Annotated in this window: 51 protein-coding genes and 1 tRNA gene; 19 read left to right on the plus strand and 33 right to left on the minus strand. The window is 35.9% G+C overall.

What is annotated here, in order from left to right; translation table 11 throughout:
• Positions 1-181 precede the first annotated feature (181 nt).
• The 8 genes from SB679_RS21455 to SB679_RS21490 form a co-directional block, all read right to left on the minus strand.
• Positions 182-592: a VanZ family protein gene (locus tag SB679_RS21455; protein WP_410704346.1), complete on the minus strand. Its 411-nt coding sequence runs from the start codon at positions 590-592 to the stop codon at positions 182-184.
• Positions 534-911 carry a glycine cleavage system protein GcvH gene (gene gcvH / locus SB679_RS21460; RefSeq protein ID WP_410704347.1) on the minus strand — a complete coding sequence of 126 codons (378 nt, stop codon included), beginning with the start codon at positions 909-911 and terminating at the stop codon, positions 534-536. Before gcvH ends, SB679_RS21455 begins: the two co-directional genes overlap by 59 nt.
• Positions 912-1022: 111 nt before the next feature.
• Positions 1023-8033 (minus strand): cell surface protein SprA, encoded by a 7011-nt coding sequence (gene sprA, locus SB679_RS21465; protein WP_410704436.1) that lies wholly within the window; start codon positions 8031-8033, stop codon positions 1023-1025.
• A gap of 57 nt (positions 8034-8090) precedes the next feature.
• Positions 8091-8675: a Holliday junction branch migration protein RuvA gene (gene ruvA / locus SB679_RS21470; protein WP_034712594.1), complete on the minus strand. Its 585-nt coding sequence runs from the start codon at positions 8673-8675 to the stop codon at positions 8091-8093.
• 186 nt (positions 8676-8861) lie between these two features.
• Positions 8862-9059, minus strand: coding sequence for a bacteriocin-like protein (locus SB679_RS21475; protein ID WP_317741763.1), 198 nt, complete (start codon positions 9057-9059; stop codon positions 8862-8864).
• Between the two features lie 187 nt (positions 9060-9246).
• Positions 9247-11535 (minus strand): NADP-dependent malic enzyme, encoded by a 2289-nt coding sequence (locus tag SB679_RS21480; RefSeq protein ID WP_034712595.1) that lies wholly within the window; start codon positions 11533-11535, stop codon positions 9247-9249.
• An 18-nt stretch (positions 11536-11553) separates the two neighbouring features.
• Entirely contained in the window at positions 11554-12405 is an 852-nt protein-coding gene (locus SB679_RS21485) for a BadF/BadG/BcrA/BcrD ATPase family protein (RefSeq protein WP_410704348.1), read from the minus strand.
• Between the two features lie 84 nt (positions 12406-12489).
• On the minus strand, positions 12490-12753 hold the full coding sequence (locus tag SB679_RS21490; RefSeq protein ID WP_317741764.1) for a hypothetical protein: 264 nt from the start codon (positions 12751-12753) through the stop codon (positions 12490-12492).
• A gap of 230 nt (positions 12754-12983) precedes the next feature.
• On the opposite strand from SB679_RS21490, the gene SB679_RS21495 reads away from it, so the two are divergent.
• Genes SB679_RS21495 through SB679_RS21510 form a run of 4 tightly spaced genes read left to right on the plus strand, consistent with a single transcriptional unit; the run spans position 12984 to position 16715 of the window.
• The gene (locus tag SB679_RS21495; protein WP_410704349.1) at positions 12984-13442 is read left to right on the plus strand and encodes a GtrA family protein; all 459 of its coding nucleotides are present in this window, start codon (positions 12984-12986) and stop codon (positions 13440-13442) included.
• A gap of 3 nt (positions 13443-13445) precedes the next feature.
• Positions 13446-14174, plus strand: coding sequence for a lysophospholipid acyltransferase family protein (locus SB679_RS21500; RefSeq protein WP_410704350.1), 729 nt, complete (start codon positions 13446-13448; stop codon positions 14172-14174).
• 41 nt (positions 14175-14215) lie between these two features.
• Positions 14216-15661, plus strand: a complete 1446-nt coding sequence (locus tag SB679_RS21505) for an MFS transporter (protein WP_410704351.1) — start codon at positions 14216-14218, stop codon at positions 15659-15661.
• Positions 15651-16715, plus strand: a complete 1065-nt coding sequence (locus tag SB679_RS21510) for a DUF3810 domain-containing protein (RefSeq protein ID WP_410704352.1) — start codon at positions 15651-15653, stop codon at positions 16713-16715. Before SB679_RS21505 ends, SB679_RS21510 begins: the two co-directional genes overlap by 11 nt.
• A gap of 603 nt (positions 16716-17318) precedes the next feature.
• Here the strand turns inward: SB679_RS21510 and SB679_RS21515 are convergent.
• The 4 genes from SB679_RS21515 to SB679_RS21530 form a co-directional block, all read right to left on the minus strand.
• The gene (locus SB679_RS21515; protein WP_410704353.1) at positions 17319-18164 is read right to left on the minus strand and encodes a thiopeptide-type bacteriocin biosynthesis protein; all 846 of its coding nucleotides are present in this window, start codon (positions 18162-18164) and stop codon (positions 17319-17321) included.
• Positions 18165-20372, minus strand: a complete 2208-nt coding sequence (locus SB679_RS21520) for a lantibiotic dehydratase family protein (RefSeq protein WP_410704354.1) — start codon at positions 20370-20372, stop codon at positions 18165-18167. It lies immediately after the preceding gene.
• Between the two features lie 107 nt (positions 20373-20479).
• Positions 20480-20683 (minus strand): hypothetical protein, encoded by a 204-nt coding sequence (locus SB679_RS21525; protein ID WP_410704355.1) that lies wholly within the window; start codon positions 20681-20683, stop codon positions 20480-20482.
• 137 nt (positions 20684-20820) lie between these two features.
• The gene (locus SB679_RS21530) at positions 20821-22551 is read right to left on the minus strand and encodes a helix-turn-helix domain-containing protein (RefSeq protein WP_410704356.1); all 1731 of its coding nucleotides are present in this window, start codon (positions 22549-22551) and stop codon (positions 20821-20823) included.
• 305 nt (positions 22552-22856) lie between these two features.
• Between SB679_RS21530 and SB679_RS21535 the strand changes: the two genes are divergently transcribed.
• From SB679_RS21535 to SB679_RS21590, 12 genes are all read left to right on the plus strand, one after another.
• Complete coding sequence (locus SB679_RS21535) at positions 22857-23024, plus strand: hypothetical protein (protein WP_165585202.1); 168 nt, start codon at positions 22857-22859, stop codon at positions 23022-23024.
• Positions 23025-23086: 62 nt separating this feature from the next.
• Positions 23087-24076 (plus strand): grasp-with-spasm system ATP-grasp peptide maturase, encoded by a 990-nt coding sequence (gene gwsG / locus SB679_RS21540; RefSeq protein ID WP_410704357.1) that lies wholly within the window; start codon positions 23087-23089, stop codon positions 24074-24076.
• The gene (locus SB679_RS21545; protein ID WP_034712618.1) at positions 24046-24231 is read left to right on the plus strand and encodes a hypothetical protein; all 186 of its coding nucleotides are present in this window, start codon (positions 24046-24048) and stop codon (positions 24229-24231) included. The genes gwsG and SB679_RS21545 overlap by 31 nt, the downstream gene beginning before the upstream one ends.
• Positions 24218-25192: a grasp-with-spasm system SPASM domain peptide maturase gene (gwsS, locus tag SB679_RS21550; RefSeq protein ID WP_410704358.1), complete on the plus strand. Its 975-nt coding sequence runs from the start codon at positions 24218-24220 to the stop codon at positions 25190-25192. Before SB679_RS21545 ends, gwsS begins: the two co-directional genes overlap by 14 nt.
• Positions 25193-25393: 201 nt before the next feature.
• Positions 25394-26503: a hypothetical protein gene (locus tag SB679_RS21555; RefSeq protein ID WP_410704359.1), complete on the plus strand. Its 1110-nt coding sequence runs from the start codon at positions 25394-25396 to the stop codon at positions 26501-26503.
• A 51-nt stretch (positions 26504-26554) separates the two neighbouring features.
• On the plus strand, positions 26555-27652 hold the full coding sequence (locus SB679_RS21560) for a thioredoxin-like domain-containing protein (RefSeq protein WP_410704360.1): 1098 nt from the start codon (positions 26555-26557) through the stop codon (positions 27650-27652).
• Between the two features lie 138 nt (positions 27653-27790).
• Positions 27791-28666, plus strand: a complete 876-nt coding sequence (locus SB679_RS21565) for a hypothetical protein (RefSeq protein WP_410704361.1) — start codon at positions 27791-27793, stop codon at positions 28664-28666.
• Between the two features lie 397 nt (positions 28667-29063).
• Positions 29064-30572, plus strand: coding sequence for a thioredoxin domain-containing protein (locus tag SB679_RS21570; protein ID WP_410704362.1), 1509 nt, complete (start codon positions 29064-29066; stop codon positions 30570-30572).
• Between the two features lie 102 nt (positions 30573-30674).
• Complete coding sequence (locus SB679_RS21575; RefSeq protein ID WP_410704363.1) at positions 30675-30848, plus strand: bacteriocin-like protein; 174 nt, start codon at positions 30675-30677, stop codon at positions 30846-30848.
• A gap of 152 nt (positions 30849-31000) precedes the next feature.
• Complete coding sequence (locus SB679_RS21580) at positions 31001-33193, plus strand: peptidase domain-containing ABC transporter (RefSeq protein WP_410704364.1); 2193 nt, start codon at positions 31001-31003, stop codon at positions 33191-33193.
• A gap of 71 nt (positions 33194-33264) precedes the next feature.
• Positions 33265-33462: a bacteriocin-like protein gene (locus tag SB679_RS21585; RefSeq protein WP_410704365.1), complete on the plus strand. Its 198-nt coding sequence runs from the start codon at positions 33265-33267 to the stop codon at positions 33460-33462.
• 178 nt (positions 33463-33640) lie between these two features.
• Positions 33641-34939 (plus strand): HlyD family secretion protein, encoded by a 1299-nt coding sequence (locus SB679_RS21590; protein ID WP_410704366.1) that lies wholly within the window; start codon positions 33641-33643, stop codon positions 34937-34939.
• Between the two features lie 79 nt (positions 34940-35018).
• Here the strand turns inward: SB679_RS21590 and SB679_RS21595 are convergent, their stop codons facing one another.
• The 9 genes from SB679_RS21595 to greA all read right to left on the minus strand — a co-directional run bounded on the left by SB679_RS21595 (position 35019) and on the right by greA (position 44595).
• On the minus strand, positions 35019-36407 hold the full coding sequence (locus SB679_RS21595; RefSeq protein ID WP_410704367.1) for a hypothetical protein: 1389 nt from the start codon (positions 36405-36407) through the stop codon (positions 35019-35021).
• A complete protein-coding gene (locus SB679_RS21600; protein ID WP_410704368.1) occupies positions 36404-38146 on the minus strand; it encodes a hypothetical protein in 1743 nt (580 codons plus the stop codon). The genes SB679_RS21595 and SB679_RS21600 overlap by 4 nt, the downstream gene beginning before the upstream one ends.
• 552 nt (positions 38147-38698) lie before the next feature.
• Positions 38699-38772 (minus strand) — tRNA-Met (locus SB679_RS21605).
• Positions 38773-38816: 44 nt separating this feature from the next.
• Entirely contained in the window at positions 38817-40109 is a 1293-nt protein-coding gene (locus SB679_RS21610) for a peroxiredoxin family protein (RefSeq protein ID WP_410704369.1), read from the minus strand.
• 61 nt (positions 40110-40170) lie between these two features.
• Positions 40171-40392: a signal peptidase gene (locus tag SB679_RS21615; RefSeq protein WP_410704370.1), complete on the minus strand. Its 222-nt coding sequence runs from the start codon at positions 40390-40392 to the stop codon at positions 40171-40173.
• A gap of 5 nt (positions 40393-40397) precedes the next feature.
• Complete coding sequence (locus SB679_RS21620) at positions 40398-42374, minus strand: T9SS type A sorting domain-containing protein (RefSeq protein ID WP_410704371.1); 1977 nt, start codon at positions 42372-42374, stop codon at positions 40398-40400.
• Positions 42375-42448: 74 nt separating this feature from the next.
• Positions 42449-43636, minus strand: coding sequence for an ATP-dependent Clp protease ATP-binding subunit ClpX (gene clpX, locus SB679_RS21625; protein ID WP_034712659.1), 1188 nt, complete (start codon positions 43634-43636; stop codon positions 42449-42451).
• Positions 43637-43696: 60 nt separating this feature from the next.
• Positions 43697-44086, minus strand: coding sequence for an HIT family protein (locus SB679_RS21630; protein ID WP_410704372.1), 390 nt, complete (start codon positions 44084-44086; stop codon positions 43697-43699).
• Positions 44087-44124: 38 nt separating this feature from the next.
• Positions 44125-44595 carry a transcription elongation factor GreA gene (gene greA / locus SB679_RS21635; protein WP_034712663.1) on the minus strand — a complete coding sequence of 157 codons (471 nt, stop codon included), beginning with the start codon at positions 44593-44595 and terminating at the stop codon, positions 44125-44127.
• A gap of 109 nt (positions 44596-44704) precedes the next feature.
• Here greA and SB679_RS21640 point away from each other — a divergent pair, with 109 nt between their 5' ends.
• Genes SB679_RS21640 through SB679_RS21650 form a run of 3 tightly spaced genes read left to right on the plus strand, consistent with a single transcriptional unit; the run spans position 44705 to position 46321 of the window.
• Entirely contained in the window at positions 44705-45157 is a 453-nt protein-coding gene (locus SB679_RS21640) for a hypothetical protein (RefSeq protein ID WP_410704373.1), read from the plus strand.
• Between the two features lies 1 nt (position 45158).
• The gene (dtd, locus tag SB679_RS21645) at positions 45159-45608 is read left to right on the plus strand and encodes a D-aminoacyl-tRNA deacylase (protein WP_410704374.1); all 450 of its coding nucleotides are present in this window, start codon (positions 45159-45161) and stop codon (positions 45606-45608) included.
• 29 nt (positions 45609-45637) lie between these two features.
• Positions 45638-46321, plus strand: a complete 684-nt coding sequence (locus tag SB679_RS21650; RefSeq protein WP_410704375.1) for an FKBP-type peptidyl-prolyl cis-trans isomerase — start codon at positions 45638-45640, stop codon at positions 46319-46321.
• Positions 46322-46397: 76 nt separating this feature from the next.
• Here SB679_RS21650 and SB679_RS21655 read toward each other — a convergent pair whose 3' ends face one another.
• The 12 genes from SB679_RS21655 to SB679_RS21710 form a co-directional block, all read right to left on the minus strand.
• A complete protein-coding gene (locus tag SB679_RS21655) occupies positions 46398-46910 on the minus strand; it encodes a hypothetical protein (RefSeq protein ID WP_410704376.1) in 513 nt (170 codons plus the stop codon).
• 53 nt (positions 46911-46963) lie between these two features.
• Complete coding sequence (locus SB679_RS21660; RefSeq protein WP_410704377.1) at positions 46964-47503, minus strand: hypothetical protein; 540 nt, start codon at positions 47501-47503, stop codon at positions 46964-46966.
• Positions 47504-47508: 5 nt separating this feature from the next.
• Entirely contained in the window at positions 47509-48882 is a 1374-nt protein-coding gene (locus SB679_RS21665) for a DUF4153 domain-containing protein (protein WP_410704378.1), read from the minus strand.
• Between the two features lie 37 nt (positions 48883-48919).
• Positions 48920-49210, minus strand: a complete 291-nt coding sequence (locus SB679_RS21670) for a hypothetical protein (RefSeq protein WP_410704379.1) — start codon at positions 49208-49210, stop codon at positions 48920-48922.
• 4 nt (positions 49211-49214) lie between these two features.
• Positions 49215-49700, minus strand: a complete 486-nt coding sequence (locus tag SB679_RS21675; protein WP_410704380.1) for a Coq4 family protein — start codon at positions 49698-49700, stop codon at positions 49215-49217.
• 11 nt (positions 49701-49711) lie between these two features.
• Positions 49712-50008 carry a hypothetical protein gene (locus tag SB679_RS21680; RefSeq protein WP_410704381.1) on the minus strand — a complete coding sequence of 99 codons (297 nt, stop codon included), beginning with the start codon at positions 50006-50008 and terminating at the stop codon, positions 49712-49714.
• Positions 50005-50850, minus strand: coding sequence for a metallophosphoesterase (locus SB679_RS21685; RefSeq protein WP_410704382.1), 846 nt, complete (start codon positions 50848-50850; stop codon positions 50005-50007). The genes SB679_RS21680 and SB679_RS21685 overlap by 4 nt, the downstream gene beginning before the upstream one ends.
• Positions 50851-50911: 61 nt before the next feature.
• On the minus strand, positions 50912-51202 hold the full coding sequence (locus SB679_RS21690; RefSeq protein WP_410704383.1) for a winged helix-turn-helix domain-containing protein: 291 nt from the start codon (positions 51200-51202) through the stop codon (positions 50912-50914).
• 92 nt (positions 51203-51294) lie between these two features.
• Positions 51295-51912 (minus strand): hypothetical protein, encoded by a 618-nt coding sequence (locus SB679_RS21695; protein ID WP_410704384.1) that lies wholly within the window; start codon positions 51910-51912, stop codon positions 51295-51297.
• A 147-nt stretch (positions 51913-52059) separates the two neighbouring features.
• The gene (locus SB679_RS21700) at positions 52060-53604 is read right to left on the minus strand and encodes a RagB/SusD family nutrient uptake outer membrane protein (RefSeq protein ID WP_410704385.1); all 1545 of its coding nucleotides are present in this window, start codon (positions 53602-53604) and stop codon (positions 52060-52062) included.
• A gap of 10 nt (positions 53605-53614) precedes the next feature.
• On the minus strand, positions 53615-56563 hold the full coding sequence (locus SB679_RS21705; RefSeq protein WP_410704386.1) for a SusC/RagA family TonB-linked outer membrane protein: 2949 nt from the start codon (positions 56561-56563) through the stop codon (positions 53615-53617).
• Positions 56564-56810: 247 nt separating this feature from the next.
• Positions 56811-57575 carry an enoyl-CoA hydratase/isomerase family protein gene (locus SB679_RS21710; RefSeq protein WP_410704387.1) on the minus strand — a complete coding sequence of 255 codons (765 nt, stop codon included), beginning with the start codon at positions 57573-57575 and terminating at the stop codon, positions 56811-56813.
• Positions 57576-57671 lie beyond the last annotated feature (96 nt).

Here is a 57671-nt window from a genome sequence, read left to right on the forward strand (position 1 = left end):
TACCTACTATCTCTCGTTTTCAGTGGGGCAAAGATAGAAACTTTTAACCTCCCTACCAACTTTATTTAACATAATATTACCAAAGTGGATAAGTAATTGTTTAACAATCTGAATATGAAATTTTTATACACAACAGCAGAGTTATCCACAATGATGATACACTCAAAACCGCGGGACATTGCTAGAAAAAACGAGGAACTATTCTTTTATATATATAGTATCCGATTAGACAGCCTATAGCGTCAGCTACTATATCTAAGGTCTCCATTGATCTTCCCAGCCCCATCTCTTCCTGTAGAATCTCGGTAAGAAAGGCATATATAAGAATGATCTGAAAAAAATATGAAAATTTAATTTTAGGAAAGGCCGATATAAGGAAGAATCCCAAGGCCGCAAATATGCTTAAGTGGAGAACTTTGTCGATGCCGCTAAACATAAACCAGTATTCACGGTTCTCTTCTCCGGGCTTCAGAAGCATATAGGTAAGAAATGCCCAATAAATGGGCAAAATCTTACTCGTTATTTTTGAAATCTTATCCAATGATTGCCTGGTATTCTTCAGCAGAAAGCAATTCAGAGTGATCTGCACCATCAGCAACTTCTACTTTAATGATCCATCCGTTTCCATAAGGATCTGTATTTAAAAGTTCAGGCTGGTCTTCAAGGTCTGAATTAAACTGAATAACTTTTCCAGCAATAGGTAAGAATAAATCTGAAACAGTTTTTACAGCTTCTACACTTCCAAAAACAGCTCCTCCTTCAAGGTCATCATCTACGGTGTCTACATCTACATATACGATATCTCCAAGTTCTCCCTGTGCGAAATCTGTAACTCCGATTGTAGCAACATTTCCTTCGATCTTAACCCATTCGTGATCTTTAGTGTACTTTAATTCTGATGGTGTGTTCATTTTTAATTTTTTATTTATACAAATGTATTCAAAATAATAAAAGGTTCAAATATTGAATATAAAAAAAGCCCCTTTATTTTAAGGGGCTTCTCATTTTAAGCTTGTTATTTTCTAGAAACTACCTCCACCAGGGTCACCAAAAGTGAATGTGGCAGATAATCCTGCTCTTACGGTAGACAGCGGGAAGGCCGTCGATATTTTATACTTGGATGTCATCTGTTCATAGAATACTCTCAGGTTTAAGTTTTCAGACACATTGTAGTCTGCGGAAATCTTAATGTTAAGGAGTTTTTGTCCTCCTGTCACCTGAGAATCATTTAATAATATATTCATGATGGATGTTTTGCTGTCTCTCAGAGAAATATCTCCTCTGATATTCAAGTCGCTTCCTTTTCCTCTGCTTCCTCTGGTGTTTGCCATTCCCAGTCTGAAATTACGAACAATGTATCCCAGTCTTACCACATATTCGGTATTGGCATCTTCGGTAAGGGTCTGGTTAACCAATCCTAGTAACAACATTCGGTTTCTGTTGTACTGAAGTCCAAACTGCATATTGTTTCTCATGGTAACATCAATCCCGATCAGTGGTGAAAAGGATTCTACATATCCTACCTGAGAAAATGTAAACGGATTGTAATAATCATTGTTGACATCAAACACGCTACCGGTTGTCAATCTGTTGAAATAATCAATACTTGACTGAATTCCTGTTGCGGTATATGTTGCAGTATATCCATGCAGGATATCAAATTTCGTAAACTGCCCGTTGATCATCGGAACGTTTCTTAATCCTGAATAGATCACCTTCCAGTTTGGTAACGGAAGTCCTGCTTTTTTAGCATTCCCCATATTTTTTACTGACTTACCTTCTACTGCTGCTCTAAACGCAGGGATCAATACATAGGCGTTAGCAATACTGTAATGTTCTGCAAAGCCGTCATTATTGATTGTTGCTCCCGGACCTGCCAACTGCTGAGAAAGTGCCATTGCATTTTCTCTGATAGACTGGTACACCGCCTGCCCTTGTTTGAAAGAGGTTTTAAGAAGCACTACAGAGTTGGAGTACGTTACTAAATCATTTGCAAATGTATAATCAGGGTTTGCCACGTTATTGCCATCTACATAATTAAATCCGGTATGGGAAAAATTCCTGTTATAATTATGAAGTACGCTCAGGTCGATTCTCAAATCATTCATTGGCATCATCTGGAGATTGGCTCTGAATTCTCTTGTGGACATTCTGATATATGGATCTGTCATATACACCGAGTTGCTTACCCATCCGTTTTCCATCACGGTTCTTCTGATATCTGCCTGGGATCCCATCAAGAATCCGATGGTAGGCCCGCCCAGTGTTTGTCCGTAACCATACCAGTTTGGTGCTGATAAAAGTCCCGGAAGCACTGTTCCGTTATTTTCAGTATAATTAACGTTCAACTGCTTGAAAGATGTCAGAAGGAATGCTGCGCTCTGAAGCACTGTTAATCTATTTTTGAATTTATAGTCTTTGTATCGGTATCTTCTCTTCTCCCACTGTTGGGTATAGACATTATTTAAAGAGTCTATTTCCTGTTTACGTTTTTGAAGTTTCGTAGAGATATCTTTGAAATATTTGAACTGGCCAAAGAACTTCGGAATATCCGCCGTTGCTGTTGCCATAATCGTATTGGTGTTCTGCCCTATTGACCCCAGACTTCCACCCGGACTTGTAAGCAACGCAGTAGACCTGGAGTTCCAGTTGTACGTAAATCCATAGCCCACCTCAGCATCAATGAAATCAAGATATGGAAGGTACTGGAACGGAAGTTTATAATTCAGCTGTACTCTGTGGTTGTACAATACCGGTCTTCCGGCTCTTAGTACATTTCCAAAGATCGACTTGTTGTCCATCATATTGACATCTGCATTATCATTAAGGGTTCTTGTTGCAGAGTTGATTTCTAATTTCAACGATTTTGTAAAGTTGAATCCTAAGCCATACTGCCAACCGAAATAGAAGTTTCTGTTTTTAATGGCTGCAAAATCATTTCCTACATTTCCGCTTAAAATAGATTCAACATTTCTGAATTCTAATTCGTTGAAGTTTCTATCGATTTCTGTTCTGAAAGATAATCTTGTCGGAACCGGATTGAAGTTAAATTCTTTTACCCATTTCAGGTACTTAGTAGATTTTGCGGTATCGCTGATCATTTTATTGAAAGGCTTAATCACCCAAGGCTTAAAGGTGTAGTTGTAATCTACATATCCTCTAAGATACTGTCTGTAATTTCTTTTTGTATAAATATCTCTAAAGAAATCATCGTTGTACACCGCTGTTACGGAAACGTTTTCAATATCATAGAATTTAGGCTTTTTATTAGGGTTCACCCTTTCTTTATGCATATTTACCACTCCTATACTTCTTTGCTGAGTATAAGTTCTGGCTACCTTTTTAAGCTGCTCTTTATTGGCTGCTTTATTGAACTCAACATCGGTATCCAAAGGATTGTATTTTGGATCTTCTATAGTTTGTGAATAAGAATAGTTCACCGGGATTTTCACTCCGCTTTTCTCCGGAAGGAACTTATCTACATTAACTGCTGTATTGATACTGAATGCAGATTGTGCAGACTGATTTCTTTCTGCTGGTTTTGAATCTATGTTTCCAAAACCAACTGATGTATAAGAAGCATTGGCATTCACTGTTGCAAAATCTCCCAGGTTGAAGTTTAAACTTGCATTTCCTGCATATCCGCCGTCATTTTCAATTTCTGAAAGACGAATTTCATCCACCCAAAGGATCCTGTCTATTGCTGCGCCTGTTCTACCGTCATCATTTCTAACCCCAAGCATAATGGTGGTAACATTCCCTAAACTTGGACGTCCTTTGATATAAATCTTTTTAAAAGTATCACCTGCAGGAAATACTGGATCTGGCATTCTGGTGATAATATCATTGGGAGAATTTTTATCTCTTCTAATTTTTGCATCTACAAAATCCTGTATATTAAGCTCAACATTATTTTCAATTGGCCAGATTTCCAATGGTGCAGTTGATGTATTTCTGGTTAATACTAATGAAGATTCATATTCATAGTAATTATCTGTAGCATCACTACCGAAACGGATGAAAAATTTAGTTTTGGGATCTAGTCTTCCAACATTCTCATCTCTATTTTTAGGATCCTGGGCATGAACAAAAAGTTTCAACTTTTTATATCTTCTCATATCCAGAGAAGTATTCTTGAAAACTCCTCTTGCTTCACTTGCAAGACTTTTCACATTCATATAAAGAGACGCTTCATTTTGTCTCTGTGCTCCTGCATTTCCGCTCAATACCTGTCTGTCGATTCCAGGAGGCAGTACATACGGCGGCTGGTTCAGTGCATTTTCTTCAATGTTTACACTTCCTATTTCAAAGTTATTATTTAAATTGGTACCTCCTCCAGTACCTTCCTGTGGTGAAGTTACTGTTTGACTTGCAATAAGGTTCGGATATGTTCTCCAGTCTGATCTTACAAGATCCATGGTTCCAAATCTGATGGTAGAAGTCTGATTAAATCCTGCCAACATTAATCTGGCAAATCTCACATTATTAAGGACTGATGGATCATGATCTCCTTCCGCTCCAGGTTCTGCATATTTCGAAACCGGAATTCTGAACAAGTACCATTTTACATCAGAAGTCTGTCCATTCTGGAATGTAGCCTGTACTGTTTTTACATCGGCAATATTATTCTGTCCTAATGAAAGACTGCCTTTATCAAGATTAACAACATATTCGTTATAGTTTTCTGTTTGATCCAGGTTATAATCTTTGTTGATATCTTCTGCATCCGGAGTCTGTGAGGAAACCTCTAAAGAGTTGGCCTGAGAGTTTCCGTCCGGGTTCCTAAAGTATTTGTATCTCTGAACGACTGATGCTGCCTGGCTTCCCGTAAACTTGCTGGACATATAGAAAACGAAATCATCTACTGCAGGATCAGCAATATTGGTAACCGGGTTTACGAAGGTATTCCCAAATTTCATTGATTCCTGATCTGAGCTTAATCCGTCATATCCTACATCCTGCATTCTTCTGTCGTCTCCTTCACTTGAAAACGCATACAGGATAGGAGGTTGCTTCGGTTGTGTTCCCCAATTTGAAGTAGTTGTTGTAGATGGTGCTCCCGGAGTCGGAAGACCATTTTCATACTGCATCTTTCCATCTTTTAAGATGTCTTCGGATACGTTTCCTAAATGAAGTAACAGTTTTGGATTAGTTCCTAAATTATTTCCATCTGCATACGGATCCATCATCCAAAATTCTACATATTCGATATTAGAGTTCACAAAATTGGAAACGCTGATCGGTCTCATGATCCCCGCCCATCTGCTTTGCGCCGTTTCAGTATTAGGATTCACGTTATACGGACCTCTTTCCTGAGGGTAATAGGATATATCGAAAGTATTGGTAAAAGTCTGCTCTCCCGCAACAAAGTCTCTGTTGTTATAAATCTCAGAAGTCTGTACTCTTCTGGAAGCGTGGTTGGAAACAGACTGTGCAGTAATTCCTGCAGGTGCCTTTCCACCTATTCCATAAAATCTAGGATCAATATTATACCAGGATAGCAATCCTCTTCCGTAGCCGCTTGTCAGCATATCATTTCCCGGAGGCCCATTAAACGGTGCTCCCGGATTTTTTTCAGGTCTGGATGCCAGACTCCATGCTGTAGGTTCTTTTAAGGATATCTTAGACGTTGTCTGTTCAAAATCGTCTATGTAAGACTGATCATTCGTTCCTTTGTTTAATCCCGGAAGGAGATAAGCCGCCTCCATTTTAAAGTTTAAATTTGATGGTGCTTCCGTATTAATCAACGGGATTTTATCCGTTAATCTTGTCAGGAATGGAAGCTGATTATTGTACATCAAATTAATCCCCGCCATAGTGTTATTCACTGCTTCCTGGCCGTAATTTACTTTTTGGGTAAGAGGCGATTCAGAATAGTTGACTACGGTACCTCCTAAAATAAAGTTTTCATTAAACCTTCTTTCCAAATTAACTCCTAAGAATCTTTTTCTTTGGGTATTAAATGTAAGTTGGTTTTCCAGTGAGATATTGATAGCCTGTCCGGACTGTTTTACATTTTCATTGATAACGGTAACGGTTCCCAGCATGTAATCTACTGTATAGTCTACTCCTTCCGTCAGCTGAACTCCATTGGCAGAAACCTTTACGGACCCCTGCGGAACGTTTACAGCTCCCAGAGAGATTCCTTGTCCCTGGGTACCTTTATAACGACCTTCCATGGTGTATCGTTGTGCCAGGTTACTGGAAGTAGCCACCTGCTTCTGCTGGTCATATAAGTCATGGAAAACATATTGCGGATCGTTCCCCACCAACGACTGCATATAATTACCAAAAGGCTGAACTTTAGTAAAGATTAACCTTCCGGTTTCCGGTCTTATCGTAATTCCGTTTACAAAGTCAAAAATACCATCTCCCAGAACGTTTCCATTATTCTGAAGGTCACCATTCATGTTAAGACGGTCCCAGTTTAATAGTTTCAATAAATTGGTATCCTGAACAGTGGTACCTGGCAGGTAATTTACTTTACCTCCTGTTTTGGGATCTCTATAAAATAAGTTAAGGATAAACCCGTCCTGTGCTACCTGCCCTGCATCCATTGAATAGATGTTCTTCATCATCAGGTCCCACATAGGCGACTGTGTATTGACTTTATTATTTGATCTCAATACTTTGGTTACCAAAACAGGACTTTCTTCGGAGAATTCCCCTACTTTATACACCTGATTGGTTCCGTTAACGGTATATGAGTATGAAACTGCTAACAGCTGATTTTCATTAAGTTTTTGATTTAATGAGATATATCCTAACTGTGGTTGTAAGATATATTCATTGGCATTTAATCTTCTTGCTTTGGTATTGAAGATAAAATGCTCCCCATTGTCATAAGCTTCTGTACTTCCTGGAAAATTCTGACCCTGGAAAGTACTTGTATAGTTATTTCCTGCTTCTCTCGGACTCCCTATTGCTGACGTTACGGCCTGATACAATCCATTCTGCGAGTTATCTGGCATTCCGGAAGCACCTTCTCCCAGATCCCTGATCCCGATAATACTTTTTTGGTAGGCAAGATTACTGTTCCCCTGGTCCAGCACCCACACTTCCATTCTTGTAATATTGACTCTTGAATTGATCTGAGGATAGTTAAGCAAAGCATTGTCGTAATTATTAAGAAAGTAATGTCCTAAAAAGTAGTGCTGATTGTCTTCATAATCAATCGCGTTTACTTTAAAGTTATTCATTACTCCTCCACCCTGTACAACAATATTTCGGGCTTCACCCTGTTGTTGTGAAAGTACAACAGTTCCATAGGTTTTCCCCAGCTGGAACTCTGTTTTCACCCCAAATAGGGATTGTGAACCTCGGATTAAACTGGTAGAAAGCGGCATATTTACATTACCGAATTCAACTCTTTTGATGATTTTATCTTCGCCTCCTGCGTTGGGTTTATCAACATCTCCAAGTCCTTTTTGCTGGAGATCTTTCCAGTTTCCTTTTGCCTGCCAGACAAGGTTCATTCTGTTTTCAAATGCAAAACCGCTCTGGGTATCGTAATTGGCTTTTAACTGAAGATTTTCTCCTACTTTACCCAATAATCCCAGCTGAATTCTCTGATCAATATCAAAGGTAAAACTGGTTCTGTTCTGTGGCAGAATCAACGGGTTGTCTATTTTTTGATACAGTCCTGCAAAATCCAAAGAAGCATATCCGGAAGGAATAATCTCAATTTTGTTGCTTCCAAATATCGTTTCGAACAGTTTGTTGTTGATGAGTAGTGACGGAATCAACCCTTTTCTTCGGGCATCTGTTTTATCTTTTCGGAAAAGAAGATTGTATTTATCGGATTTTTCTTTGTAGTACGCCTTTGTCTGTGTTGCCAGCATAAATTCTTTATACTCTTCGGGCGACATGGCTGTGGGAGGACCCGTTACCGTATTTCCTATTTTAGGATATACGTAGTACATTCCTGTTTTTATGTCGTAAAAGGCTTCGTACCTCGTAGGGTCGGCCAATTCATATTCTTTCCTTATGATAGCGGTATCACGTATCTGCTGGGCGAATGTACTTACGGACATACACAGAAACGACAGGAACAAAAATATATTGAGATGCTTATTATTTGCCACCAAATGTTAAATGTTTTTTAAAATTTGTTTAACCAGTTCTTCCACCGAAACAACTGGATTTTGTTTAATTACTCTGTCTGCAATTTTCTCACTCATTCGCTTAGGTATCCCTAAAACTTCTAATGCAGATAACGCTTCATCCTTGATTTTATTATCTACCAGCATAGAAATATTTTCTGCTGAACTGCCGAATTTCTGGACTTTATCCTTCAAATCTACAATAATTCTCTCAGCAGTTTTGGCGCCAATTCCTTTTGCTTTCTGGATCAGTGCGCTATTGCTTGAAAGTATTGCCGAAGCAATCTCTTCCAGGGTTAAAGTTGATAGTAAAATGAGGGCAGATACAGCCCCTACTCCGTTAACGCTTATTAACAGATTAAACATTTCTTTTTCCGAACGAGTGTTAAATCCGAAAAGAAGATGGGCATCTTCGCGGATGATCTGCTGGATAAATAAAAAAGTCTCCTGATGTAAAGTCAGTGTCTGTGAGGTCATAAGACTGATACCTACATAGTAACCAACTCCTTGGACATTGATTACTGCGTAAGTAGGTGTGAGTTCCTGGACAGTGCCTTGTAAAGAAAATATCATTATTAATTTTTAAAACTCCCAAATATAGCAATTTAAACTAATTAATATTTTCATTTCACGTACGAATGCTTTTTAACTTAAATTTTGACCATACATTCAATGAATTCATATTAAACATTATAAATACAAAAAACCCATCCGAACGGACAGGTTTTATAATTGAAATGATTGAGTTTGATAATTATTCTAAGGATTTATATCCAAACACATACTTATGTTACATGCTCCATTTACACACATGGGTGTACAGCCTACTAAACATAGCTGCCCCTGAGAAGGAAGACAGTAATATCCTCCATCAGGAGATTTAATAGGAAGATCTCTGATAATTCCTCCACTGATTTGTTTCAAATTCTCTCTTGAAAGTCTTTTAATGTTTTTCATGGTAAATATTTTTTTGGTAGCGGTAAATATATTTATTTTTTATAAAAAAATTATATCTATTTAAAATTTATATCAAAATTGTTTATTATTCTCCCTTTTTATAAGGACAAAGAACTGTTTACAATAAAAAAGCAGTACACCAATTGTAGTGTACTGCTTTTTATTCACATAAAGAATAAATTCTTTATTATTTTTTGTTTTCTCTTCTTTGAGCATCAAGTACTGCAACCGTAGCCAGATTCACAATTTCATCTACGCTTGAACGCATCTGAAGTACATGCACAGGCTGTTTCAGTCCCATCAGGATAGGTCCTATTACCTGAGCTACTTTCATTCCTCTGATAATTTTATAGGATAGATTCGCACTTTCCAGGTTCGGGAATACAAATGTATTGGCAGGAGTAGTCCCCAGCTTTGAGAAAGGATAATCACTTAAATGATCTGCATTCATGGCAAAATCCGGTTGAATTTCTCCGTCCACGATCATTTTAGGATACTTTTCATGAAGGATACTTACTGCTTTAGCCACTTTTTTAGAAGTGTCTGATATGGCAGCAAAGTTTTCAAATCCAAGCATGGCAATTCTTGGTTCAATAGCAAAGGACTTCACGGTCATTTCTGCCATTTTAGCAATATTTACCAGATCTTCAGCTGTAGGATTTTGGTTGATGGAAGTATCTGCAAAGAAAATAGGTTTCTTTTCAGAAAGAATCATCATCATCGCTGCTACTTTATCTACTCCTTTGTCTTTTTCGATGATTTCTAATACTGGACGCAATACGGAAGTATAGTTTTTAGAGAATCCTACGATAAGACCGTCAGTATCTCCATGTCTCAGCATTAATGGACCAAAATAATCTCTCTGGCGTACATATCTTTTCGCTTTATACTCATTCATCCCTTTTCTCTGACGGAGTTTCCAAAGGGTTTCTCTGTATCTTTTTCTGTTTTCTTTCTGGTCGTCATCACTTGGATCGATAATAGGAATATCAAGGTTGATTCCGTAACGTTCCATCTGCTCTTTGATGTATTTTTTATCACCCAGAAGGCTTGGGAAAGCAATTCCTTCTTCATAAAGAATCTGTGCTGCTTTCAGCACGTTATATTCTTCAGCATTGCCAAGGGTAATTCTTTTTGGATTGGATTTAGCACGGCTCTGCATCATTCTCACCAACTTTTCATCTCTTCCCATTCTGTCCAGCAACTGATTTTCATACTCATCAAAATCAGCGATTGTTTTTCTTGCAATACCGCTTTCAATAGCAGCTTTTGCAACCGCACTTGATACTTTGGTGATCAAACGGTTGTCAAACGGTTTTGGAATGAAATATTCTCTTCCGAACTGCAGGTTTTGCACATTGTAAGCTAAAATTACAGCCTCTGGTACCGGTTCTTTCGCTAAATTTGCAATAGCATGTACGGCAGCTAGCTTCATTTCTTCATTAATTCCTTTAGCCTGAACATCTAATGCTCCACGGAAAATATAAGGGAATCCCAACACGTTATTTACCTGGTTAGGATAGTCACTTCTTCCCGTTGCCATAATAACATCTTTACGGGTTTCAAAAGCTAAATCATAAGCGATTTCAGGATCTGGGTTTGCCAATGCGAAAACGATAGGATTCTCATTCATGCTTAATAGCATTTCAGGAGTCATTACGTTTCCTTTAGACAATCCGATGAAAACATCTGAACCTTTTACGGCATCTTCCAACGTTTCAAGATCTGTATTGGCGATGAAATCTATTTTTTCTGGAGTAAGATTTTCTCTTTTATGATTGATAACTCCTTTGCTATCGCACATCAGAACGTTTTCTCTTTTCAGTCCCAAAGAAATATATAAGTTAGTACAAGCAATGGCGGCAGCTCCTGCTCCATTTACTACCATTTTTACCTCATCAATATTCTTATTGGCAATCTGCAGTGAGTTGATCAGGGCTGCAGCAGAAATAATTGCTGTTCCGTGCTGGTCGTCATGCATCAAAGGAATATCCAATTCTTCTTTAAGCTTCTGTTCTATATAAAATGCTTCAGGGGCTTTGATATCTTCCAGGTTGATCCCTCCAAAAGTAGGAGCAATACCTTTTACAATCTGAATAAATTTTTCAGGATCTTTTTCGTTGATTTCAATATCAAAAACGTTGATATCTGCAAAGATTTTGAAAAGAAGACCTTTTCCTTCCATTACCGGCTTTGATGCTTCTGCGCCGATATCTCCCAATCCAAGAACAGCTGTACCGTTGGATATTACCGCAACCAGGTTTCCTTTTCCTGTATAATCGTATACGGTTTCGGGATTGTTGTGAATTTCCATACAAGGAACAGCTACCCCCGGCGAATATGCCAGCGACAGATCACGTTGAGATGAGTGCGGTTTTGAAGGGATTACTTCAATTTTCCCTTTAGGTTCTGCTTTATGATAATCTAACGCGGCCTGATTAAAGTTCTTTTCGTCGCGGTGGGTTTTACTTGACATAGAATTTTGTTTTTTGATTTAAAGTATATACTTAATGTGGTAGCTGACTAAACTTTCGATAGGCTTTTGTACAACATGTCCCACATTTAAATTAAGTTCTGCCGCAACAGAACGGAGAATATTCTCATAGTAATAGGCAATAGAGCCGATGAAATTAATCTCGGCGTCTTTTGCTTCTTTATACGGCAGGACCTGATATTCAAAGAAGCTTTTCATTTCTTCGAACACCATATCCTGAAAATAAGGATGATCTTTTCTTTCGACAACAAATTTGTTGAAGTCAGCTAAATAAGCATTTGGTCTGGTGGTATGGTACATATTTTTCAATGCCTCTTCCACCGTAAGGCTGTATTCCTCCTGAAATTCAGTATGAAGGTCAACAGGCAGCTTTTTCATAAAATACCTGCGTACCAATTGTTTTCCAATGGCACTTCCACTTCCTTCATCACCTATTAAAAAGCCTAATGACGGCAATTCTATTTTTAGATTTTCGCCATCAAAAAAGCATGAGTTTGATCCTGTGCCTAAAATGCATACGATAGCCGGTTTTCCGTTATACGCAGCATATGCGGCAGCCATAAGATCTTCTTTTACGATGATTTCAGCTTTTCCAAATACTTTCAGAAGTTCTTCTTCGATGGTTTCACAATTTTTCTTGATTCCGCATCCGGATCCATAGAAGAAAATTTTTGTTATTGAATTTTTTACTAATACGAGATTACTGTTTTTTTCTATTTCAGGAACAATCAGTTCTTTATTGATAAAGTTCGGATTAAATCCAATGGTTTCTGTTTTCAGAAAAACCTTCTTGAAATCATCAAGTATTACCCAATCCGATTTGGTAGAACCACTATCAACAATAGCAACCATATTTTACATTTTAGTTTAAGGATGCTAAATTATGAATTTATCTTTAAATAGCGCTTAAAACAACCTGGAAGCTGTTTAAAATCACTACTGTTTTATATCAGTTTTTTTTTCGTTGAACCTTATTAACCAATCTTCAATTTCATCTTCAAGATATGAAGCCTGAAGAATCATTGCATTAATAAAATCATCCGGAACGGGTTCAGTTTTATCATTTTCTAAATTCCAAAGTTCATCAGACATATTTTCATATTCAGAATATACTCTTTTGAAGCGTGAGTTCTCTTTTTCTAGAGCCTCAATATTTTTCTGTTGAAGCTGGAATTTTCTGTATTTGTTTTGATGTTTCATACAAATATTATTATAAATTGAGTCACAAAATCTAGGGGTTGCATGCTTTGTCACGCATTACAAGATAGAAAGACCATCAACACAAGTAGTTGAAAATGAATTTATTATCAGGTGAAGACTATTTCATTATGAAAATTAAAGTTAGAAATAAATTTGATGTAAAAAAAAACTTTAACAACTTTTTTCAGTGTTTAACATATAGTTATAAATTTGCACATCATATAAATTGAATGAGAGAATTATTAATACGCCAGAAACAGATTTTATTCTTCATCATAGCAGGAGGACTGAGTGCTGTTGTAGAAATCGGAAGCTTTAAAATCTTCAGCATGCATGTGCCCCATATTTTCCCCAGAGAAATCAACTTACATGGTGTACATTATCCTTTGAGTAATATTTTCTCTACCGCATGCGGGATTATAACGAATTATTTTCTGAGCATCTGGTTTGTGTTTGAAAGGGGCAAGCATTCCAAAACAAGAGAGTTTGCTTATTTCATTGGGGTTTCTTTCGTTTCTACGTTATTAAGTCTGGGCTTTTTCCAGATATTTTACAGTTTTGTATTTAAAGACAATATCAATTTAATTTGTTATACCTTGAGCCCGGAAATGATCAGTAAGATCGCTGCGATCCTGTTGGTTTCCATTCTTAATTATTCTGTAAAGAAGAAAGTAATTTTTAACGGTTAAGCTGTGGCGAAAATTTTAAATTATCTGTGGAGGTTCTGGCTGATTCTGTTGGCTTTTGTTTTAACAATAACACTGGGAATTCCTGTTTATATTTTATCCTTTAATAAAAAGCATTATAAATACGCTTATAAGTTTATCCGGATCTGGTGCTTTGGCTTATTCTATGGAATGGGTCTGAGGTATGAATTGATTAAACTTTCTGATCAGAAAATTGATAAAAATAAACAATACGTTTTTATCTCCAACCATACCTCTATTATGGACATCATGCTTCCCTGCATTTTATTTCCGGATCATCCTTTGTGTTTTGTAGGAAAAAAAGAGCTTGTAAAGATTCCTATTTTTGGCACTATATATAAAAGGATATGCGTGATGGTAGACAGAAGTAGCCCAAGAAGCCGTGCAGATGTCTACAGAAGATGTGCCGAAAAGATGGAGGAAGGAAACAGCATTGTTATTTTCCCTGAAGGCGGTGTACCGGATGACACGTCTGTCATATTAGATGATTTTAAAGACGGTGCTTTTACGTTGGCCTCAAAACATCACTCCCCGATTGCCGTATATACTTTTGTTGGATTGAAGGATATTTTTCCGTTTGACAATTCAAAAGGTCGTCCCGGTAAAGTAAGGGTATATTTTAACGGAATTATAGAGCCATCGGACATTCCAAAAAATCTAAAAACAGAGGCTTTTGACGAAATAAAAAAAACGTTGCTTGAACGCTGTATTTAAAAGAAATAATTATATTTGTTATTAAGAAATTCTTAACAAACATGTCAAATTATTCTAAACAAACTAATTGGGGTCAGTTCATCCCGTTGGTTACTGTATTTTTTTTCTGGGGATTTGTAGCTGCTAGTAATGACATTCTGATCCCAGTATTCAAAAAGGCATTTAATTTATCCCAAACCGAAAGTATGCTGGTGCAGATCTGCTTTTATGTAGCGTATACGGTGGGTTCTTTAATTTATATGGCCGTTTCAAAAGGTTTGAAACAAGATTTAGTCAACAAGATAGGTTATAAAAATGGCTTAATCGTCGGCCTTCTTATTTCTGCAGCAGGAACACTGTTATTTTATCCTGCCGCTAATATGGGTTCATTCCCATTAATGATTTCCGGACTCTTTATTGTAGGCTTAGGGTTTTCCCTTCAGCAGATTGTAGCCAATCCGCTGGCTATTGAGGTGGGTCCTGCCGAAACAGGTTCTCAAAGACTTACCATGGCTGGAGGAATCAATAATTTAGGGACGACTATCGGACCTCTTATTGTATCTTTTGCCATCTTCGGTTCTGCTACAGCGGCAAGTTCAGAAGTCAGCATTGAAAGTGTTAAGATTCCTTACCTGATTTTAGGTGTTGCCTTTGTTTTGGTTGCTATCATGCTGAAATTCTCTTCACTTCCTGCCATCACTCCTACAATTCTTGAAAAGACAGAAGATATTGTTCCGGGAGAGCACAGAACTTCAGCCATCCAGTTTCCACAACTTATTTTAGGAATGATTGCTATCTTTGTGTATGTGGGTGTGGAAGTGTCTACAGCAAGTAACCTTCCTGCTTATATGGAGAAAGATTTAGGATTCCACACGAAAGACATTGCTCCTTATATTTCTTTATACTGGGCTTCTATGATGATCGGACGATGGACAGGTGCTGTTGATGCTTTTGATTTCAGTGCCGGATTCAAAAAAATCTTACGGTTTTTAGCTCCTTATCTGGCTTTTGGGGTATTCCTTTTAGTGAATGCTATTGCCAAGCATGATCTTACTCATTTCTATGTGTATGGGCTTATCATTATTGCGATGATCATTTGTGATATTCTGAGCAAAGGAAATCCTGCCAGAATGCTTCTTATCTTCTCATGTGCAGGTATCACTGCTTTATTGATCGGTATGTTCACTAAAGGAATGGTTTCTGTGTATGCTTTTACAAGCGTAGGCTTGTTTTGCTCTACTCTTTGGCCTTGTATTTTCGCTCTTGCGATCAATGGTCTTGGGAAGTTTACCAACCAGGGTTCTGGATTACTGATCATGATGATTATGGGAGGAGGTATTGTAAGCCTTATCCAGGGATATGTTGCTGATCTTACTACGATCCACTCAAGCTACATCGTTGGTGTTGTTTGTTTTTCTTATCTTGCTTTCTATGCGATCCGGGTAAGCGGAATTTTGAAATCTCAGGGAATTGATCTTGATAAAATAGCAAAAGGAAGTGGTCACTAATACGACAAAAATATCATTATATAAGAAAAAGAGATTTTGGGCAGGTGTATTACTTGCCCAATTTCTTTTGTTCTACGTTTTCTCTCAATCAGAAATTGCTATCCGCTTTTTTGAGCATTTCTTTGAATTCCAGAAAGGGGTTCATCAAATATTTTTTGCATGGATTTCTTTTTCGTTTGGAGATCTGCTGTATGTTCTGCTGGGTACCTATCTATTATATCAACTAGCGAAATGTTTCCCGAAGAGAACCAGAAGCCGTTCTTTTTTCAATCTGCTGATGGCTGCTAATATCAGCTATTTTGTGTATCAGCTATTTTGGGGGATGCTGTATTTCCAGACTCCAATTATCAAGAAACTTCCGAATCAACAAGAACCGTCCATAGAAAAAGCAAAAGCCCTGGCATTGCGCTATCTTGAGAAATGCAAAGCAAGCAGACAACGGGTAAAGGAAGATCATAACGGAATATTTATTATTACTGATCTGAAATCGGTACAGGAGGAAATTCTTTTGCAGCAGAAAAGACTTCCTATTTATATTTCCAATAAAAAAGCCACTGGAATCAATTCTTTTAAACCGAGTTTATTTAAGTATGTAATGAATTTTACAGGTATTCTGGGCTACTATAATCCTTTTACTGCTGAAGCACAGTATAACGCCGCATTACCGCCTACATTCATCCCTTTTACCTCTGCTCATGAAAGTTCCCATCAATTGGGGTTTGCAAGAGAGCAGGAGGCTAATTTCGTTGGGTATCTCATAGGGGTTAATTCCAAGAATGCTGATCTTCAATACAGCACCGAATACTTTACCTTAAAAAGCCTTTTAAGATTCATCGTTGCAGATGATCCGAAATTTGTACAATCTATTCTGAAGAATTATTCTGCAGGGATGAAAAGAGACCGGCTGTATGAAAGAAGTTTTATCATGAAACATCAGGGTTGGCTGGATGACTTTTTTGGATTTACAAATAACCTGTTTCTTAAAAGCAATCAGCAGGAAGGTTCGGTTACCTATTCTTATTTTATAGATCTTCTTTTACAATACGAAAAGTAAGGACAAAAAAAAAAGAATCGTATCAGGCGATACGATTCTAAAAACACAAATGATGAAAAAAAATTTATTACCTTGACTTGTTCCCTCATTCAAGGCGATGTAAAAGTACAATATATTTTATAACTACAAAAACATTTCCTGCCTTTTTTAAAACTTTATGAAAAATTTAAGATTTTTTGAGTTTTTTTGAGTTCACATCAAATAAAGAGAATAAGCGGTTAGCCAATGAATAAATAACAGAATAATAGTAAAATAATCGTTTTAACAGTAAAAAAACAAAAAATCAATCCATTGCCTAAACTTTACTTATTCTGGGTTTACAGCTGTTTTTTGTCTAGTAAAAAGGTGGAGTTATTATATGATAACTCCAAAAATGAAACATCACATTCTCATATGGATTTATTTTAAAAGATATTTTAACCTAAGTCCGGGATAAAGCTCTCTTTTTCCAAGAATGTCTGGAAATTTGAAGAGAGAAGTAATTAAGCCCTAAAACATACCTCAGGAAAGGTTGATTCTTTTTTAAAGACAATTTTTCAAATTCATCATAACTATTACAACAATTTCTAACCCCCATCTTCCGGCCGTATCATATTAATTTTCTTAATTTGAATTTTTGAATCCAAGCGTTTTATAATACCGGTAGAGATAGTCATAAATAATCATTTCAAACAATCTCTGGTTCGAAATAAAAATCCTGTTGATATTCATATGAAATATACTCTGGAAGAAATATTGAAGTTCTTTTTCTGAACAATTTCTTTTTACACGTTGCAGCGCTTCGGAACTTTCTGTGATACCGTTAAGGATATCAGTTCTAAAATCCTCATATTCTTCAGACTCCAGAAACTTGAGATAACCGGGCTTAAAAGCTCTGTATTTTTTATCAAGCTGACTATTAAGATTTTTATCCGCATGAAATTCTTTTTTAAAAGCAAGATTGGAAATTCTGATCCATTCAAGCTTTTCTGCCATAGAAAGTTCTAAACTCTTCAGCACTTCATCTATATAAAAAAGCGCTACGATGATTTTTTCTTCATCATCAAAATGCAGATATTCATGAAGAATAAGATGACTGCTCTTCCAAAATAAAAATTCTGCATCTTCAATGCATGCTCCTCCATATCTTTCGATCTCTCTGTCGTAAGTATCCAGCCTAAAATCAGAGATTTCTCCGGAATGGATATATTTCTCCAAAGAAGAAGTAATTTGTGAAAGTACAGCATCAAAACTGCCGGTATCTGAAAGTTCAAACCGGATCCGTAAATGGGATTTTGGATCATTATACCGGATAAAAAACCATTTTTTGATGAGATCTTCCTTTTTCAAATGTTGTAAAAGCGGTTGAATTGCTTCTTCCAGGATAATATCTGCTGTTTTTACTCCTGTATAGATCTTAGCATATAACCATTGGCTTCCGGGAATATATTTTCTGATTGGTGTTTCCATTTATTGATCTTTATATAAAGAAAATACAAACTGCCGGGCAAAATCCTCTTTTTCATGATACAGAAATTCTTCAACTCTAATTGATTTTCTGCCTTGTATTGTGGTTATGAAAAGTGTTGCACTGGTATAATTCTCGAGATTCAGCACAAGCGTATTGTCTGACTGTGCCCATTGTATCCATTTCGGCATCTGTCTTTTGACTCTCCAGGTTTTTAAAGCTGACAGAAATTCGTCTTTACTGTCCATGACAGAGAGCAGCATGTTAATATCCTCCTCGTTAATCTTCCATCGTGCTTTTGAAAGAATGATGTTTTTATATTCAACTCTTGGTAAAAAGCGGTAGATTTTTCTCAGGTCTCCCCAATAGAAAGATAATCCGGAACGTTTATGCTGTGAATATAAGTCGCACAGGAAATGGTAAACCGGCAATGAATCTGCCGAATAGTTGTGTGCATTGGTAAGATAAGGCTCAACCTCTTTGTTCAACCTTTTTGAACGCAGGACAATCCTGTCATTCTTGATCGAAATATAAAGGTCTTCAACCGAAATCTGTTTTTCCTGAGGCAAGGCAGACTGTGCCAGATAAGGTATTTCATATTCTCTAAGCAAAGGCCGTCTGATGACATTCCCTATTCTGGCTTCCGGAAGATGGACGATCTCAGCAGAAATCACATCCGGGTTTAATGCTTTTTCTTTTTCAGCAATCGCTTTTACCAGAGTTTTTATTTCTGATTTTTCAGAGCAGAATCTTGCCAGCAGATCTCCGGCACTGCTTCCGCCACCGCCGTTAAAAAATAATTTTTCCTGTCCGCTGTCTGAAACAATCTCGGTCATAAAAGAAAGGGTATCTGATAAATCTTCCCAGTGCTCTTCAAAATTTTTAAAATCGTCCTCACGAAGTTCAATGGAAAATGCTCTATCCAACAGGTTATCCTGAATCTTTTTATTTAAAATAATCTGAACAGGGTTTAGTCTTAGATTCAATTCCGGTTTTATTACTTTACCCGGAAGATTGATATCTTCTAAATAAGGATGTAGTCCTTTAGTTTGAATATTCTGTTTATAGCCAATCCCTATTTCAGTATCCAATACATAAGTTAAGGGTACTTCTTCTGTTTCGAACCTTTCATAAAAGGCTTTTTTAAAGGTTTCAAAAACGGTGTCTTTATTAAACAAGGTCATCCTGTTCACAAAGGTAATTGCCTTTTTTAATTCTTTCTTCCAGGTTATAGGCAGTTGAAATGTATTGTTGAAATATAAATCTGTCTGAAAAAGGTATTTCTGCTCATAATTGATGTTGAAAAACTTCATCAGCTCTTCTACTTCGGCGTATAGAGAAACTGAATTTCCGAACTTCATATCCACATGTTCAAGCTTCTTTTGTATAGAAACTAGAATGTCTGCATAATTTCTGGCTCCAAATTTTTGTACTACAGCAATGATAGCATCTAAAAAATCGACACCCGAAACATTCGGTTCCAGTTCACTCACCAAAACCTGATTTTCTATTAATTCCTCAATAAATCCGGCGGCATCTTCTTCTGTGATTTCATCATTGATAAGAGTTTCCGTAATTTGGACTATTGTTTTTCCTTTTTCGACAAACTTCAGCAACTGATTAAGTTCTTTAGAGTTGGGTGCTGATGAAATAACATACTCTCTTTTTCCTTCAGCATACGTATATTCTACATACCGGATCCTGCTCCCTACTCTATAGATACTGGTATTCGGATAAAATAAAAGTTTGCTTTTAATCTCAGGAATTTTTGCCAGCGTCTCGGACAGTGCGACCAAAAAATGCATATCAAGCTTGGTATCACGAATCTGGGTATTGGTTATTGGTTGTTGGTTATTGGATATCGAAGTGGAAATATCAGTATTAAATGTTCCTAATCCAACGCCGGAAAACAGACCGAACGGTGTACAGCGGGTACTCATCCGGCTGTAGTATTTTAAGACGGTATCTTTCAGTTTTTCATGCTGTCTGGAAGAGAATTTCCCTTCGGAATTGAGCCATTTCAGAATCTCTCCATGCAGATAAGGCGAGGCGAGATAAACAGCTTCCTGAAAAACAGGGTCTGTGCAAATTTCCCGCAATACTTCATCAGGAATTTCATCACGGTCTGTCTTTTCAATAAAGTCTTTAAGAGAAAATAACGGTGAGCGTACTACATATTCATCAAAAAACTGATAGGGAAAACGGGGCATTATTAAAGTGCTATTTAGATATATTAATAAAAATAGCAAATATCAAAACAGATATTTGCTATTGAATAATTCAATGTCACTTTGTCATTTCAAAAGTGATATAAGTCTTAGTTATTACCATCTCTAACGTCTTCTATAATAACATTTGGGGAAACAGCAGTACCAGTATCAGTTCCTACCGTAGTTCCTGTATGAAAAACAGAACCACTACATTGTGCTAATCCACCTTTTATTGATGATAATGATTGATTACTAATTTTAGTCATTTGTACCTTTTTCAAAGATAATTTCTTTTCTTGCTTTTCTTTCATGTGAATCGATTTTATGAAGTAACTACCACAAAGAAAACAAATAATTGTTTTCACCCCAAAAAAACATTCTCGAAATTGATCAATATCGTATTAAAAAAAAACATAACAAACACATTATCAATATTAAATAAAATATTTTATTTTTCCAACAATTTGATATAATAAGATGGTAAAGTTCCAGTAACTTTTCTAAATGCATTAGAAAACGACTCTGAATTATTATATCCTACTTCATCTGCGATAGCTGAAATGGTATATTTCCTAAGCTTTTCATTTTTGTTTAGCTCTTCTACCACATAATTAATTCTTAATTCATTAATATATTGTGAGAAGTTTTTTTCTTTAAGTTCATTCACAGATTTTGAAAGATAATCTCTGTTGGTTCCAAGTTCTTTTGCCAAACTATCTACCGTAATATTTTTACGCAAAAATCCTTTTTCGCCCTCAAAATTCTCCAATTTAGCTCTTATATCCCGAAGTTTTTCATCCGACAACAAAATTTTACTCTTTTCTTCCTTCTCTGGGAGATCTAGTTTTGTTTCAATAGGAAGAGGTACAGCTGTGAAAGCGGAAAATGATTCTTTTGATCTTTCCAGCAAACGATCTGCTTGTTTCTGATATTCTTTTATCCTTTTTTTGTTTTTAACATACACATAGAGCAAAACAGATATGATAAGAAAACCTGCACCCAAAATCCAGAATAATAATGAATTCCTGTTATTAAGGCTACTAATCAGTTTTTCTTTTTCGTCTAGTAATACAACTGTATCATACTTTTTATATATTTCTTTTGAAAGATAGTTTTGATTGTTATTAATTATACTATCTGCATACATCAACTTATTAACATAGTTAAGTTGATTTTCTTTATCACCCTTTTTCTTATAGTAATCTATTAAAATTTCATATCCATCTCTTATTGTATATAATGCACCTTGTGAAAGCTTTGCAAGTGAATCTGATTTAATCAAAAATGGAATTGCCTTACTTTCTTTATGCAGATCATAGTTGATCTTTCCTTTATAATAATACAATATTGATAGATTTGCATAGTCTTTATTTTTTGTTAGATCTTTCTCTATACTCGAAAGATTTACAAAAGCATCGTTATAATTTTTCAGATTATAGTCTGCTATGCTTTCTGACATAACCAAATAAGGATAGCTGTTATACTCATTGTATTTCTTACATTCGGCAATTCCCAATTTATTGTAAAATTTACATTTTTCATACTGCTCTATCTTATTATATGCATTTGCTACAGAAAATATTGCACTAATATAATTCTTAATATCTTTTGTATCAGTCTTAATTTTTTTCTTTTGATAATTATAATATTCCAAGAATAGAGAAAGTGACTCTTCATCTTCGCCTGTTGTGGTTTTTAAAATACCTATCAGTTTCTTTATATAATAGTATTGGTCCTCATTCTTATTCTTAGCTAAATTTAGAGCCTTGACATATTCATTCAATGCGGCCTTGTAATTAAATGAATAACTGTACAAAATACCTTCAATAATAAAAGCTTTTGCAGGGTATTCTTTAGTATCTAGATGCTTAGTCAAACTTAATAATGTATCCGCATAAGGTTTTCCATTCTCAAATTTCAGTCCTTTAGTATGGGCCAATTTATAATATCCATCATAAATTGCCTCACTATTTTTTTCTTTTTTCCCCTTTAGTAAAATGGTATTTGCATACAGTTCTGCTTTATCGTTATCTATTCTATAAATTTTGTCGTAGGACTTTTGTAAGTATTCATTATTTCTCTTTTTTAAAGAATCTGGAATATAAAAACCTTTTATACTTTGCGAAAAGCATACTGTCTGACAAAAAAAAGTGAGCAGAAGAAGAAAATATTTATTCATACACGTTTTTTCCAACTGCAATAATACACATTTTTATCTTTTTCTATAAGAATACAATAACACATTAATGTACAAAACATTACTTCAAAAATCCAACATTTATCTTTATCAAACTCTATTAATAACTATTCGAAATTTATCAATTACGGGATACATTGTTTGCCAGACAAGCGGAACATCCACATCTTTGCTCCAGAAGGTAAGAACACAAAACCTTGTAGACGTCCTACAACAATACACTGATCAGTATGCCCTGTGCCGGGGTTTATATGGCAAAGCAAATATTAATTAAAAAATTTTAGAAAATGAAAAATTTAAAGAAATTAAATGCGTTTTCAATTGAAAAGAAAATGATGAAAAAAGTAGCTGGAGGTAAACTTAGCCCAATCACATCTACAACTAACGAAACTACTACACTTTGCCAAGGCGGAGGATGGCAGCTTGACGGTGACGATTCTGACTGGACTGGTTAGTAGCCCATATAAAAGGGCTGTTTTGTTATAAAACAGCCTTTTAAAATCTATCGAAATTCAACATGATACTATTTTTAACCAACTATTGGGACTATTCTACGCAAAAGCTGATCGATATTTTTAAAGATAAAGGCTTTGAAGACTATATGGTCATTACGACTTCGGATATTTTTGAGCACAAAATGCTTATTGAAGTCAATGGAGATGTCGTAATTGGAAACCAGAAGATTGATTTCGAAAAAATTACGGCAGTATGGTGCAGGAGATTTGCATCTTTGGATTATACAGATCATTATGATAATGCCATTAAAGATAATTTTGAATTCTTCGGTTTCGATTCGATTAAGTTTAAGGAACAGTTAAGAGCTGAATTTCTTACGCTGATTTCTTATATTAATTATAGACTTAAAGATAAAATATGGTATCCCGCAGCCAGCGGCAATCTGAATAAACTTATTGTTCTTCAGGAAGCAGCCCAAGCAGGTTTACAAATCCCTAAGACTTTTATCACGAACAGATCTATTACGGATAGTGCTAAAGAAGGTATGATCACAAAATCAATACATGATGCCAATTTCATGAACAGCAAAAATGGCTATATGATGAGCATGCTGACCAAAGAAATTGATTTCGACCATCCTGATATACCCTCAGAATTCTTTCCCTCTCTTGTTCAAAACAAGATTGATAAGGAGTATGAGCTGCGGATATTCTTTATTGATGAAGAATTTTATCCGATGGCCATTTTTTCCCAGGGTCAGGATGAAACCAAGCTTGATTTCAGGATCAAAACTGATACTCCTACCCGATATGTAAGATATAATTTGCCTGAAGATATCAGAACGAGGTTAACAATATTGTTTAAAAAACTTAGTCTCAGAACCGGATCTATCGATATGATTAAAAATAAAAAAGGAGAATATATATTTTTAGAAATAAACCCTGTGGGCCAATACGGAATGACTTCTAACCCCTGCAATTATAATTTGGATTATAAAATTGCAGACCACCTAATAAAACTATGCAACCACGAAAATATAAAGATATCATAGGGCACGAAGAAAAAAAGAAATATTCTCTTAATATCCTGATGGCAGAAATGCATAAAGGCTCCGCTCCCATAAAAAAGAAACTGAAAGGAAAAATATCACATCCTTTTTATAAGCTTATTTCGCCTATCCAATTTTTTGAAGATGATGAACAATAATTTTTTTGTCTTATATAGCGACTGTATCCCTGTAAACGGGAGTGCAAGAAGCCTGATATGTGACCTGGGAAGAAATGACTTCATCTTTATAGAAACCGGACATTATGAAGCGCTTTCCAAAAATACCGTGGTCGTAGACCATGAAAATAAGGAATGGCTTGATTATCTGGTGGAAGAAGATTATGGCTTTTATACGGATACTCCTGAACTGTTTCCAAGACTTACTTTTAACCATGAAAACTCATCTATTATAACCAATGCGATTGTTGAACTCAACCAATCTGCAGACCATTTAAAAAAACTATTAGAAAAAAGTGAGCAAAATAGAATTGAGGCATTAGAATTGAGGATATACAACCGTTCTAAAGATTTTTTAGTCGATATCCTCACTCTAATTTCAAGTTCCAATATCCGGTCAGTATCATTATGTTTATCAGATTACAGAACCATTAATGATGATTTCACTATGATTTTGGCTGATATCAATACATTGAGAGAGCAATTCAATGAACTGAAAGCTATTTCTCTTTTTGCGTGCAGTGAAAATGATAGCTTCATCATACAGGATACTTTGATTGTTTATAACACCACATCACTCAGAAATGACCATTGCGGACAGATTTCTCCGAAGAACTTCATCATTAACTTTCAAAATTTCGCGGAGGCTAACCATTGTAATTCCTGTTTAAACAAAAAAATGGCGCTGGATACTGAAGGGAATATCAAACCCTGTCCTTCCATACAGGCAACGATCGGAAACATCCATGATTTTGATCTCAGAGATATTGCTAACAATACCATCATACAAAGCTATAATATTGCTAAAGATCAGATAGAAGTATGCAGGGATTGTGAATTCCGGTATATCTGCCACGACTGCAGAGCCTATCTCAGTCCTGATAAGATGAATGCTAAGCCTAAACACTGCAGCTATGACCCTTACACTGCAACATGGCAATAATTAGTAATCTATTTTGATCATGGACAACTTTTTTTTCAAAATAACACCAATTCTTTTTTTATATACCGCCATCATGGCATTCCTGTTAATGGTGATCCCTCGCATTTTATAACCCTGAGGGATTCACCTTATAAAAAATGTTTCCAAAGGCTGATTCAGCAAACCGGAAACTACTGATGTTCCTATTGTAAAATGGCCGAAATGAATACCACCAAAGATTTAAAACGCCCTCTTGAAATACTTCAGTCTTCATTCTTTCCCAATTATCTGGGGGTTTTATACTATTTCAGAAGCCATAGAATCGGCGATACTAATTTTGAATCATTACTCTACCATTACAAAGCCCGTAATATAGGATACAATAAAGATGAAATGGTTGATAAATTTAAAGGGTACTACCCTATTTCCGCTATAGATTATATTGTAAAAACTTCAATAGATCAGGAAATATTTGCGATTAACGAACATCATCTGAACCATGAAAACAGAATATTCATGGAGTTATTATTAGAAAAGCTATACCAAAATGGTTTCCGAAACATTTTTGTTGAAGGAATCAATGCTGATCTTAGCAATATTCATCAAGTTAGTTCATTTATAGGATATTATACTCTGAATCCGAGCTATGCGGCTTTCCTCAGGAAGGCTTTGGAGCTAGGTTTTATCGTCAATAGCTACGAGTCATCCGAAATATCTTCTCATCCGGACAAGGCACACCGGCAGAGTTTCAGAGATTATATCCAGGCAGAAAACATCATTGATAAAATAAATTCGCTTCCCAGCACAAAATCTATCCTCTATGCAGGTTCTTCCCATATCGAAAAATCATCCGGCAATGGCTGGAAAAAAACAGTTCAATATCTTAGTGAAATTTTATTAGACAAAAAAATATATTGTGCAGATCAATCCAAAATGGGAAATGTAGATTTGGGAAAATCCGATTATTTTAATTTTGTCAATGATGAATATGCCTTATCAGAACCATCTGTTTTTCTTAATGATAACGGAGAGGTTTTAATGGATCATCCCCAGCTGTATGACCTTCAAATCTTTTTTCCAAGATCCAAAGACTGGTATTCTCATCACTATCTGGATATTTCCATAACACTGGATACACGCTTTCTGGGTATGCATCTTTTAGTATACAGAAAAGAAACGGTTTATTATCAAAGTATCCCCGAGCAGATTATCGAGATCAATTCTGAAACTATATCTTTATCTCTTCGGGAGGAATATACTTATGTTTATTTTATTGCAGATCATGATGGTGATGTGGTGTTTAGTGATATTATAGAAAATAATATAGATTGATCGTAGCCATCATGAAAAATTTTAAATTTAAGCTGACCTTATAAAACAATTATGAAAATAAATCATCTCTGGCTCTTTTTTATTGTCTGTCTTTTGACATCATGTTCTCAAGATAAACATCAAACCATTCTAAAAGGTGATATTCCTAATCTGCCTGATGGTACTTTGTATGTATATGAAAATAGCCCAGACAATATAATTGATAGCGTCAATGTCAAGAACGGCAAATTTAACCTAGCCCATCAATGGAAGCCTGAGAAAGAACCCAGTTATTTAGGAATTGATCATATTGATAAAAACGGAACTAAAAGGTTAATTGATTTTCCAACTCATGCCCAATATAGAAAAGCAAAATGGAATACTTCTTTATTTCTTTCTGACTCAATCATTTCTATAAGTGGGAATTTAATAGAGGAAGATCTTAAAGATTTGAAATTACCCACAAAAATTAAGCTCGTGACAATTCCCAAAATTATTGCAGGTAAACAAAACCAAGCTTATTACAATATAGACGGTGATTTATTTGAGAGAATTGACAATAAAACAATTCAAACTATAAAAGCAAAAATAAAACAATATCCTTACTCTTATCATCTGCTCTATAAAATACAGGAAAACAAAAACAGTTTTTCGGCAGAAGAGCTTAAAGAGCTTATGCAATTATTTAACGGTAATATCAGACAGAGCAGCACCTTCAAAAAACTATCTGCACACAACGAAAAAATGTTCAGTGGAAACAAAACTGCCCTTCCTCTTTTAGAAAATGCCGAAGGGAAAAAAATTACTATTTTAGATACTAGTTATGACAAGCATCTTATTGTTTTCTGGGCCAGCTGGTGTGGACCATGCAGGCAAGAAATTCCGATGCTAAAAAAACTCCATGCTAAAAAAGGAACTTCTGTCGAGTTTGTTTCCATTTCAATAGACTCAGATAAAACAGCTTGGAAAAAAGCCTTAAAAGATGAGCAAATGATATGGAAGCAACTTACTGCAAATGATACAGATCCATCTTATGAAAATCTCCAAATACAATTTAAGCTTAATGGTGCCATTCCGTATACATTATTAGTAGATAATAATCTGAAAATATTAGCATCTTCTGTTGGTTTGTCCTCAGAAAAAGATTTGTATATGCTTATAGAAAAATAGAGATATTTCCTCATTAATGAAAAAGAATACGGTAAAAAACGTAATTTACATGATTATAATAACATTTATATAGCAGAGAAATCCAACATCAGATGATCTCCGCTTTCTAATTATTATAATCTTTTAAACTAAAACACCATGAAAAAGTTACCCATTCATTATTGTATTTATTTTCTTATTGTACTATGTCTCTCATCCTGTAAAAAAAATTACATCACGTATTATAATAAGGTAAATGAAATTGACAGTATCTACAGGCTGGCCAATAATCCAAAACTCGCCGTAAAAGAATATCGTGCGCTTTTTAAAAAATATACCCCTAAAAATCAGGAACGTATTGAAGAATATGCTACTTATATCAGACTTGCCGATCAATATCATGAAGATTTCGGAGGGAAAGAAAGCCTGTATCATTTAATTTCTTTACTAGCTCCTTATGATAATAAATACAAAAACTATCTCCCTCTTTTTAATAAATATGGAATTGACAACAACACAGTAGAACAAAAAATAGCAGACTGGAAAAAAGATTTGGATAAATCGTTAATAGATTCTTTTGCCATTGCCTTCAAAAGAGATCAGCAAGGCAGACCTTTTGACACCCTACAGGTAAAAAGAAATGTAGAAAAAAATGCACAGCTTTTTAAATGGACATTTGAAAAGTTTGGATTTCCTTCAAAGGATAAAATAGGAAGCGGCCCCATGCTTACACTCATCAGTCATATGTCTGACTCAAAAACTTTTTATCCCTATTTAGAAACTAAAGTATTAGAATATGTAAAGTCCGGAGACTGTCCTCCTCTTGATTATTCTCTGCTGGTAGACGGAAATAAGTTTACGCCGGGTAAAAGCACCTATTACGGCATGGGAAGAAGTTTTCTTCTAAAAATAGATTCCGCAACGATAAACCGACATAGAAAAAGCATTGGGCTTCCAAGTCTGAAACATGCTGCTATCCTTAAAAAAGATTACTTTAAAAACCTAAAAGAAAACGCCGCACATTCCTCCGAATAATTGTAAAAAAATTATAGCCTTTCTATCCGGAATTTATCAATTACGGTATACTTTATTTGGATCGGATTTATAAAGTTTTGATCTTTACTATGATCAATTCATCATCCTATCTGTAAACTAATTGTGGAGAAAAATACGATGTGCTCGGCAACCTTAGCTCAAACAAACAATGCTGGGACAGGGCGATAGAAGTAATCCATCAATAGTAATGAAATTAAGCAAATCACGAATTTCCACTAAAAAACACTATTAATTGACAAAAAAATGATATTCAACTGCAAACGTAATAGCATTGATAACAAGATGTTAATTCTCTTTAAACAATATATATCACCATAAAAAGAAAAAGTTTTTGTTTTTTTAAAACATCTGTGTATTTTAGATAAAAAATATTTATATGATTTTCGATAAACTAATTAACTACCTCAAGCTTGATAAACAGGAGTTTATTTTCCAGTTTAACTCCCATCCAAACTATCCGTCTGCGCTGGCTTTCAGTGATACATTGAATTTTATGGGCGTAAAAAATGATGCTTATGAACTTGATAAAGAATATTGGGATGAACTACCAGAAGAATTCATCGCCATTGTTGATAATTCTTTTTCCCTGGTAAAAAAGGCAGGAAATAGTTATTCAGTTTATTCAGAAAAAGCCAATACACTCAACAAAGAAGATCTCCATAAAAAATCCACAGACTTTGTTTTACTCTTTGAGAAAACAGAAAATGCAGAAAGTAAAGCGGCTGTCAACCTCAAGCCTATTCTATATGCTGTTTTTGCTATTGTTCTTATGTATTCATTCCTAAGCCAGACGATATATGAAGCACTATTCAATGTTCTTTCTCTTGCAGGAGTTTATATTTCTCTGGAACTTTTCAACCAAAAATTCGGAAACACCTCTTCAGTCATTGGAAGTATCTGTGGCGACACCACAGCGAGCCAGGCCTCCAACTCATGTGATAAAATTATCAAACAGGATAAAACCAGTATTTTAGGATTAAAATTTGCCGATTTTTCTCTGATCTATTTTACGGGACTTGTTGTTCTGGGACTTTTTTTACCTGCTACAGCGTATATTGTTAAAGGATTCACTTTTGTATCAGTGCTAGCCATCGGGTATTCCTTATATATACAAGCCTTTGTAGAAAAAACATTTTGCCGGGTATGTCTCCTTATCATTTCAATTCTGGTAGGACAATTAGTTGTAAGCACATTGCTTTTTGAAAATCTATCTTTTGGAATTGGAACACTTTTATTAACGGCTATTTTATGGATTATTATTTTTTCTGCGGTACTCTATGTTAATAATCTGCTTTCCTATAAAGAAACACTGCAGAAATCAAATGCCAAAAACCTTAGATTTAAAAGAAACTATGAACTTTTCAAATCTCAGCTTGTAGACAATGAAAAAATAGAATTCAAGGATAATGAAACTTTCTCTTTAGGAAATAAAGATGCTAAACTTCATATTTCCATCGTGTCCAATCCGTACTGCGGCTTCTGTAAAGATGCTCACAAAATAATGGAAGATCTTTTGGCAAAGTATCCGGAGCAGCTTTCCGCTCAGTTAAGATTTAACTATTTCCCTGAAAAAGCCAATGAAAAATATACAAAACTGATTTCAGACTTTACCAATATCTACCACAACAAACCGGAAAAAGAATTTCTGAAAACGGTAGAAGACTGGTTTGAAACAAAAGACGAAAGCAAAATAAGTGTAAAGTCTGCCGCAACTGAAGGATCCGAAAATTTAAACCCGATCATTGAAATGTCGAAAGATAATACAGATGCCGGATTGACGTTCACACCGGTTTTCATCATCAACGGACACCAATTTCCGGATAAATATGACCGTGAGGATATTTGGTTTTTCATTGATGAATTAATTGAAGACGAAGACTTTTAGTAAAAAATAAACGGCATACAAAAATTCACTATCTTAGGAAAAACTATATAAGCGAATTCCGAAAAGCTTTAAAACAGTAGGAAAACACCAAAACCAATAACTATGAAAAATTTACAAAAAGTAACAAGAGAAAGTTTAAAAACTATTAAAGGTGGACTTAGACAATGCCCTATTGATGGAGATTGCGGTCCAGGATATTGCTGTTCAAAAGGTGCTTGCAGACCTTTTTCAGGAGCCAGCCCGACAACTTATCTGTGTGACGCACCTTTAAATTAAAATTGCCCGCCTTCGGGATTTGAAAGCACCATTATGTGTGGATGTCTCCTGCAAATGGTGCTTTTATTAGTCGACAATACATTTGAATATTAATATTGGATAATGAAAAATGTCGTCATATTTTTGACGGCATTTTATAATGAGTATAAGTTTTGAAGAAATTTCCTTTTTATAAACAACCTGACGCAAAGGACTGCGGACCTACGTGTCTCAGGATTGTAAGCAAATATTACGGCAGAAGCATCTCTTTACAGCAAGTCCGTACTCTTTCTGAAACGACCCGTGAAGGAAGCAGCCTGCTGGGACTGAGCGACGCATCAGAAAATTTGGGATTCCGCTCACTGGGAGTTCAGATCAACTTTAACACGCTGGCAGAGGAAGTTCCTTTTCCATGTATTGTACACTGGAACAAGAACCATTTCGTTGTTGTTTATAAAATTGATAAAAACAATAAAGTCTATATTTCAGACCCAAGTTACGGCCTGATTACCTATACGAGAGAAGAGTTCATCAAATCCTGGATCGGGGAAAACGCCAATGAAAATACGGAAGAAGGGATTGCCCTTATTCTGGAAACTACCCCTGCTTTCTTCCAGACCGAATTTGATACTAACGAGAGTAAAGCCAGCTTTACTTTTCTTTCAAAATACCTCCTGAAATACAAGTCGCTGGTTATCCAGCTTGCAGTAGGTTTATTGGCAGGAAGTTTACTTTCCCTTATTTTCCCTTTTCTTACCCAAAGTATCGTAGATGTCGGTATACAAAACCAGGATCTGAATTTCATTTACGTGGTATTGCTGGCGCAAATCATGCTCTTTTTGGGAAGAATGGGTATTGAAGTCATCCGAAGCTGGATTTTGCTTCACCTTTCTGCAAGGATCAATATTTCTATTATTTCTGATTTCTTTATCAAGCTTATGAAGCTTCCTATAAGCTTTTTTGATACAAGAATGACCGGAGATATCATGCAGAGGATCAATGACCATCACAGGATAGAACAACTTTTAACAAGTTCATCTTTAAACACCCTCTTTTCTCTTGTCAACCTGGTTATTTTCAGCATTGTACTCTTATTATATGATTACAGGCTATTTGTAGTCTACCTTATAGGAGCAGTACTGTATGTAGCATGGATTAGCTTCTTCCTTAAAAAACGAAAAGAACTCGACTATAAAAGATTCTCTCAGGTTTCTCAGGAACAAAGTAAAGTGATTGAGCTTATCAACGGTATGCAGGAGATTAAAATGCACAACGCCGAAAAGCAGAAACGTTGGGACTGGGAATTTTTGCAGGTAAAATTATTTAAAATCAGAATAAAATCCCTGTCTCTGGAACAGTGGCAGTCGGTGGGAGGTAATTTCATCAACCAGATGAAAGATATTCTGGTAAGTTTCCTCTCTGCCAAACTAGTACTGAGTGGTAATCTTACCTTAGGGATGATGCTTTCTGTACAGTATATTATCGGACAGCTTAACAGTCCATTGCTTCAGCTTATTGACTTTATCAAACAGAGTCAGGATGCTAAAATTTCTCTTGAAAGATTAGGTGAAATCCATGACAAGGATGATGAAGAAATGAAAGATGAACAATATGCTTCCGAAATCCCACAAAAAGATCTTGAAATCAGTAATATGTCGTTCAGATATATCGGTTCAGATGTTCCGGTATTCGAAGGACTTAATCTTGTCATTCCTTATCAAAAAACTACAGCCATCGTTGGAGCCAGCGGAAGTGGAAAGACAACCTTGCTGAAATTATTAATGAAGTTTTACGATCCGAATGAGGGAGACATAAAAATTGGGGGTACTAACCTGAAAAATGTTTCACCAAGATTCTGGAGAGATCACTGCGGAGTGGTGATGCAGGAAGGATATGTTTTCAATGATACTATTGCCAATAACATTGCGGTAGGAGAAGATTATGTGGACAAACAGAAATTAAGGCGTGCAGTAGAAATTGCCAATATCCAAGAATTTATTGAAGGACTGCCGTTAAGCTACAATACCAAAATTGGAAATGAAGGACTTGGAGTGAGCGGTGGACAAAAACAAAGACTTTTCATCGCAAGAGCTGTATACAAATCCCCCGAATATATTTTATTTGACGAAGCTACTTCAGCGTTGGATGCCAATAATGAAAAAATCATTATGGAAAACCTGGAGCAGTTCTTTAAAGGAAAAACGGCTGTGGTTATTGCCCACAGGCTTTCAACCGTGAAGCATGCAGATAAAATCATTGTGCTGGATAAAGGAAAAGTAGTAGAAGAAGGAAGTCACACCGAATTGGTCGCATTACGCGGCGAATACTACAGACTCGTTAAAAACCAATTAGAATTAGGAAATTAATACGTTAGATATCACCAAACAGCGGAATCCGAAAAGCATACAGAGTAGGAAAAAATTAAAATTATATTACTATGAAAAATCTAAGAAAATTAACAAGAATCGACCTTAAGTCTCTGAAAGGAGGAGGAAAAATTTGCGGAGACTACTTCCCACAAGATCCACCTGATATAGGAACACCTTTCCAATGTGACTGTAATTTAGCATGGTGTGAAAAGATGACTGCTTGTGTTCATCCTAGTTTTTTCTCTCCTGAAAATTGCTTGGTATAAGGACGAAAAGGCATTTCATGCTTAGAATATAGATATCAGCAACTTTCCTCTGAGAGTTGCTGATATTCAAAAAATTGTAATATTTACAATAGTTCACAGAGTATCTATTCCGCAAACTGTATAGATTTAATTACCAGAAATATTATTAAATCTTCATAGATTTAATTTTTTAAATACGATGTCAAAAGATATATTAGACAACATAGAACTGCGCTCGGAAAGTGTTCAGGACATTCTTACCCAGCCTCCCCATTGGATGATACGCTGGGGGAACAGCATTATATTTATTATTCTACTGCTCATTATGCTGATGAGCTATATCATCAAATATCCGGAATTTATTCCGGCACCTATTATTGTGACTTCACAAAATCCACCGGAAAAAATTGAAGCCAGAATAAGTTCTAAAATAGAAAAGATCCTCATCAAAGACCATCAGAATGTTAAGAAAGATGATTTGTTGATGGTGATGCAATCTGCAGCCAACTATAAAGATGTACTGGAACTTAAAAAACTGGTAGATTCACTTATTCCCGGTCAACTGCACACCTTTCCGCTTGCCCAAGCTTCAAGATTCAAACTGGGAGAACTTCAGGGAGATTATAACAGTTTTGCAAAAGCATTACAGGATGAGCAGCTTTTTACCAGGCTTCAGCCGTATGCTCCTGAAAACTTAGCGGCCAATCAAAGTATTTCTGAATACAGAATAAGGATTTCTACCATCAGACAGCAGAAAAATCTGGAGCAGGCAAAATATGAGCTGACGAAAAAAAACTATCAAAGATCTCAGGAACTCTTTAATCAAGGTATTATTGCAGCGATGGAGCTTGAAAATGAAAAAATAAAATTTATTCAGGCGCAACAGAATCTGGAAAATATCAATATTTCTTTATCACAAATGGATGAAGGTATTTCGAATTTAAACAAAACAAAAAGCGGAACAGCCATTAATACGGAAAAAGATAAGATCAATTATTCTTCCCAGACTTTACAGCTTTTTGAGCAGCTTAGAAAATCACTGAAACAATGGGAACAGAACTTCCTTGTCATTTCATCTATTGACGGAGTAGCGAGTTTCCAACAGTTTTTTGGTGAAAACCAATTTATAAAAACGGGAGACCCGATTCTCTCTATTCTTCCAAAAAATAAAGAAAAGTTGGTAGGCAGAATGTCTGTACCTACAGCCAATTCTGGAAAGATTACTGCAGGAGAGAAAGTATTGATCAAACTAGATAACTACCGTTTCCAGGAATACGGTATCATAGAAGGAAAAGTTCAGAATATTTCTCTTATTCCTGACGATAAAGGAAATTATTATGTAGATGTAGTTCTTCCAAAAGGATTAAAAACGAGCTACAATAAAACGCTTACTTTCGACAAAGAACTAAGAGGTAATGCTGAAATTGTAACTCAGGATCTCCGACTTATTGAAAGATTCTTCTACCAAATCAGAAAACTGCTGGGTTATCAAAGTTAATTTGATTTCTTACATCATATAAAAAATAAAACCGCAGCAAGATCGCTGCGGTTTTTATTATAATTGTATGAAAACAGGGTTATTTTGAGATCCCCGATTTAGCTTTTAAAAAGATAAAACTATAATCTGTAGGTAGTTTATTTGTTCCAATCACAGATGCATTTTTATGACAGTCCATACATTGCTTTTGCTGTATATAGGTCTCCATTGTTGTATTCGCGATTTTATTTGGAGTTATTCCTCCTTCCATCAGAGGCACCTGTTTATTATTACCCTTATCCTGAATTGGATTTTCTGGCCACTGTATATCGATCAGCTGGTAATATTGCCACACCGACTTAGGATTGCTGGCCCTGATCATTTGCCAAATCTGCGCATTTAATTTTATAATGTCCGGATTGATTGCATTCATCCTTGTAACTTGCACGGGCTGATTAAGACTATCTTTTCCCGGAACAGGAGACTGATTGGGTTTTGCACTGCTTTTAGGATTATAAAAACAATATCTGATGGATGGATCAACTTTCTGTCCATCCGTCGGTGCATTGTTGATATGCTCAAAGGTCATCCAATTAAACTGTGGAGACTGGCCGGTTTTCCTGATAATATGAAGTCCTACCAATCCAAGATAACGTGGAACATATGGTCCATAAATCGGATTTTTATTACTGTCAAATCCTTTTATCTCAGGAACCATCGCTTTCGAAATTTTGTAATAATTTTTCAATGAATCAAGCTGATTCTCAGGAATGATCCGCCAGGCAGCCTTAATTTCCATAGATTCTGTTGGTAACCATACTCCCTGGTTTTTATTGGCGTACGATTGTAAGTTAGCTAAATTATAGAGTTTATTTTGTCGTATGAAATCACTTTCTGTTGTATTGATTCGTATTTCATACCAAACTATATTACCACTTTGATCCGTCAGCCATGCTCCTTCAGCCTGCATAATCTCATCCATATTATTAGCACCAAGCAGCGTTCTCAGATTGGCTTTGGGAATATTTCTGCTGATATCTGTAAACTTATTGATCTCGTTAATGTACTTCACATACCCATTTTTACCGGTAAGATTCCATTTTTCAGGCTGTTTGGCTGTAAATACATCATCGATACTCAAAAAGCTTTCCCATACGGTAGGGCTATAATCTCCGGGAGTTCCATAATTAGCGGCTACCGCAGTCGTATCAGGAACTCCTCTCTGACTGGAAGCTTTCCAGTTTAAGGAAAGGAAATTCTTCCAGGCAAAACAGTTTAATACACTTTGTGAACTATGGGCACAAGTGGAGTCAGCCGGCAATTGGTAGGTTATTGAAGGCGGGTCACAATATGCTCCGCAATCAATAGGGTCATTATTCACTATTTCTTTCGAAAAACCTGCTTTAGAATCTAATTTTTTGTCACCCTTTTTTCCGGATTCACACGAAATTAAACTCATTATACAAAGGAAAAATAGCAGCGCTCTCATTTCAGTATTTTTTGAACCTGCTTGATCTGTTGTTCAGAAAGCAAAGAAAAATTGGGTGTAATATTCACTTTAGGTAATGAACCGGCAGGTACTACTTCCAATACTCCGGATATCGTAAACGTAGGATCTGTAGCATTGTTGAACAATGCAAGAGGTTTTTCTCCCAATGTTATATTACTATCTGTTGTAATAGAAACCAAAAATAACTGGTTGCCATTGCCCATATCTTGGAAATTGTTGACCGATATAGTAATTCCAGGTCCAAAATTAAAACCACCCCCCTGCACGGCACCGTTGGTAAGGATGGCAATTCCTTCAGTTGTCGTTCCAGCTTCAATCTGAGTGATACATGAAGTCAGGTTAGAAAATGTATCAAGCTGATTATATAAACTCGCCTGTAATAAATTATTATCTAACAGGTACTGTACGCTCGGTAATATCGTATTTGGAGTTCCTACTGGAGGAAATTCCTGAGGTTTTTGTCCGGCAGTGGGAGATAATCCTGTTCCTGCAAGCTGTACTTTAAAAGTATCGGCAATCTGCGAGCCCCACTTTAACGGAAAATTATTTACTAATATATCACTAAGCTTAAAATTAGCTCCCGGAGGGGCAGTAAATCGGGTATGCAGTATCATATTGTTAGGATAGTATGAATCGCCAGGATTAGCATCCACTCCTCTAATGATACTATAACAATCTTTTATGGTAAAAGCTCCGGCAGTAGAAGGCATCTTAAATACGGTAAGATCAAATGGTTCCTGTCCGTATAATGCAATTGGATTTGTTAAAGAAACCTGTACCTTATGATTATATACCAAAGAATTGACATTTTGCCCGATTCGGGGATCACTGTTTCTGAAGATCTGACCATATTGGGCCGCACAGATCAATGCATTGGCGTCTGTAATTACTTTTCCATTCAAAACCCTTAAAATGGTCGCAGCAGCACCTAGATAAATCTCAGCACCCAACGAGTTTGGCGGACTGGTAAGATGTACGGCCCCACCACCTGAAGGAGTAGATTCTGTTCCATTATTCCATTTGTTAATAGGATTATAAGCAGGAAGGCCTGTTTCTCTCATTATAACAGGATTACCTGTGCTGTCTAAAAGATAAAGATCTTCTTTTTGAACACTTGTATTATTCAGAATCTCCTGATACAAGGATACTACTGTATCCGGAGAAACCTTCCACATATGGAACCAGTATTCAGGGTTTTCATGGGTGAAATCCACCACTATAATATCTCCATTTTCATCTCTTGTTACGGACCATTCACAATATTCATCCTGCCAGCCTCTCGGACCTGATGGACCAAAGGGTTTTGTAGAGGTATTGGCAGGATCGCAAGGATTTTGAGGGACTACAAGAGTCATATTATATTTTATATTGAAAGCAGCAGGCCCTATGTCGGCAAGCTCATGCAGTTTATCCTGATAATCTGCCTTTCCAAATTTTTGGGTAAAAAGATCCGTGAAATAATGATTAATCCTGTTTGGGAAAGCACCCCATTGAATAGGAGTTGTATTATTGGGAGATGGTGCGGAAGGAGTTACCAGAGGATTGTAATACCAGCTTCTGGGATTATCATATGTACTGGACCAGGGATTTCCCATCTGAGAATTGATTGTACAATACTTCACATAGTTGCTCCATGCATTTTCAAATTGGTTTTTTAGGTCAGGTTGATTTTTAAAATCCTGTTCTGCCTGATAGGCGGGAGTGTCAAATTTTTCCATGGTTTTAAATTTTAAAAGATAGTTTTAGTTTTATGAGAAATTGGAATTAGCTTTTCCAAAAGCACCAGTACAGAGCGTACTGTAAAGATCTGTATATGCAAAAGGTCTGAAACCTGCTTACGTTTGATTATCTAAATTATTAGTTTGAGTATGCAAACCAGTAATTTCCAATACTCAAAGCTATTTATAATCCCTTACAATACATTACGTATTTCTACGTATTTTTATGATACAGTTAAACAACAAGCTGTATCCCCTATAAACAAAGGAAAATAATTATAAATAAAATCTCAATACTGTGAAAAAAAAGACAATAATTGATTAATATCTCTGAACAAATAGCCTGATAGAAATAGTGAAATAGTGAAAAATTGAACGCTTTGAAAAATAAATCTACTCAAGAATAAGATAGACCCAATATGATTCTACTGATTCATTTTTCACTAAAAGGCCTTGATAATATTTTATAATTCTGTAGAATAAAAGAAAGTGAAATTCTGAATGTACTTAGTATATAAAAAAATAAAAGCCCCTATTACTAGGGGCTTTTTGTAGCGAAGACGGGAATTGAACCCGTGACCTCAGGGTTATGAATCCTGCGCTCTAACCAACTGAGCTACCTCGCCGTTTTGGTGGTGCAAATATAGAAAATATTTACTTACCACCAAAATTATTTTGCTTTAAAATACTCCAAAACATCACCGACATGGTCTGGTTTATTGATTATCTTATTGTTAGCATCTAAAATAAAATACGTCGGAGTTGCATGAACATTATAGGTATCTACATAACTGCTGTTCCAGCCTTTTAATTCTGAATCATTGACCCAAGGAAATGCAGCAATTTTCTTAGTATATGAATCTTTATCCACATCTAAAGAGAAACCTACCACCTGTATATTTTTAGCCTTTAAATCATTGTATTTTGCGAGCAGCTGAGGAAGCTCGCTTTCACAATGTGAACAAGTAGAAGACCAGAATACGATGATCTTTTTATCTGCTTTGATATCATGCAATGACTTCGCCGTACTATTAGCAGGTGCCTGGAATTTATAGTTAGGAAATACAGCTCCCATTTCTATATTGGCATTCGACTTCAGAGTAGAAGCCAGCCTGTCATTAATGGTACATTTAAGGTTTTTAGCGAGGTTCAGATATTTAGTTTTAAATTCATCCATCTCATAGACATCAAAAATATCAATAAGCTCTGATAAAACAGTTTGCCCTCTTGGTGTTTCTACTTTTAAACGGTCTAAAAGCTTATCCACAGAAGCTCCGACATTCGTATTACCACCTGCATTAAGATACGATACCAATACCGGTCTTAATAATGATGATGTTTCTAGCATATCATTAGATTTATCAAGGAAATTGATAATGTCATCCTGAGTAGCTTTTTTAGAAGGATCTGCGGAGTTAGATAAGAATTTGCTATAGTTTGTATTATAATAATAAATAAACGGATGCTGTGTCTGATCTATGTTTCCTGCTCCTCCGGAAAGTCTGCTGATCTCCTCTTTCAGGGCTTTACCAAAATCCGTATTATCTTTATAATATTCTTTAATCTGAGTTAATGCAGGAAGAATCAGTTCTTTCTTTTGAGAACCCTCCTGTTGTTTGTTCATAAGTGAATTAACTTCATCCTGATAGATAATGTCTTTCACTTTATTGTTCTGAACGTCTAATTTTATGCTTACGTTTTTATTTTCAGAAATAAAACTCACCATATTATTGGTATTCGGAAAGTTCAACTTCATCATTCCCATGTAGCTGGTGGGATATTTAAAGGTCCATGTATTATTCTTATTTTGTTCTTTGGTAACAATAATATCTTTTGAACCGTTCAATGTATATAAAATAGCCTCTTGTTCTTTGAAATCTGATGGCGCCTGTACTGTAACAGTAAACTGAGCCTGTAAAGAAAATGCAGTTAATGCTGCTGATAATATATAAATCTTTTTCATTGAGTAAAAATAAAAAAACTCTCTGATTAATCAGAGAGTTTACTATTATTTTAATAAAATTTTATGCTTTTTGACTTTTATATTTTTTTGTAAAGAATACAATAAACATAATTGCAATTATTGAAAGTACATAAACATACATATCGATTGGTGCTGCTTGTTCTCCAGTTCCGGATCCTCCGGTACCACCACCTGGTGGCACAGGAGTAGATGGAATAGCCTGGACCAATAACACTATAAAAAGAAAAAGAGTGGATAATAGTTTACTAATATTATTTTTCATATTTTTTATTTTAAGATTTTGGTGTTAACAGTTTCTCCCTTATCAGAAACAATTTTTACAACGTAAGAATTTTTAATAGAACCATCAAGTTCAATTACAAAATCTCTAGATGCATCAACTGCTTTTTTAGAGATAACCAGTTTACCACTCATATCGTAAACTTCAATATCTGCTTTTTTCCAGTTTGGATCGAATCTAACAATATAGTTAGTGATCTCAGGATTATATACTACTACTGTTCTTGAAGTAGGTGTAGCTGCTTTAGTTGCTAAAACATCCTTGCTAGGTTCTCCGTAGTATAAATTATACTCTTCATTACTAACAGGGATTACATCACCTTGTTTTGCCTGTTGTACAGTTCCGTTTGTTGCTTTATAATAGAATCCGATACCAGCAGATAACTGATGAGTTCCAACAGGAACTAATTCTGCATTTTCTCTGATTTCGAATTTATAAGACTTCACTTTACTTAGGTCGTAGTTTACTAACATTACATTTTTACCTTTAAAGTTACTCTCGTTAGCTTCATTGATATACAACCAATACTGTCCAGTATAGTTATTATCATATCCGCCTGCTAAAGCTTCTTCATAAGTACCAATCAAGTTTCCTGAACTTGCAGCTGCCTGAACCGTTGTAGTTGTTGACACCTGGTGTCCGGTAGTTGCAGTTGGAGAAACTACATAATATGTTCTTGCAATTTCTTTACCAGTAGCGTCAAGACCAATCACTCCCAGCTGTTTCACACCTCCTGAAGCAAGTTTACCTGCATGTGCATTTTTAGCAGCAGTAACATTATAATCAGTACCCGCTGCTCTCGCAGTTTGGTTAAAACGTCGTAATGTATTAAAATTTAAAGTCTGAGAACTGTTATCTCTTAATTTCAATACAAACGGCTGCATCGGTTTAATGATAAAACTATTGACGTCACCAATAGGGGTTCCATCAGCCTGGTTAAATGTCACTATCTGAGCTCCGGTAGTATAGGTAGAACCTGTAGCACTTGTTTGTACAGTACCTGCTGAGATTTTAATCCCCCAGATATTAGAAATTGCATTTCCGTCACTAACACCTAGATTCTCTACATATCCAATTCTAGATAAATCTAAATTGGTAAAGAACGGGTTCCCAAACTGGTAGATGTTTTTACCAAAATTTCCTACCCATGGAGTGGCAGTATTCTCAAACTGATCCTGAAGGTAAGAGTTGTACTTTTCATTCTGAGGATTGATTGCGTTACCTCCAGGTCCGAAGGTAACATTTCCACCGTTTTGTAACGTGGCAACAGGTAACGTAGCATAAGGTTTACCATTAAGAGTAAACACAGAACCAGTAGGTGTTGGAGCAATAGTAGCCATCGTTGCCGGCGGAGTACTTGTATTCAAGTCATTACCGGTAACTTTAAGCATATAATACCCTGAACCATCATTGGTAGTAGCAGTCAAATCAGTAAAATGATTAGATACCGCACCAGTATTAGCCCACGTTAGAATTGGATTACTATATCTTCCTGTGTTAAAGGTTTTAGCAAATTCAGTTGATAAGGTATTTAGTGTTTTACCATAGAAAGGCATTGCAATTTGTTGGAAATAATTGCCATCACCATGTCTATCAGTTCTAAATTCTTTACTCACAACTCCTGTAATGTTGGCCTGGGTTAAACCATCAATATAAAGTTGTCCATAAGTGGATGTAGCATAAGTACCTGGAGTATTCAGTCTTAAAACGATATTTCCACCATCGGTTTTATCAGCACCCGTGGTAGTAATTGTTTTAAAAGCATCTCCAGTTGCGCCTACAACCATAACATTCCCGTGAACGTCCAGAAGGCCATTACCTCTGGTCTGCACACCCCCACCACTATAGACTAGGGTGCCTTCACTCACATACATATTAGCATTGGTGTCAACATGACAAAGTATCTGCGCCTGAACAGAGGAACCAATTGCTAAAAGACCAATAGCAAATAAACTTTTTCTCATTGTATAAATTATTTGTGTGTTAATACAATCTTCACCCGCAAAGGTATGATTTTTTTCTTATATAACAATTTTTTTTATTTTTTAACAAAAATATTATCTTCTGTTAAAATAATTTCTTTCTCTTCTCCTATTGAGAACATATAGTCCTCAAGCACCTTTTCCGTAGTTCCTCTTAACCCTCTTGCTCCCAATCCTTTCTCCATAGTTTCTTCCACAATTTTATCAATAGCGCCATCTGTAAAAACCAAATTCGTGCCATCCATCTTAAAGAGTTCGATAAATTGATTCACAATTGAATTTTTAGGTTCTTTCATGATTCTTACCATCGTTTCTTTTGTGAGTTTATCGAGATAAGTAATGATTGGAAACCTACCCAAAAGTTCCGGAATTAATCCGAAAGAACGAAGATCGATTGCATTAATATTTGTTAATACATACTCATCTTCATCTACTTTATTGATTTTATCAAGGCTGAACCCGATAGCCTGCTTGTTCATTCTTCTTTCGATGATTTCTTTAATCCCGTCAAAAGCTCCACCTGCAATAAATAAGATATTTTGAGTGTTTACCTGGATATATTTCTGATCAGGGTGCTTTCTTCCACCTTGTGGCGGAACATTCACGATACTGCCTTCAAGCAATTTCAATAATCCCTGCTGAACTCCTTCTCCTGAAACGTCTCTGGTGATGCTTGGGTTATCAGATTTTCTTGCAATTTTATCGATCTCATCAATAAATACAATTCCTTTTTCTGCCTTTTCAACATCATAGTCCGCAACCATAAGAAGTCGTGACAAAATACTTTCCACATCTTCTCCTACATATCCTGCTTCTGTTAAAATCGTAGCATCTACGATACAAAACGGAACGTTCAATTCTCTGGCAATCGTTTTAGCGAGTAATGTTTTACCCGTTCCTGTTTCACCAATCATGATGATGTTTGATTTCTCAAGCTCTACTTCTCTATTTTCCGACTGGGCATGAAGAAGTCTTTTATAATGGTTGTAAACCGCAACCGAAAGTTGTTTTTTTGCCTGATCCTGTCCGATAACGTACTGATCAAGAAACACCTTAATCTCTTTCGGCTTTTTAAGCTCATCTACATTTTCTGCAACTGAAGATTCTGTTTTAGAAACCCCATCCTTTACAATCAAATGAGCCTGTTCGATACAGTTTTCACAAATAAAACCATTCTGGCCAGAAATCAGCATCTGTACTTCATTTCTTTTTCTGCCACAGAAAGAACATTGGTTTGAATTCATACTATAATATATATATATTAAAGAAAATCGTAAAAAGGGAATTTTACGATTTTCATATTTTTAAGAATTAATAATTGAGTTTTGAATCTCTGTATATTCTTCGTTTGTTAATTTTAATCTTTCATTTCTGAAGTTCATATCTTCCATTTTCTGTAAGGGAATCAAATGAATATGGGCGTGTGGAACTTCGAGACCAACTACTGCCACCCCTACTCTCACACAGGGTACTGCATTTTTAATTTTCTGGGCAACTTTCTGGGCAAATCCCCAAAGATTTTTGTATTCTTCACTTTCCAGATCAAAAATTAAATCAACTTCTTTTTTAGGAACTACTAAAGTATGTCCTTTCACTAAAGGCATTGCATCGAGGAATGCAATGTAATTTTCATCCTCAGCAATCGTATAAGAGGGAATTTCGCCGTTAATGATTTTTGTGAATATTGTACTCATGTATTTAGAAGTTAAATGTTTAGATGCTTAAAATTAGATTACAGAGTGATTTCCAATACCTCGAAAGATAATTTGTTTCCATTCGGTAAAACGATATTCGCTGTTTCACCAATGACTTTACCAAGCAATCCTTTTGCGATCGGTGTATTCACAGAAATTCTTCCTGTTTTCAGGTCGCTTTCGTTATCCGGTACCAAAGTAAATACCTGCTCCAGATTAGTGGCATTATTTTTAAGTCTCACAGTCGTTAAGATTGAAACTTTTGAAGTATCTAATTGGCTTTCATCTATAATTTTAGAAGTAGAAATAACATCTTTTAACTTTGAAATTCTCATTTCAAGCATTCCTTGAGCCTCTTTAGCCGCATCATATTCTGCATTTTCAGACAAATCTCCTTTATCTCTTGCTTCTGCGATCTGCATCGTTATTTTGGGTCTTTCCACAGTTTCCAACTGTTCCAGCTCAGCTTTCATTTTCTCTAATCCCTCCTTTGTAACATAGCTTGCCATAATTTTCAAAATTTAGTTTTAGTATAAAAAAATAATCCGACATTTGCCGGACAATGTTTTCGAGTTATAATCGTTTAATTTTTACAAATATATAAAAATTTAATTTGAAATGAAAAAAACTTTTTCAATATTATCTATTTTCATATTATTGATTATCAATAATTTAACTATAAATTCTTGTGGAAGCAGAGAAGAAACAGTAAGCTGCTTTCCCAGTAACCCAATTAATGTTACTTTAAACCTAAACCTACCTAACTACTTCCCTTTGAACCAGGTTGGAGGTTGGATTTATGTTAACGAGCAGCAGTCCGGTTCCAGAGGTCTGATTGTGGTAAGAGCTTCTGCCACCAGTTTCAAGGTGTACGACAGAAACGCCCCTCACATCTGCCCTGACAGCAATACAACCCTTGAAGTGAAAGACAATATAAGCATCAGATGTCCAAAAGATAATGCCACATGGATCCTTCTGACCGGACAGCCTACTGCCGTGACTTCTCTTCAGCCTAAGACTTATCCTTTCAATTATGATGACGTAAGTAAAATTTTAAATATCTATTATTAGTATGAAAGTTGTTGTACAGAGGGTTTCGGAAGCTGGTGTAAAAGTAGACGGAAAAACGGTTGGTGAAATAGGGAAAGGCTTTATGCTGCTGGTAGGAATTGATGAAAATGATGAAAAAACCGATGCCGATTGGCTGGTTCAGAAAATACTAAATCTCAGAGTTTTTGGAGATCAGGACGACAAACTCAATCTTTCGGTGATGGATATTTCAGGTGAAATCCTTTGTATAAGCCAATTTACGTTGATTGCCGACTACAAGAAAGGCAACCGTCCTTCTTTTATTAAAGCCGCAAAACCGGATAAGGCGATTCCTCTTTTTGATTATTTTAAAGAAGAAATAGCAAAATCAGGACTTAAAACTGCGAGTGGAATTTTCGGAGCAGATATGAAGGTATCTTTGGTAAATGACGGACCTGTAACCATTGTTATGGATTCCGTTACAAAAGCTTAAATTCGCAAAAAATATATTTACATTCAACAATGAAAAAAACGTTATTCACCTTAGCTCTTTTAGCAGGAGTACATCTTACATTCGCTCAGAAATCTTACACAGACGAGCAAAAAGCTTCTTATTACATTGGACTTGATATTGCTGAAAATATAAAAAAGCAAGGATTTACAGTAGACCCGGATCTTTTGGCTCAGGCTATAAAAGATGGATTTTCTGATAAGCCAACATTATTCCCAAAAGAAGAATTGGGAACATTCTTACAGGGTTTCATGCAGAAACAAGGCGAGAAAAAACAGGCACAGGCAAAAATACAGGCAGAAGAAAATAAGAAAAAAAGCGCAGAATTTTTTGCTAAAAACAAGCTAAACAAGAAAATAACAACCACTGCAAGCGGTTTACAATATGAAGTACTGAAAGAAGGAGACGGAAAAACAAAACCTACCATTTCAAGTACAGCTAATGTAACCTATACAGGAAAGCTGATGGATGGAACTGTTTTCGATTCTACAGATAAAAATGGCGGAAAACCCATCGAACTGAGCCTTTCCGGAGTTATAAAGGGCTGGACAGAAGGTATCCAACTGATGAACAAAGGTGCTAAGTACAGATTTTATATTCCATCCGATCTTGCGTACGGAGATAGTGGAGCAGGAAACGTAATTCCTCCCGGCGCAGCTCTTATTTTCGATATTGAGCTTATAGATTTTAAATAATTATTTTCTAAATAAAAAGTAAAAACGTCTTTCAAAAATTTTTGAAAGACGTTTTTTTAATACTTAACTTTTATACTTAATTTACTGGAACACTGTTGAAATTAAGTGATACTTTAATATTCATATCTGAACTCGTTTGATTCTTTAGTTCATAAACCGTTCTCACGGTAAGGCCTGTACTTTTTACTACCTCATCCAAAAATCCCGTATCATTCAGGTCAAGATTAAGGCTGTTAGAGTTTGAAGATATGTTGGATCTGGAAGCAACCAATCTTTCGTTTGTTCCTCCTGATGATATATAGACTTTAACTGATTTAAAAGCACTTAAATTTCCTCCTGAAGGAGAAGCTACGGATATTTTTGCTTCAGAAATTCTGACATCTTTAATTTTTGCATTGTTGTTTCCACCAAACCAGGTCTGCACATTGGTTGCTGTGGCAGTAGAAGAAACTTCTTTATCAGCAGGCACTCCCGTAGAAACCAACACATTGGCTGTGTATGGGAACGTATTCTGAACAAGAGACTGTACTGTTCCGCAGCTTACGAGTACTGCCGAAGCAGCAATTGCTGTTAAAAATATATTTTTCATAATGTTACACTTTACAGTAAAGGTTGCAGAAATTATACCAAATTACCGAAATCTTATTCTACGCTTACTGTAAAGCTACCTTTTGTATTTCCGGATGCCATATTGCTTTTTCCTATAATCAGCCAGACTTCTCCTTTCCCTGATATTTCATGAGTGATCTCTCTTCCGAAAGGACCGTCATAGTCTCCGTTCGGAAGTTTTATTTGATTAAAACGGATGTTAAAATCTTTTTCTTTGGTTGATATCTTTGCTTTAATATCAGACTTATCATAATGGGTTAATTTCAAAACCAGTTCCTGGCCATCTTCTGTAAACTCCTCCCCCAGCGTAAATGGAAGCTGTGAAGCATCTGCTGTTCGTATAATCTGTCCTGCTTTTTCGTTCCTCATGACTCCTTTTCGAAGTACTTCTTTGGTAGCCGGAGCATTGTTAATGATTGAATCTTTCATTTTTAGTGCTACAGAATCGGCTTTAGAAACTGCATCAGGCATTTCAGACACTGCCACAGAATCCTTGCTTGGCATTTCTGTTATATTAGGATCTTTTTTGCACGAAATAATAATCAATGGGATTAACAATAAGGATTTTTTCATAATAACTATTCTTTTAATGTTTCATAATAAAGATTTTTTGAAAGGAAAGTGGATGATTTCTTACCTTCAATTTTTCTTACTATTTTATTTTTTAGTGCTATATCATTTTTTTCATCAGCATATTTCAGTAAATACTTTTCACCAAAGTTAATATTCGCGAAATGATATTCCTCCGCAAAGTCACGGCGTTTCATATTTTGGGAAGTAATAATACCTCCCCAGTTGATATAACTGCAAGCCAAAATTGTTCCATAAAAGCACCAGGCCATGGTATTAAAGAGAAATACATTTCTTTTTTTCTTCTGAATTTTAATAAAAGTCAAAGCCAATCCTATTAAGGATAAAATTAAAAATGCAAAGACTCCCAGCCTTTTATAGGTAAGTCCGTAACTGATAATATATTCATAGTTTTTCGCCATTGCAGAAAATACCAGAACTGCATTGAGTGATATCCATATTTTGGCTAAAATTCTTAGAAAGCCGGCTTTAGGATCAAAATTAAAGGCAGACTTAAAATAAAACATAATCACCAGAATTGCCATTACAATCGATATGATTACAGCATTTACTCTCTCATGGGTTTCTTCTGAAAGCTGAACCGGGGTTTTGGAAACTTCATAAAATTGTTCGTAATTGTAAGTGACGATAAAGAAAATCAATAAAATATTTAAACAAAAGAATGAAACAACGCCACTCATCCTTTCAGCATCAAGATCGAGAAATGAGTACGTAGATTTCTGGATTTTATCTTTATCCTGAAAGTGATTATCCAGCATCCTGTTGTTTTTATAAATAAATCTTTCAACAGCATAATTCCAATAATTAAAGGCAATGAATAATCCCAGGATGGTAAGACCGAGTACCTGCCACACATTAATATCAAGTTCAAAATCTGTGAAAATACTGGCAAAATGATCACTTCCTGCAGAATAAATTCCAAAGAAAGCACTCAAGAGCACTAAGGGAATCAGCACAAAAGCTAATGTTTTCTGCCATATTCCTGAGACATTTCTCTTAGGCAGCCATGCATCAAAGTTGAATATCCTGAATACAGAAGTAAAACAATTGATTGCAAATACCGGAACCAGAAAAAGTATGGTCAGTCTTCTATTCCTGGATTTGAAAGAAAGCAATAAAAGTGAGGTTACCACTGCCAAAAATGAAGCAAAATCTCCATACCATGCAAAAGAGATACTGGAAATGATCCCTGCCGCAAAAAGAAGGTTGAAAACTTTCGTTTTATTCTTTTTTACTGTTTTGTAAAAAGTAAGCAGTGCATATACCACTCCCAGAATCCCTAGATTTAAACCCATATTTTCATCATAGAACAGGATGACAAATAGAAGGGTTGTAAGAAATATATAATGATGTGTTTTCATGATGTTGAGGATTAATTGATTAAAAAGATTGAAAGATTTAAGAATTAATGACAATTGAGAGATACAGGAGCGTTATGGGAATATTCAGGAGCATCAGCCATATAGAGTTCCCACTGTCTTTTCTTTCAGAAACATCGGTAAGAAACTCTATAAGTTCATACAACAGAATAAGGATATTAATTACCGCTACAGCCATTACATAATAAAAACCGCAAACCACAACGATGTCCGCCCGTGTGATAAGAAATAAGACCAACAGGCAGCTTCCCAATAACAGGAAAAAAAGAAAGGTATTTTTCCCAAGTGGACTGAATTGTATATTTCTCATATTATTAATAAAGAGCGGTTGTATTTTTCTGCTGGATAAAATCCTTAATGTGATCAAAATTCTGCCATAACAGACTTTCAAAATCCCAATGGTAAAACGGTTTCATATCCTGTCCTTTTTTGTAGGCTTTGATATACATTCTGAAGTATTCCGGAAGAATAAGGCTTCCCAATACGATTGCAGCAAGAAGATGAGCATTCAGTTTACCATTTCCCAGCAGGAGATACTGCATGGCAATCTCGTCCTCGAATTGAGTTCCGCATCCCGTAATAAGATGATGCACATCATGATTTTCCATTTTCGGGATCATTGAAAATCCATGGCGTTTATAGAATTCTCCTAATTTCCGTCCCAAGGAATCTTCCTGAAACTCGAGCAGCTGTTTTTCATTGAACTGCCACTGTCTTTTCTTCTTTTTAAAGTAGGTTCTGTATAATTTTTGAGTAATTCCGTACACAAAAAGTAAAAAGCTGACACGTAATTTTTTCATAATTTATTTTTTTAAAGGATACAAAAGCCTATCACGGCATACAAAATAGCAATAGGAATAAGAGTTAAAAGAGTTATAGCAGTATACACGCAGGCTTCCATTCTAGCTGTATTACAAAAGCCATAAACCAACAGTCCAAAAACTACTATCAGGTTGACCGCTGAGCCCAAAACAAGAAGTATAAAACCTGCGTTTTCAAAATCGTCATTCCTTGTGAACATATATCCAAAAAGACATATACTTCCCAGTAACAAAGAGAATCTGAAAATTACTTTACCCGTGTTTATAATATCTTTATCTTTCATCATGAGTAAGCTTGCGTTAAAGTAAAAACTGTAATTTCGGGACGAACCATAAACCTGACCTGGAAAGAATGACCTACAGCACGGTTGATATACAACATTCTCCCATCCTGAAGATCAATTTCCCCAGACACGTATTTTTTATTTTTCACAGGGAGAACCGGTGTAATTATGCCGGGGATCCTGCATTGCCCTCCGTGCGTGTGCCCGCTTAAAATCCATCCCTGATACCCGTTCCAGATATCTTTATCACATGCATCGGGATTGTGGCAGAGTACAATATTGGCTTTTGAAGAGTCATAGTCTTTCATTACTTCTGATGGATTAAAATTGGGAGACCACAGGTCTTCAAAGCCTATAAAATTCAGTCCATGACTTTCTTCCTGATTATTCTTGATCACGGTAATTCCAGAACTTTCCACAATGCTGCTAATATTCTCTGCACATTCAAGATCTTCCCAATTTTCCCCGTAATCATGGTTTCCTAATATTCCAAAAGTACCTAGCTTCCCCAATACAGCGTGCTTCATAACTGTCTTTAAGTCGTTACATTCCGAAGCTATTCCTGAATTGACAAAATCTCCTGTATAGACTACAAAATCGGGCTTAAATTGTTTGGCTTCCTGAAATGATTCTATCAAAAAGTTCCAATCGAAACGATTCCCGACATGAAGATCAGAGATCTGCATGAGTATTTTACCATGAAGATGCTCCGGCAGGTTTTTAACAGGAAGCTTTCTTTGAACAAATTCAATCCAAAACGGTTCAATCTGCCACGAATATAGCAACGGGAAACTTCCAAGGATGGAAAGCTGCAAAATCTTTTTTAAAAATGTTTTTCTATTCATTTGGTATATTTTAAACAAAGAACTTTGAATTACAAAGTAAAAATTCAAAAAAATATAGGGTTTACCGTCCTAATAATTTTTCCAAGGCATCAAGATGTTCTGTAAATGCCTGTCTTCCATTTTGGGTAACGCGGTACGATGTTTTTGGTTTTTTTCCTACAAATTCTTTTTTCACTTCAATATAGCTTGCTTTTTCCAGAGCTGTGCTGTGGCTCGCCAGATTACCGTCCGTAATTTCCAGTAATCCTTTCATTTCAGAAAAATCAACCCAGTCGTTGACCATAAGAACGGACATAATTCCCAATCTTACACGGCTTTCGAATTCTTTGTTGAGCTGATTGATGTTAATCACTATTTTGAATTTTTAATTAATAAATTAAAGGTTGATCTATTAAATATTGATCTGATGAGAACAATACCTTATGCTGTATGCCTTATAGAAGTTTATTTATATTTTTTATGCATTATTGATCCGTATACTATATGAAGAACGCCAAAGCCTATTGCCCAAAATAACAATCCCCAACCGAGAAAGAATAAAGAAACCAATCCTAAAACAATCTGGCAGTATCCCAGATATTTAACATCTGTTAAAGTATACCGTTCGGCACTTACTAATGCTAAACCGTAAAATATTAAAGTTGCCGGTGCTATCCATACGAAAAGATGGTGAAAAAGCAGTGCCAGGCAAAAAATACCTCCGGTAATTAAAGGTACTACGAAAGTAACTAAAAGACGCTTGGTGGTAGCATCCCAAATCTTCAGTCCTTTCTTTCTGCTCTTATTGGCTGTGAAAATATATCCACTCAATAAAGCCACAAATAAAATCAAGGCTCCAATAATGACAAGTTCACGAACCAGTTCCGGTTGGTAGATATTTCTGTCTCCATCAAAATAACTTATTCCTTCCCTCTTCAACACAAAATATACATATCCGGCACCAATGAGTGCTGTCAGCCCTGCAACAACACCGGATAATCCACTTAATGAAATGAATCTGGAAGAACGCTCCATCATGGAACGGATATGAGATAAATCTTCGTGATAGTTTTTTGTCTCCATATAAAGAACTTTGAAATACAAAGTTAGAATTTATTTTTAATCCTCCAATATTTTTTTTACGTTTTGATAAAATAATTTCATGATATAAAAAAAGAACCCTGCTAAAAAGCAGGATTCTAAAAAAAAATATTAAAATTTGTGTAAAATTTATAATGGGTTTTGAACAATAAGCGGGTTAGCATTGATCTCCGTCCTTGGAATAAGATATTCCCAACGTGGATCAGTGTTCGCAACCGTAATAACATTATTGTCCACTACCGTTGAATGGTTGGCTCCAGTTCTATCTAATCCTTGATTTAATCTTTTCAGATCAAGGAATCTGAATCCTTCGCCCCATAATTCCATTCTTCTGCTGTTCAGAACTTCTGTGATATAAGCAGCGCCTGTAGTTGTAGCTCCTGTATAAGCATCATTTCTCTTTTTAGTAAGCTCATTGAAGACCACTTTTGATCCCGTTTCATCACCAGCTTTAGCTTTAGCCTCAGCTTCGATAAGATACATCTCAGCAGCTCTCATGTAAGGTACATCCATTCTGCTGTCTGAAGCACTTACTGATAGGAATTTCTGGCTGGTATATGCAAATTTAGAATAAGCAGAAGATAAAGCAACTGCCGGTATCGTTGGGGTTATCGAAGTTGGAGCTACTCCCAAATGGTTACCTAGAGGATCAACGACCAGCCTTCTTACATCAGTACTTGGGAACATTGCATAAAGTTTGCTATTCATTGCTTTAGGAGCCTGTCTGATATTCGTAGAGTTATAGTTTCTCGACATATAGGCTCCAAAGTTTCCGAAGTAATCTGTCTGATCTGCAATGATAGTCGCACCCCAAAGCCATTCTGCATTTCCTTCCAGGTTATTAAAACCAGACGCATAAGTAGCACTACTCATTAAATCAAATCCAGTTCTTGCAAGTTTAGCAGAAGATGCGGCCAACGCATAGTTTCCTTGAGTCAAAGCAATTCTCGCTCTTAATCCCAATACTACTTTATCATTAAAATGAGATTTTGTTGCTCTCGAACCGTTTAATCTTGATAATGCTTCCGCTAAATCACTGTTAATTTGTGTGTATACTTCTTCAACGGTATTTCTTGCCATTGGAACTTCGTCTGCCACTAATTTAATAGGAACTCCTAACTGACTATTTGTTGTATTAGGAACATATCTTTTTCCGTATAGCTGCACCAGCATATAATATGAAAAAGCTCTGAATGCAAACGCTTCTCCAATAGCCATTTTAACTGTAGTAGCATCAGCAGCCGTTGGTACAGGAACATTAGGACCATTAGCGATCACCAGGTTAGCATTTCTGATTAAGGCATAATAAAATTGATAAGGAAAAAAATCATTGGTTGCATTTTCATTTACCTGATCCTGCCATCTTACCGTAGAGATATACCAGCCATTCCCCGTAGAAGGAAACACAAGATCTTCTCCTAGGGCATCCATCATAATCATAATACCACCCTGACCATTCTGACCCTGATTAGCATTCTGTCTTGTATACAAATTCCTATGCATTCCGTTAATGATTGCCATAAGGTTGGAAGCACTTGAGTATGCAGCATCTTCGGGCACCGCAATGGTAGTATCTGTTTCTAAATAATCACTTTTACAAGAAGTGAGCGCTAATGTGAGCACTGCAGCGGAAAGCACTGCCAATTTTTTATAATGTTTTGTAATATTTTTCATAATTGAATTTTTAGAATGACAAGTTAAATCCTATGGTTACAATTCTAGCCGGAGAATATCTGTTGGTCGTTGTTCCATTGAAAGCCTGAGAAGGCTCCAATCCTTTTCTAGCTGTTTTGCTCCAAAGATTTTCTCCTGATACCATTAGTTTTAAACCGGATAATCCAAACCTTGAAATCATTTCCGGATTGAAACTATACGTTAAATTTGCTTGTCTGAAAGTAATAAAATCTGATTTTACCAGCCATCTGCTTGAAGCTGCGTTAGAACTTGTATAAGTAGATGAATTCAATGCCGGTGTATCCGTAATTTGTCCAGGAGTTGTCCATCTATTCAAGATATCTGTACTTAATGCCCCTCCCTGAGAATAACTTGACATCAAAGAAGCATAGTTAGAGTCGTAGGTTTTACCTCCTAACTGATACGTAAACATTGCAGAAACAGACCAGTTCTTATAGGTAAATGATGTACCGAAACTTCCAAATAAATCAGGAATTGCCGTCCCGGAATAATCATACTTCGCTTTATTGAAGTTGGTCGTCACCTTTGTTCCGTTAACAGTTCTGATATCGGTAGCTGTTGTATTAGCAAAGGCATCCGCTACTAAGAATAAAGGAGAACCGTCTGCGGGATCTACTCCATACCATTGTCTCAACCAGTAATCATAAACAGAATGTCCTACAGAAATTTTCTTAGTTCCATTAATAATCTCAGTGATTCCGTTAGACAATCCTGTGATTTGGTTTTTAAGAGTTGAAGCATTCGCATTTAGACTCCAAGTGAAGTTTTCATTTTTGATTACATCTCCACCGATAGTAATTTCAAAACCACGGTTGTACATCGTTCCAACATTTCTGCTGATATTATTGTTTGGAACCCCTGAAGATACAGGCGTTGGTACCGGGAAGATCAAATCAGATGTAGTTCTGTTATAATATTCAACCGAACCATTAATTCTGTTGTTGAAGAATCCAAAATCAAGCCCTACATCACTTTGTTTATTAGTTTCCCATGTAATAGTAGGATCTGCAAGGAATCCGAATAATATTCCCGGCTCATTCGCATTATTATACCCTAAGCTGAATGTATTCTTATACATATAGTAGCTGTTGGTACCGTCATTTCCTACTTCTCCGTAAGAACCTCGTAATTTCAAATCACTAATAAGGTTAGACTCTTTCAGGAAATCTTCTCCTTTGATTCTCCATCCTGCCCCTACAGACCAGAAAGAATTCCATCTTACATCTTTGCTGAATCTGGATGAAGCATCCCAACGGATAGATCCTGATAATAGGTATTTAGAATCATAATCGTAATTCAATCTTGAGAAAACACTTTCTTTTCTATAGTTATCCGTTTGTGAAGTCAGAGATGTAGGGGTAACAAAATTGATCAACTCATCATTGTTATCCACTGTTTGTCCCTGCTTATATCCATACATATATTCATAGATATATTTATAGTTTTCATGACCTAATAAAAATTCAAAATTATGAGATCCGAATTTTCTTTTGTAGTTCAACAACTGGTTCCATGTAATCGTCTGTTCTGTATAGGTGGTTTTTTCAGCAGCACCTCCTGGAGCAGCATCTCCGATCACTTTATTGATATATCTGCTTCTTCTGTTATTTCGGATATCATACCCAACATTAGTGGATAGGGTTAAATAAGGATCTACCTTAATTTCCGCATAGGCTCTTGAAATGATATAATAATTTTTAGAAATATCTTTATTCAGAAGTGTTTCCTGAATAATATTTCTTCCCGCCGCTGCATCAGCACCTCTTGCATTTCCTGCATCATACACTATGTTTCCAAATGCATCGTACATGGTTGCAAAGGTGGTAGGATCATGAGCATAAGGACTGTAAATTGGTCCCATAGTTCTGGTCCATGCATACGGATTAATATAGGCAGAATTATTATCTGCTCCATCTACAGAGTTATTTCCATTGGATGAAACCGCACTGATACTGGTTCCTACTTTAAGCCAGTTTTTAACCTGAGAATCTACTTTTAATCTGGCTGTAAATCTTTCAAAATCAGATTTAATAAGATATCCGGTTTCGTTGGTATAACTTACAGAAGAAAAATAAGTAGTTTTATTTGTTCCTCCACTGTAGTTTAATTCATAATTCTGTCTGAATCCGGTATTGAACAACGGCCCCTGCCAGTCTAAATCTGTATATCTTAATTGAGCATTGGGATTTAAAATTCCATTTATGACTAATTGATTATCAGCTACATTAAAAATATTTGTTTTTAAAACACCTGAAATCAAATTGGCTGTAGCATAATTGTTTGCATCTGTTATAGTACTACCCGGAACAGCAGTCAGACGTCCATTTCTCATGGCTTCCCAGATAAGAGGATAGTATTGAGCGGCATTCACCCTGCTATATTCAGGGATTGCTCTTCCCACATATCCCGTACTCATACTGAAGCTTAAAGCATCAGCACCTTTTTTTCCTGTTTTCGTTGTGATCAAAACAACACCATTAGCTGCTGCAGAACCATACAGTGAAGTAGAAGCTGCATCTTTCAAGATGTTAAATGATGCAATATCATTCGGGTTAAGTGCTGAAAGCGCTCCTGTAAAGATCACACCATCTACTACATATAGGGGTGCTGTAGAGATGCCGTAAGACCCGATACCTCTAATCTGAATACTAGGTGATGCTCCCGGCTGGCCCGTACTGGTACTTACTTTCACCCCCGCACTCGCTCCATCTATTGCCTGAGCAATGTTAGAAATCGGGCGGTCTGCAAACTGTTTTGCTTTCACTTCTGTATTGGAGCCTACTAACGTTTCCTTCTTCTGGGATCCATAAGCAACAATAACAACCTCATCTATTTTTTGCTCACCAATCGTATCTTTTTTAGACCGTTGAGCTTCAACCGCCTGCCCTCCTGCGAAGAAGAGAACAGCAGTAGTTATTAAAGACAATCGTAATTTCATATTAACAAATTTTAATATTAACCTGGCAAATATGTTAATAAATATTAACATATACAAATATTTGTTAATTTTTTAAATAATTAGTATCCATATAAGACAATTATACCAAGTAAAATAATTAAATCAATCAATTGATTAACGGTTCAATATTAACAAAACTAACAATCGTTCGTTTATTTTTGTTTTTTAGCCATAAAAAAGGCCGTTGAACGAGTTCAACGGCCTTTTTAAAATGCTCATTCAGAAGCTATTTCGTTCTCAATTTTTCTTTAATGGTTTCAATATTTTTCTTCGCCGATTCTTCCAATATCAGACTTGCGCTCATATGAATTCTTGCAGGCATCAATTCATTAAAATGGTCTGTTCCTTCCCAGGAAACCTTTTTGATCAATGCAAGTGCATCACTGCTTCTGGAAGCTAAAGTCTGTAGAAATTTCTCCAGCTTCACGTCCATTTCTTCAATATTTTCTGAAACAGAATGATAAACATTATGCTGTTCTGCCCATGCTGCAGATCTGAAATCCGCATCAATAGCCATTGCAGAGAACTGTGATTTACCAATTTTTCTTTCAACATAAGGTCCAATAACGAATGGTCCGATTCCTAAATTGATCTCCGTTAGGGCTAAAGCAGCATCTTTAGTAGCAAAACAATAATCTGCACCGCAGGCAATGCCTACTCCTCCACCGGTTGTTTTTCCCTGAACTCTTACCACAACTATTTTCCCGCAATTTTTCATGGCGTTCAATACTTTTGCAAAACCTCCGAAAAATTTCGTTGAATTTTCCAGTTCATTAATAGCCAAAAGTTCATCAAAGCTTGCTCCTGCACAGAAAGCTTTCTCGCCTTCACTTTTTACTACAATAGCTTTTACCTCATCTTTAGCGCCTTCATCTAAAATAGTCTGCGCCAGTTTTTCTAAAATAGCTCCCGGCAGTGAATTGCTTTTTGGGGTTCCAAATGTAATTTCGGCAATATTGTTTTTAATTTCTGATGCTACGAATTCGTTCATTTTTATTTTAATTGGATTTATACAAAAATACTAAATACGGCTGTTTCAGAAAGAATTAAAGCGTATAAAATTAAATTGCTTTACTACATCGCTTAT

The organism is Chryseobacterium sp. SIMBA_029, from assembly GCF_046535275.1.
Lineage (GTDB): Bacteria > Bacteroidota > Bacteroidia > Flavobacteriales > Weeksellaceae > Chryseobacterium.

Coding starts and splice junctions, on each gene's coding strand:
- SB679_RS21455 (WP_410704346.1), bottom strand. CDS start 592: ATGGTGCAGATCACTCTGAATTGCTTTCTGCTGAAGAATACCAGGCAA.
- gcvH (WP_410704347.1), bottom strand. CDS start 911: ATGAACACACCATCAGAATTAAAGTACACTAAAGATCACGAATGGGTT.
- sprA (WP_410704436.1), bottom strand. CDS start 8,033: ATGTCCGTAAGTACATTCGCCCAGCAGATACGTGATACCGCTATCATA.
- ruvA (WP_034712594.1), bottom strand. CDS start 8,675: ATGATATTTTCTTTACAAGGCACTGTCCAGGAACTCACACCTACTTAC.
- SB679_RS21475 (WP_317741763.1), bottom strand. CDS start 9,059: ATGAAAAACATTAAAAGACTTTCAAGAGAGAATTTGAAACAAATCAGT.
- SB679_RS21480 (WP_034712595.1), bottom strand. CDS start 11,535: ATGTCAAGTAAAACCCACCGCGACGAAAAGAACTTTAATCAGGCCGCG.
- SB679_RS21485 (WP_410704348.1), bottom strand. CDS start 12,405: ATGGTTGCTATTGTTGATAGTGGTTCTACCAAATCGGATTGGGTAATA.
- SB679_RS21490 (WP_317741764.1), bottom strand. CDS start 12,753: ATGAAACATCAAAACAAATACAGAAAATTCCAGCTTCAACAGAAAAAT.
- SB679_RS21495 (WP_410704349.1), top strand. CDS start 12,984: ATGAGAGAATTATTAATACGCCAGAAACAGATTTTATTCTTCATCATA.
- SB679_RS21505 (WP_410704351.1), top strand. CDS start 14,216: ATGTCAAATTATTCTAAACAAACTAATTGGGGTCAGTTCATCCCGTTG.
- SB679_RS21515 (WP_410704353.1), bottom strand. CDS start 18,164: ATGGAAACACCAATCAGAAAATATATTCCCGGAAGCCAATGGTTATAT.
- SB679_RS21520 (WP_410704354.1), bottom strand. CDS start 20,372: ATGCCCCGTTTTCCCTATCAGTTTTTTGATGAATATGTAGTACGCTCA.
- SB679_RS21525 (WP_410704355.1), bottom strand. CDS start 20,683: ATGAAAGAAAAGCAAGAAAAGAAATTATCTTTGAAAAAGGTACAAATG.
- SB679_RS21530 (WP_410704356.1), bottom strand. CDS start 22,551: ATGAATAAATATTTTCTTCTTCTGCTCACTTTTTTTTGTCAGACAGTA.
- SB679_RS21535 (WP_165585202.1), top strand. CDS start 22,857: ATGAAAAATTTAAAGAAATTAAATGCGTTTTCAATTGAAAAGAAAATG.
- gwsG (WP_410704357.1), top strand. CDS start 23,087: ATGATACTATTTTTAACCAACTATTGGGACTATTCTACGCAAAAGCTG.
- SB679_RS21545 (WP_034712618.1), top strand. CDS start 24,046: ATGCAACCACGAAAATATAAAGATATCATAGGGCACGAAGAAAAAAAG.
- gwsS (WP_410704358.1), top strand. CDS start 24,218: ATGATGAACAATAATTTTTTTGTCTTATATAGCGACTGTATCCCTGTA.
- SB679_RS21555 (WP_410704359.1), top strand. CDS start 25,394: ATGAATACCACCAAAGATTTAAAACGCCCTCTTGAAATACTTCAGTCT.
- SB679_RS21560 (WP_410704360.1), top strand. CDS start 26,555: ATGAAAATAAATCATCTCTGGCTCTTTTTTATTGTCTGTCTTTTGACA.
- SB679_RS21565 (WP_410704361.1), top strand. CDS start 27,791: ATGAAAAAGTTACCCATTCATTATTGTATTTATTTTCTTATTGTACTA.
- SB679_RS21570 (WP_410704362.1), top strand. CDS start 29,064: ATGATTTTCGATAAACTAATTAACTACCTCAAGCTTGATAAACAGGAG.
- SB679_RS21575 (WP_410704363.1), top strand. CDS start 30,675: ATGAAAAATTTACAAAAAGTAACAAGAGAAAGTTTAAAAACTATTAAA.
- SB679_RS21585 (WP_410704365.1), top strand. CDS start 33,265: ATGAAAAATCTAAGAAAATTAACAAGAATCGACCTTAAGTCTCTGAAA.
- SB679_RS21590 (WP_410704366.1), top strand. CDS start 33,641: ATGTCAAAAGATATATTAGACAACATAGAACTGCGCTCGGAAAGTGTT.
- SB679_RS21595 (WP_410704367.1), bottom strand. CDS start 36,407: ATGAGAGCGCTGCTATTTTTCCTTTGTATAATGAGTTTAATTTCGTGT.
- SB679_RS21600 (WP_410704368.1), bottom strand. CDS start 38,146: ATGGAAAAATTTGACACTCCCGCCTATCAGGCAGAACAGGATTTTAAA.
- SB679_RS21610 (WP_410704369.1), bottom strand. CDS start 40,109: ATGAAAAAGATTTATATATTATCAGCAGCATTAACTGCATTTTCTTTA.
- SB679_RS21615 (WP_410704370.1), bottom strand. CDS start 40,392: ATGAAAAATAATATTAGTAAACTATTATCCACTCTTTTTCTTTTTATA.
- SB679_RS21620 (WP_410704371.1), bottom strand. CDS start 42,374: ATGAGAAAAAGTTTATTTGCTATTGGTCTTTTAGCAATTGGTTCCTCT.
- clpX (WP_034712659.1), bottom strand. CDS start 43,636: ATGAATTCAAACCAATGTTCTTTCTGTGGCAGAAAAAGAAATGAAGTA.
- SB679_RS21630 (WP_410704372.1), bottom strand. CDS start 44,086: ATGAGTACAATATTCACAAAAATCATTAACGGCGAAATTCCCTCTTAT.
- greA (WP_034712663.1), bottom strand. CDS start 44,595: ATGGCAAGCTATGTTACAAAGGAGGGATTAGAGAAAATGAAAGCTGAG.
- SB679_RS21640 (WP_410704373.1), top strand. CDS start 44,705: ATGAAAAAAACTTTTTCAATATTATCTATTTTCATATTATTGATTATC.
- dtd (WP_410704374.1), top strand. CDS start 45,159: ATGAAAGTTGTTGTACAGAGGGTTTCGGAAGCTGGTGTAAAAGTAGAC.
- SB679_RS21650 (WP_410704375.1), top strand. CDS start 45,638: ATGAAAAAAACGTTATTCACCTTAGCTCTTTTAGCAGGAGTACATCTT.
- SB679_RS21655 (WP_410704376.1), bottom strand. CDS start 46,910: ATGAAAAATATATTTTTAACAGCAATTGCTGCTTCGGCAGTACTCGTA.
- SB679_RS21660 (WP_410704377.1), bottom strand. CDS start 47,503: ATGAAAAAATCCTTATTGTTAATCCCATTGATTATTATTTCGTGCAAA.
- SB679_RS21665 (WP_410704378.1), bottom strand. CDS start 48,882: ATGAAAACACATCATTATATATTTCTTACAACCCTTCTATTTGTCATC.
- SB679_RS21670 (WP_410704379.1), bottom strand. CDS start 49,210: ATGAGAAATATACAATTCAGTCCACTTGGGAAAAATACCTTTCTTTTT.
- SB679_RS21675 (WP_410704380.1), bottom strand. CDS start 49,700: ATGAAAAAATTACGTGTCAGCTTTTTACTTTTTGTGTACGGAATTACT.
- SB679_RS21680 (WP_410704381.1), bottom strand. CDS start 50,008: ATGATGAAAGATAAAGATATTATAAACACGGGTAAAGTAATTTTCAGA.
- SB679_RS21685 (WP_410704382.1), bottom strand. CDS start 50,850: ATGAATAGAAAAACATTTTTAAAAAAGATTTTGCAGCTTTCCATCCTT.
- SB679_RS21695 (WP_410704384.1), bottom strand. CDS start 51,912: ATGGAGACAAAAAACTATCACGAAGATTTATCTCATATCCGTTCCATG.
- SB679_RS21700 (WP_410704385.1), bottom strand. CDS start 53,604: ATGAAAAATATTACAAAACATTATAAAAAATTGGCAGTGCTTTCCGCT.
- SB679_RS21705 (WP_410704386.1), bottom strand. CDS start 56,563: ATGAAATTACGATTGTCTTTAATAACTACTGCTGTTCTCTTCTTCGCA.
- SB679_RS21710 (WP_410704387.1), bottom strand. CDS start 57,575: ATGAACGAATTCGTAGCATCAGAAATTAAAAACAATATTGCCGAAATT.